This is a genomic window from Paenibacillus sp. P46E, from assembly GCF_001909095.1.
GTDB lineage: Bacteria > Bacillota > Bacilli > Paenibacillales > Paenibacillaceae > Paenibacillus_AQ > Paenibacillus_AQ helianthi.
On record NZ_LVYZ01000047.1, the window covers coordinates 1 to 57671 of the forward strand.

Sequence of the window (57671 nt, forward strand, 5' to 3'; positions counted from 1 at the left end):
GAATATATAAATTATATATTTTAAGATACACACAAAGAACGCCCCGGAAGGAGCGTTCTTTGTGTGTTTACTCAATGAATTATTTTTAATCTTACAAGCTTAATGCTTGTTCTTTCTGCACTGCCATTTCACTATCACGGTCACGGGTCATGAAGTAGGTGAAGGTGCAAGCCAGGAATACTACTCCATAAATAGCCAGCATTCCGGCATCGCTCCACATGGTATCGAAGTTACCGGTTGAGATTACTGCCTTGAAGCCTCTTACGCTATAAGTCATAGGCAGCAGCGGGTTGAAGAACTTCATCCAATCCGGAATCAGCTCCAGCGGGAAGGTTCCAGCACTAGTTGTCAGTTGGAAGATCAAGACAACGATAACTACGAACCGGCCCGGCTGATCCATCCAGGTAACAATGGCTTGAATCATCCACATGAAGGCGATACTTGTAATGAAAGTAAAGGCATAGAACAACGGTACATTCTGCACTTCAAGTCCTAGTCCATAGAGAACAATAAGGATGGCCATCAGGGACTGGAACACGCTCATCATCGAGAAGGTAAGGGTGCGGCTGATGAAACGGTTGAACCGGCTGGCACCAATTACCTCGGAACCACGCATTGGAATAACAATGGTGCAGATGAGCGCGCCTACGAACAAACCAAGTGACAGGAAGTATGGTGCAAACCCTGTGCCATAGTTTTGTACTGTGGTAAACTCTTTCTCTTCAATCTCTACCGGCTGGGCGAACATCGATACAAGCGCATCGGTTTTCTTCACGGTACTGGTCTGTGAAGCGGCATCACCGAGCTTCACTGCCAGCTCACCGGAGCCGGCCTTCAGGTCATCCAGTCCGTCCTTAAGCTGTACGGCTCCATCACTCAGCTTCTTCGAGCCGTCTGCTACTGAGCTGAGGCCGCTGCTAAGCTGACCGGCTCCATTTAGCAGTTTAGCCGTTCCCGCTTCCAGCGCTTTGCCGCCGTCAGCAAGCTTCGCGCCGCCTGCTGCTGCTTCGTCCAGCTTCGCACCGAACTGCTTCATACCTGCGGCAAGCTTGGTGCCGCCAGTTTCAAGCGCTCCGGCTCCGGCCAGGAGCTGCTTCTGTCCGTCCAGCAGCTGCGTGCTGCCGGCATTCAGTTGCTGTGCCCCGTCATGCAGCTGGGTCACTCCGGCATCCAACTGCTGCGAACCGGCATGCAGTTGGTTCGCTCCCTGCACCAGCTGCTCCTGGCCGCTATGCAGCGCAGTTGCGCCATCAAGGAGCTGCTGCTGGCCCTGATCCAGCTGTGCAGTGCCTTGAGCAACTGCGGTGCTGGCTGCAAGCAGCTTCTGTACATCCGGGCTTGCCGCCAGCTGCGGATTGGATTTGGCCAGCTGTGACAGGCCATCTGCAACCGCTTTGGCTCCCGCGCTTACCTTCGCGCTGCCGTCCTTCGAAGCTTTAAGTCCTTCTTCCAGCTTCGCGCTGCCGTCTACGGAAGAAGTCAATCCCGCTTCCAGCTTCGCGCTTCCATCCACAACAGACTTTGTACCAGCTTGCAGCTTAGTGGTTCCGTCTACAGCCGATTTTGTACCAGCTTGCAATGCAGCTGCTCCGGCAGAGGTTTTTTGCAATCCGGCATTGAGCTGCTTGCTGCCGTCTGCTGTCTGTGCTACACCATCCTGGAGCTGTTTATGGGCTGCAGACAACTGCTGAAGTCCGCCTGCAAGCGTACTGCTACCGGTCTGCAGTGCAGCAGCTCCGGTATTCAGATCCGCCACACCCTTTGTAAGAGGCGCTGCCCCATCCAAGAGCTTACCGGTACCTTCGGTCAGCACCAGCAGGTTATCCTTCAGCTTGAGCGCACCATCGTCCAGCTTGGTTGCACCGTCGGCAATCTTGGTGGCGCCATCACCAGCTTCGCCAAGGCCGCTGGCGATATCTGTGATTTTATCAAAAACAGAGGTCGTATAAGCTTCCGTAATTTTAGCAGATACTTTAGTCTTGATATCTTTCACGGCTGTGCCGCCGATTTGACCTGCCAAGAAATTATAGCCTTCGTTGGGCTCGTAGATAATTTTGGCCTGCTTCGGACTATCATCCAGCAATGTAGTCGCATTCGCGGAGAAATCTTCCGGAACGACGATAGTCATATAGTAGGATTCATCTTTCATGCCGGCGTCCGCCTGCGCCCGGGTGACAAAGTTCCATTTGAACCCGTCCGTTTTCTTGAGCTCCTCTACCAGGTCATTCCCGGCAGTAAGCTTGGTTCCCTCATAGTCGGCACCTTTATCTTCATTGACAACAGCGACGGGCAGCTCATTCATTTTGCCGTAAGGGTCCCAGAATGCCTTCAGGAACAATCCGCTGTAAAGCACCGGAATGAACAGGACGACAAACATTGGGATCAGCACCTTGGGATTCTTGAGTACTGCGCCCAGGTCCTTGGCAAATACGGATAAAGATTTCATTCTGGTTCTCTCCTTCTGATCATATGCTCTCTTTAAAATGCTACTACTATCTAAAAAGGGTGAATCTCTTGAAAACTTGCAGTAACACCGGATGACTATTTTCCTCATTCGGTCAATCATGGACAAATAAAAACTCCTACCGGAGTGGTCTGAGACTATCCATTCTCATGTTACGAGGCTACTCTGCCAACCCTTCTGCCAAAAAGAGATGAAAATAGCTTTTGATCTGCTCCTTGGTTAAGGGTACATGCACCCTGTTCAGTTCGGCCGTAAGCACAATATACAGTCTGAACATTACCAGCGATACAATCTTGGGGTCACAGGGCTTCACTTCCCCTTGATCCATTGCATACTCTACTTCCCGCTGCAAATATTCGAGAACAACATTTTCAAGCTTGTCGAGACCTTCGTTGGCCTGGGGGGTGCCGAAATCACGGCTTTCCTGGGACAACTTGATAAACAGCTCATGTTCACTGCGAAATTCGAGCAGAGCATCGAGAACACGGTGCAGATTCTCAAAAAATGACCGTTCCCGTCTGATCTCCCTCTCGGCGATGACCTTCATATCCATCATCACTTCACGCAGTATCTCATCAAATAACTGTTCCTTGTTCGTAAAAAAGGTGTAGATGGTTCCTTTGCCGACATTTGCGATCTTCGCGACTTGATCCATTGTGGTCGCCTTGTAGCCGAATAATGAAAAAGACTTGGTTGCGGCCTGGAGCACCTGTTGCCTTCGATCTACCACAGCCACCTGCGCGCACTTCCTTTCTTCATGAAATAGGCCTGCCATACGATATGACTGTTTTACTATTTCGGTCAATCGGTCAATACCCACTTTATCACGTTGCTTCTTCGTTTGCAATACTTGGGTGTAATCTTTATTTTTTAATTTTTGCAGGGTTTTAACTTTCTATTTACGTCTTATTTGTATAATGTGAGAAAAGAAGTAATATCCCTAGTATAATAGAAGAGAATATTAATCCTACCTATGAAGGAAAGTAGCAGGTGAACTTATGCGAAAGAAAAGAGTACTGCTGTTTTCGGAAGGCTTCGGTACGGGCCATACAGGGGCAGCCTATGCTCTGGCCGAAGGAATAAAGCGTCTTAGCCCGGATGTACAGTGCCGGGTCATTGAGCTTGGTAAATTCCTCAACCCAACGGTCGCTCCCTGGATTCTTTCAGCTTACCGCAAAACAGTCAGCAGCCAGCCGAAGCTGGTCGGCATGATGTACAAAACCCAATATCATAAATCCCTGAACCGGTTGACCAAGCTGGCGCTCCACCGGATTTTTTATACACATGCCTCACAGGTCATTGAGCAGCTTAAGCCTGATCTGATTATTTGTACGCACCCCATTCCGGCTGCTGTGATTTCCCGCTTGAAACGGCAGGGACTGGATGTGCCGATGTATACACTGATTACGGATTATGATGCACATGGAAGCTGGGTTAATGAAGAAGCGAACCGGTACCTAGTGTCAACTTCACGGGTCAAGTCGATACTTACCGGCCGGGGGGTCTCCCCGGACAAGGTTACCGTCACAGGCATGCCTTTACACCCTAAATTCTGGGAGAGATCGAACAAAAAGCTGTTGCGGAAGGAACTGGGACTTGCTGATATCCCTACCGTACTGATTATGGGAGGCGGCTGGGGGCTCATGTTCGGAAAAGAAGTCATGAACTCGCTCACCGCCCGTACGAATGATATCCAACTGGTGTTTTGTATGGGCAGCAACGACAGACTTGTAGCCAAAATGAGAGCCAATCCGCTGCTGAACCATCCCAATGTAAAGATCCTGGGATACAGCAGCGAGATCAATAAGCTGATGGACGCCTCTGATCTGCTGATTACGAAGCCTGGAGGGATGACCTGTACGGAAGGCCAGGCCAAAGGCATTCCGATGCTTTTTTACAGCGCCATTCCCGGCCAGGAAGAAAAGAACTGCCAATACTTCGTGGAATTGGGCCTTGCCGAGGAACTCGATTCGGATGTGGTGGACAAATGGTTCTCACTGCTGTTGCGTGAATACGCCGGCCTGGAAGAGTTACGCAGACGGCGGCTCGCCCCGGATCGCCAGCAGCCGAGCCACTGCGCTGCCGCCGTGCTGAAGATGCTGGGCAAACCTGCAGCCGGAACATCTGCGGAGCTCCGGGGGGCACGGGTTGCTGCTCCTGCACGAAATGAAGAAGCTGTGTACGTCACGCCTTAAGCAAGAGGGCGCCGAATGGAAGAGGATAGGACTCAAGCAGAAACGGTACCGGCCATAGGCCCGGTACCGTTTCTGCTTGTAATGAAGCAAAGATGTCCCAATACCATTTTCAGGACTTCGGGACACCTGCTCTATCATTTATTTATAAAAAGTATGATTGCCGATTGTTTTGGCGTACTGCCTGGAATGATGCACCGTCAGATCCTGGGCAAGCTTAAGAGACAGGAAGAAATACGTATCGTCAGTCACTGCCTTGGTTCCGGAGAGTGCGGCGGTAACAGCCTTAATACTGTCCCCGTTGGGCTTCACGCGCTTAAGACGCCCGTTGGCCACAGGACTGAACTGGCTTTTCTGATAGATTACATCATGAATGGTGTCGGGAAAATTGGCTGACCGCAGCCTGTTCAGAACAACGTTGGCGACTGCCACTTTGCCCTGGTACGGTTCGCCTTCTGCTTCTGCCATGACGATCTTTTGCAGCAGTAGCAGGTCTTCTTCGGATACCGCGTAGCTCCAGGCCGCTTGACCTCGCTGCTCCTGGCTTAATAGCTTTGTCCGAGAGAAGAACAATTGAGTGGGGGGATGTTGCTGAATTGCCGTCTTTTGGGTAATTACGGTCTGGCTCCCCTTAGCCGCCGCCGTCTTGGCCACTTGCTGCACCACGGGCGGAGTTGACTTCACCACAGCTGCCTTTTGCCGGAGAATCCCAGTCCTTACTGCTGTACCTTTCGGCTTCAGTATATCCGGACTGATCCATTCCACGGTCTGCCTGATCCTCTGGGTATGGAACAGATTGGCGGCTGTGGTGTAGAGCATGGGTTTCGGGGTATTCCTTGTCCTCAGCAAGCTAGTTGAGGCTCCACTAGACAGGGTCAACGCCGAAGCTTGAACATTCGAGTTCAAATGATTCATTTGTACTGTATTTTTGCCCTTAGCGGCTCCTTCAGAACCAAGCAGGCTTATCGCAGAGAAACACACCAGAATAACGCCAACAAGCAGCGCAATACAGCGGTTTTGTTTAAAGATTACCATTTTTTACCTCCTAAATTTACGGCACATTCCTATTGTATGTAACCGAAAATGGAAGCTTTGAAAACTTTCTTATCGATTTTATATCAGAAAAACGGTAATTTTTCGATCATTTCATACATAGGAATGGCATGCATCCTGGTAGCATACACCAAAAAACCATCCACCGTCCAGTCCGCAATTCCTTTATTTTCCTCATTATTAGGCAGTTGGGCACGTAAATCAGAAAGCCTCTCGAGGCTGAACGGGAGGGTATCGCGGTATTTGCGGGCTAATGTAAGATGAGGTTTAAATCCCCTTGCTTCGGGTATGAAACCAAGAGGACGGGTAGCAGAAATCACATGTTTTTGGAGATCTGCCAGTTTCTCCAACTCTCCGGAAACGCCCGCCCAGAGCACTTTTGGCGCTTCCGGGCGCCCAAAAGCCCCCCATTCTGTGAGATGCAGTTGAAATGGCTTACAAGTGGAAGATACCTCCTTTAAGGCTTCAAGCAGATCAGGAATCGACGGTTTGGGTGTATCCCCGAGAAATTGCAGGGTAATGTGATAATCCTCAGAATGTGTCCATTTGGCAAAATTCAGCGTAGCAGACAAGGCGCTGCACTCTTTTGCCAAGCTTTTGCATAGTAGGGAGGGAAGATTTACCGCGATGAACAAGCGTTCCATTTCAGAGCCGGACAGCTTACGTTCCATTTCAATTTCACCTTTCAGGGTAGATTTGTTATCCTTATTCTATACAGAATCAGACAGCCCTATTATATAGTATAACTGGAGGGAACCATCTTGACGAAAACCATTGTTTGTTTGCACACTCTTTCACCACGGCAGCAAGAGTTAATCCGCGAAGCCGCTCCAGGTTATTCCCTTATGCTTGGAAACGGCAAAGATCCCGATCTTGCCATGCTTGCCGAAGCAGAAATTGTTATCGGCTGGGGGAAGGGAATTAGCGGCACGCTGCTGAAGCCCGAGTCTCCGCTGCGCTGGGTGCAGACTTGGTCGGCAGGGGTCGAGAAGCTTCCTCTTGAGGCTATGGAAGACAAAGGCATTTTCTTGACCAATGCCAGCGGTGTGCACGCGGAGCCGATTGCAGCGGTCATTTTCGGCTTCATGCTCCTCTTTACCCGGAACCTGCATACAGCGGTTCGCAATCAATTGAACCGCCGCTGGCATTCGGAAGGCAATGAGAGCGAACTAACCGGTAAAACGGCTGTTATCGCCGGAACCGGTGCTATCGGAAGTGAGACGGCAAGAATCGCAAAGGCCTTCCGGATGAAAACCGTGGGAGTAAGCCGCTCCGGCAAGCAGGTTGACAGCTTCGATGAAGTTTACACGACTAGTCAACTTCAAGATGCAGTAGGCCAAGGCGACTTCATAATCAACACACTTCCGCTTACCGAAGAGACGCAGCAACTATTCGATGCGGAGATCTTCTCAGCCTGCAAAGAAGGCTCTTATTACATCAATATTGGCCGGGGAGCCACAACCCATACAGAGGCGCTGATGGAGGCGCTGAACAGCGGACATTTGGCCGGTGCCGGCCTGGATGTTTTTGAGACAGAACCGCTTCCCCAGGAGCACCCGCTATGGGGGATGGAACAAGTCGTCATTACCCCGCATTGTGCCGGGGCCACAGACCGCTATGCGGACCGGCTGGTTGATATTTTTATAGAGAACATGAAATCCTATTTGCAATCAGGAACCCCTGCACGCAATCTGGTAGACTACAGCCGCCGGTATTAACGTAGTAAGCAAATAACGGGTGCTGTCCCTCCCAAGGACAACACCCGTTATTCATGTTCACGAGCAGGTTCCGCATCAGCACAACATCCGCTAACGCTCCGCGCTGCTCTGCTATACTTGAAACTGTGTTACTGATTCCTTCAGCTCTCCCAGCAGGGTTCTAAGCTGTTCTATCCCGGTCGCCACCTCATTAGTGGAGCTTACCTGCTCATGAGCTGATGCCGAAGTCTCTTCCACACTGGCCGCCGATTCCTGGGCCAGGGCTGAGATGTGCTGGCTGAATTCATTCATGGTTTCACTTGCCCCGGTCATCTGCTGGAGATCACGGCCCATCTCGTCAATGGTACGGGACATCACGTATACTGACTTGTTAATTTCGGCCAACGCTTCACCTGTTTCCATGATTTTGCGGCTGCCCTCTTCCGTCTTCTCCACACCACTGCGTAATTGCTGAACCATCTCCATGGAATTATGCTGGATGCCTTGCGTGATGCCGGTAATCTCCGAGACCGTCTGCTGCACATCCTCCGACAGCTTGCGCACCTCTTGTGCAACAACAGCGAAGCCTCGTCCGCTATCTCCGGCTCTAGCGGCCTCGATCGCCGCATTAATCGCCAGAAGATGCGTCTGTTCAGAAATACTGCGGATCGACCCCACCAGCCTGAATATGCCTTCGTTCTTGTGATTAAGCTCTTCTACCGCTTCCATGGACCGTGACACCACCTCGGCAATTTGGCCCATTTGTGCTACAGAGCTTTCCATCAATTCCTTACCCTTATCGCCCTTCATCCTAACCTGCTCGGAATGCTCCGACAGTTCTATGCCTTTGCCGGCAAAATTCTCAATCAGCCGGTTCATGTCTTCAACAGCTCTGGATGCATCCACAGCTGCTTCGGCCTGACTTCCAGCGGCCTTGGCCAACTCCTCCATGGTGAGGGCAATCTGGGTGCCCCCTTCCTTGGTTGTAGTTACGTTATTCACCAAGCCTTCACTTTGCTCTGTAATAATCTGCGCAACGCTTCTGATCCGGTTGACGATTTCCAGAAGAGTCCGGTTCGTGTCATTCACCGTTTTCGCCAAGAGGCCGATTTCATCCATATTCCCAATTAGGGTATCCTCCGCAGTCAAATCACCGCCGGATATACGCTGTAGATGGGTGGTCACCTTCTTTACCGGGTGAATCATCAACCGCCGGATGAGCATGTTGATACCCCCGATCACAATCAGTACCATCGCCAGCGTGACAAGACTCAGGGTCCAGGAGGTCTTGTAAATATCACCAGCCTGCTCTCCTTTATCCGCAGCTTCCTTTTGACTGGATTCCACAAGTTTCACGATATCAATCTGCATGGCGTTAAATGCGGCAATCCCTTTTTTCGAGACCTCCAGGGCAAGCTCCTCATCGCCTGAGCCGCTAAGCTTGATTGTCTGGTTGTTGATAGTCATATACTCATCCCACTTGTCCTGGAGGGCATTGAACTGCTGCAATTGACCTTCATTCTTGAGCCCAGCCTTGTAGCTTGTCATGGTTTCGGCCAACTTGCGTATATACGAATCACGTTCCTGTTCAAGCTTCGCCTTCTCTGTACCTCCGGTATCTAAAATATGCTGCATGCTGACAGACATAATATGTTCTGTGTAGTAATTGATATTATGGATCTGATTCAGCGCAGGAATCATCTCGTCGATGATCTGGTCCGTATTCTTCTGCATTCCTTTCATTTGAGACAGGGAGACTCCCCCTAAAACCAGAACCAGAATGGCTAAGACTACATATCCGGAGGCAATCTTAATCGAGATACTGCCTCTGACTTTTGTGACCCCCCGCTTAATGATCCCGCTATTCCACATTCCCGAGATCCCTTTCTTCCCAGGACTTTTCTGCCTAAGCCTCTTAACCATACCAGCGCCCCCTCAACCTTTGTGAAAACATAGCTTTAACTTGCAAATATTACTTTTCATTTTCATGAATAGGCAAAATGATAGACTATAGTCTTTATTTCGGCAGAATGAATTAAGAATTTTATACTATGTAAGGTTCGTGAATAGGGAATTAGACATGTCTGCGGGTAAACGGGGATCTGCTATGATCTCCTCTCAATTTAATGTGAATCGCCCCCGTGCGGCTGCACGAGGGCGATGTGCTGTTATGAAGTTTTTTTGCTACTCAAGAATCACTTCATTGACGTAGACACTAGCTGTACTGTCCGTAGAGAATATCTCCAAGCCCAGCGCGCGAACCATTGTCTTATCAATCTTGACTTCTCCGGTCCAGTCATATCCGTTCAGATCCAACGTAATCCATTGGTATTGATCCGTTAAGGTCACTTCATCCGTATTGGCCCATTCCCAGTTCGCCCCACTTTTCAGGAACATCTTGCCCTTGGCCGTTCCGGATGAAACCCGCACGTGAAGCTTCAAGGTGCTGCCGTTGCTCAGGTCCTTATCACCCACAAAGTTCAGATCAAAGACCTTCGAGGCCTCCGCCTCAAGCGGATAGTCAGCGCTCAGCACCCCTTTGCCTCCGTCAGTACCCGATATCAATTGGCTTGCTCCGATAGTGTTAGCACCAAATGCCCATCCTTGCACAGAGCCTTCGAAGTCAAACAGGGTTCCCAGAGGCAGACCGCCTCCGGCACTTCCGCCCGGCACATTTCCGGCATTCGGATCATTAACCGCCTTGATGTCGTCAAAGTACATCGAAGATGTCAGCTGTGTACCATCCGGTCTGGCATTAGTGTAGATGGAGAACTTTTGAACATCCTTCAGGTTGGTCTTGGTCAGCGTTCCTGTAGCGCCATTGGCCGGAACGAACTCACTAAACTTAGCAGTTACAAGTGCAGCCCCGTCAGTGGCCGTGTCCGGGTAGTACTCGTAAGTGCTGCCACCGGCATTGATCTGTATTACCAGTTTCTGCCCCTTGGCATCCGGCTTATACCAGAATTGAAGTGCATTGTAAGCGGACCAATCCACATTAAGCGCCTTGGTCACACCCGAATATCCGCTTGCGCCCAAGGTATAGGTATACTTCATGCCGTAACTGCCGCTATGCTTGTTCGCATCCAGCACCGTATCGGTCGTATCTCCACCCGCGTGCACAAATTTCGTATTCAGCGCTTCGTTACTGCCCAGATAGCCCTCGAAATCGTCAACCATTGCCGGATCAGCTCCGGTCTCCACATAGGTGTTGTACAATCCGATATTGTCGATATACAGCGGAATACTCCCGCTTGCCAGTCCACTGCCCACAATGGATACCGCAATATCATCGGCTGCCAGGAGCGCCGCCGCGTCAGTCAAATCAATAGTCGGTGTGAAATGCACATATTCCACGCCATCGATGGTTACCTTGGGCAGATCCGCAAAAGTGATCTGTGTCGTTCCGATCCCATATTTGCCATTCCAATCCGGAGGCAATTGCACGACCGCCTGCAGACTTGCATTCCCATTCACAGGTTGTGCGGACAATGGAACCCATGCATCCAGCTTGACGCGGGTCACATCCGATAGATACACACTGTCTATAACCGTTTTTGCAGTTTTAAGCTCCAGCTTCAGCTCCTGCCAAGTATCTGCAGGGTTCATCCCGCTTGCATTCACCTTCAGCACACCGCTGCCGTTGAACGAACCCGGCTGGGTGGAGTCTATTACCGCCTGATAACCGCCGTTGCTCTGAACACCGTCAATACCGTTGTCGAAGGTATAGACTCCAAGCAGAACTTCACTGATTTTGACATAAACCGTATTCGTCTGTTCCAATAATACAGTCCCGCCTTCACCGTATACCCTCACCGTGACCGTCGCCATCCTACCATTCAGCTTCGCGTCCGGGGACCAGTCTGCCACATAAAAACCTGTTACCGGGTCCAGTATGAGCGGCATCTCCGCAGCAGATTCACCAACGGAATATACTACTTTTGCCGGCGCCTCATTCAGTACGCGTACACGGATCCGGGTAGTCCCCTCTGTCACTGTCGCCTGATTTGCCGGAGAGGCAATGTGCATGAATGGCTGCTCCTTCGCAGCGGTAACTGCCTTCATATAAGCATCCTTAATCTCGCCGTTGAATAAGGTGTACGCATCGTTATAGAAGGCTCTAAAATCAGCCATCATCTGATGCTCTTCTCCGGAAGCGAGCGGATAAGGAACATAAGAGTTCTCGCTTGGGGTGAAATCAGCCCAGGTCAGCATATAGGCCATTCTCTTGGCATCCGGACTGGATTTCAACGCCGTACTGAGACGGGTATAGAAATCCGGAGTGGAGTTGCCTGCCACCTTCATGTTCTGATAGCCAAATTCAGTCAGCGCGGCAACCTTGTGCTTCTTATCGGCAATCTTCGAGAGCGTTGCGGCCTCTGTCGCCACACCGTCGAACCAGCTTTGCCCTTCCCCGTTGTAGTAGCTGTCGAAGCCCAGAATATCTACATAATCGTCACCAGGATAGGTTTCGAGATACTGCTCTTCATCCGTCCCAAAACCACCGCCCGGAGAGTATGCATACAAGAAGTTGTGCACATCCTTAATGTCCCGCAGGTATTCCACTGTGTACCGGTACAACTCTTTATATTGGTCCTCTGTTGTAAAAGCGCGTCCCCACCAGAACCAGCTGCCGCTCTGTTCATGGAACGGGCGGAAAATAACCGGAATGGGTTGGCCGTTGTCGTCCTTCAGACTGTTCGCAAAGGCCGCGATATGATCCAGAAAGGTGTTGAACTCGGCATGCTTGTCTCCGCCGGGCAGGATATGTGAAACGACCGAGCCCTTAAGGTCATAGAAATCGCCTCCGGTCACAAAGTTAGGCATATGTGAGCTGAGGGTAAGTACACCTCCCGATTCATAGGCCTTCTTCATTCTGGCAGCGAGGTTGCCGATACTGGCATACACATCCCCTGATACTCCCGGCTTCTCTTTGCCCTCCAGGCTGAGTGTATCCCAGCCGAACAGGGCCGGATGAACACCAACGGCATTTTTCACATCGGATTCCGTTCCGTCAACCTTCTTGATGGATTGGCCTTCATCGGTTACGTGCTGCTGCCCGAAAAGCGTACCTGTGCCTCTGATATCTTCCAGATACGCAAACAGTGACCGGGTAGCAGACGATGCATCTGCGTCCGCCAAATCCACGATACGCGGGGACGGTTCCGTTCCCCCGTTACCGCTGCTTGGTGCCGGTGTAACCACCGGGCTGCTTGGTACCGGTGTCACAGATGGATTGCCGGGCGAAGCTGTGGCAACCGACTGGCTTGGAGCCGGAGTACTGCCCGCCGCGGTCCAAGCCGTAGCCACTCCGCCCTTAACACTATAGATTCCGGCCGCCAGAGGCTGGCCGTTCAGGACAACAGATACTGCGCGGACGTCAAGCTTACTGACAGTCCCCTTGCCTGCGAGAGAAGTGCCTGCAGCACCGCTGCCGATTACAAGCTCGGAAATTACCGCATTCTCGGCCACCTCAATAATAGAAGCGCTTTCAATTCCCATCCGGCTTACAGTTGTAGCGTCTTCGTCTGCGATACGCACTTTACCTTCCGGCCGGTTGACATTCACTGCAGCCAGCTTGGAATGATTGAAATGAATAGAGTTCTCTCCGCCTCCGGCAGTGTACACGGTACCTGACACGGTTACATTCTCCAAGGCGGCTTCACCGCTGCCGATGCCGGGCGCCAGATATAAATTGCCCGAAATCACACTGTCTTTGAGCACAGCACCTGTGTGGTTAATCAGGACATTACCCTGGATAGCACCGCCGGTAACCGTTCCAGCCGTGTTAATGTAACGGCTGACCAGTCTGTCAACGATACTCACCAGCTCAGCCCGGGTAATGGGAATGTCCGGACGGAAGCTGCCGTCAGGATATCCGCTAAGCGTTCCGTTCAGCGCCTGAACGGCTTCCCTGGCATAGCCGCTGATAGTGCTACTGTCCGTGAAAGCGGCAGATGCCGCGCCAACGTTTGGCTTTAACGAGAACACTGCTGCAAAAAGAGCGGCGGCATCCTGGCGGGTGACTTTTGTATCCGCTTTCGCTTTGTTGTCCGGGAAACCTTTATAATAACCGGCCTGTCTGGCGATAGACAGATCCTTGGCATACCAGGCTCCTGCCGGCACATCTGCAAAGGCGTTCTCCGCCGCAGCGCTGAATCCGAAGAGCTTGTTCACCATGCTGGCCAGCTCAGCCCGGGTCACCTGGTTATCCGGCCGGAATGATCCGTCAGGGTAACCCTGAACCACACCGTTTCCCTGCCACTTTGCAATACTGTCCTTGGCCCAGTGCGTCCCCGTATTCTCATCCGCCTTGCCGCTTGCAAGCGCAGGAGCCGCCATCGAAATCAGCATGATGGAGGTGAGGAGCAGTGTGAACCCTTTTTTGAATCTCTTCATCCATTTGTCCTCCTTTTGTGTAAGGGTTTTCATTTTACAAAAAAACATAATAACTACATTGGCAATATTAGCACTATAACCATAAATAAACAATAACAAAAATATATTATTCTCTAAAATTTCCACCATCAATCCAGGTCAATGAACCTAAGTTCCGGATGGAATTCAGGAAAAAACCCATGTATAACAAGGATATATTAGTAATCCCCCTCTTTCAAATCAGAGGTGCCCAACTGAACAACTCCTGCCTGAGATAATAACAAAATTATAACAAAATAGAGCAAGGCAACACCAGAATTCAAAAACAAAGACCAGAAAAGAAAATAAAAGACCAGAAAAAAGCCGCCCCCTTACAGGAACGGCTTACATTTTATTTAGGAAGGTTCACCCTCCAGATCAGCAGCTTCTGTTGATTAGCTTCCTCCTAGTCCAGATCATAAATCGATCCGACCTTTAATCCATACAGTTCATTGTATATTTTCTCGGCAAAAGCATCCGTCATTCCGGCGATATAATCGATCACCATATGCTCCCAGGTCCAGATGGGTTTAGCCTGACGCTGATCCTTCTCAAAACGCTGCAGCCAATCGCTGGGAATAATCGCCCGTGAGGCTTCCGGGTCCAGAAATGCCTCCCATAAGCGCCGCAGGATCCACTCGCTGCGTTTTTGCAGCCGCTGCACACGCAGATCACGAATCATCGTGACCCAGGCGAAGCTTTTCAGTACACTGACGGTCCGCAGCATGTCCTCATCCTCTTGGCCATCTTTAATGAAGGTAACCTTCTTCCAGTCCCCGTCCTCAATGACACCAAGGCTGGCTACAAAGGTGCTGACCCAATAAGCCTTGACCTCACGCCGGGTGCGGGAATAATCATTCTCACAGGTAGGCATCTTCTCCATCCATACCCGCAGGAACGAGCTCAGTACCTCTTCAACCTTGATGTGTATGTCGGCATCCTTCCACCCCGTCCAGAAGGCATCCTCCAAAGTGGTGATTTTCTCTACGATCAGCTTCTGGATATACGAATCATGCATGAAGTGCTCATGCACCTCGATTTTACCGGCTTTAATGCCATCCTCCAGATCATGCGCAGAGTACGCGATGTCATCACAAAGGTCCATCAGCTGGGCTTCGAGTGTCTTCTTTCCTTCCGGGATTCCCCATTGGCTGCGGATGTCCGAGATATAATTCCATTCGTGCAGATACATGCCCTTCTTCAAGACTGTACCGGGAAAAGGGTATTTATTGATCCCCAGCAGCACCGCATCCGAGAGATTCAGCCCGTCGATATTTTCGCGTTTCTCCAGGAACATAATCAGCCGGAAATTATGGGCATTGCCTTCAAAATGCTCATATTGCCGTCTCATGTTCTCACGGATCGTCTGCTGCTGCACCGGACCTGCGCCGGATTTGCGAACCGCCTCCGCTGTCTTCTTTGCCACAAGCTGCTCCAGTATGCTGTCGAGGACCTCTTCTCCCTTGTGGCCGAACGGCGGGTGACCGAAGTCATGGGCGATCGCTGCACATTCCACCACTTCCGGATCGATGACCAGCCCGGGATTCTCTGCTTGTCCGGTCTCCACCTCCGGGTAGGAGCGCAGCAGGCTTTTGGCCGCCTCACGGGCAATCTGCGCCACCTCCAGCGAATGCGTCAAACGCGTCCGGTAATAGTCTCCTGTGCCGGCACCGAATACCTGTGACTTGCCTTGCAGCCGGCGGAAGGTCGGCGAATGGATCAGACGTGAATAATCACGTTCATATGCGGCTCTCGAGGTTTCCAGGCGGGTAATCTCCGGATATTGCCGGTGCTCTCTTTTTTCAATTAGTGTCATATCCGCTGCCCCCATCCATGATCTGTATTTAGTATTTCATTATAGTCATTTTACCCGGAACTTTCACTCCTAAATAGAAATAAGCGGGCACTCGGGCAGGAATGAATATTTCATATCCGTCCATGAGCATCCTAGAGCAGAGCGATGCAAATAATCTGTACCGGGTACAGAGTGGAATGGACCTGAAGCCAATGAAATCCATCTGGAGAACCACTGCCGCTGCCCTTGCAGCAGTAACACTAGTCTTTGGCATGACCAACCCTGCACAAGGCAAGCCCCTTGTCAAAAACCGTGACTATTACGAGCAGAGAGGCGACATGATCTGGGAAGTGCATACCAGCCAAAAAGTAATCGCCCTCACCTTCGACGATGGTCCCGATCCCTCCGAGACGGATCTGATTCTGGAAGTACTTCGTCAGTACAACGCCAAATGCACCTTCTTCGCTATCGGTAAACGAATCGCAGCCTACCCCGATGTCGCCCGAAGGGTGATCACAGACGGACATGAATTGGCCAACCACACCTATAACCATATCTATTTCAAAAAGCCGGTCTCCGGGCAACAGATTCAAGAGGAGCTTGCGCTGACCGAGAAGGAGATTGTGAAGGTATCCGGCAGGCACAGCAGCCTGTTCAGGCCGCCGGGCGGCATGTACGACGAGACTCTGGTCGACATCTCTAACAGCATGGGCCTTACGCCGGTGCTCTGGTCTTGGCATCAGGATACACGTGACTGGAACCGCCCGGGTGTGTACAGCATCGCCAGCCGCGTGATCCGCAATGCGCACAGCGGCGACATCGTGCTGCTGCATGACCATGTTCATGGACAATCGCAAACCCTGGAGGCACTGAAAATTATTCTGCCCGAGCTGCAGAAGCAAGGCTTCCGCTTTGTCACCGTTTCCGAAATGATTGGACTGTCCGATTTCCAGCAGGTCAAGCAACGCAGACAACTGGCATTTTAGCCTCCTCTAAGTCTCCAGCCTCCCAGGTGAATGAATTGCGCAGGAACTTAAAATAAGGTAGTCTTGAGCTAATATAGCTGTATTCAGAGAACTGCCGCAGTTCATCCTTAGGAGGCTTTATCCATGTCCGAAAATACTTCCTACACAACCGAGGAGATCGCCCGGTTGTTGAAGATATCCAAACTCAAGGTCTATGATCTGATCAAAAAAGGTGAACTGCCCTCCTACCGGGTCGGCAAGCAGATGCGCGTGGATCTTTCCGATCTGGAGGCATACAAACAGAACTCGCGCAGCGGTGCTTCCGGAAGCCTGACGCCAGCCACAGGGCTGGCCGAAGCCCCGGCATCCATGCCTAAGACCGCCCTGCCGCTGCAGTTTAACCAGACGCAGGGACACTCCGGCAAAGCCGCCGGCGTGAATGTGGTGATTACCGGGCAGGATATGTCACTGGACATCTTGGCTACTCATCTGGAGCGCAGCGAGTCTTCCGCCCGTCCTCTGCGGTCGTATGCCGGGAGTCTGGACAGCCTGATTGCGATGTATCATGGGGAATCCGACATTGTCAGCACCCATCTGCTGGACGGAGATACAGGGGAGTACAATCTGCCTTATATCCGCAGACTGCTGGTCGGCTTTTCTTATATTGTCGTACATATGCTAACCCGGAGTGCAGGCTTCTATGTGCAAAAGGGCAATCCGAAAGGCATCCGTACCTGGTCCGATCTGCAGCAGGGCGGAATTAAGCTGATCAACCGGGAACGCGGTGCAGGAGCACGGGTTCTGCTGGACGAGCAGCTCCGCCTCCACGGCATCTCTTCCTCCGGCATCAGCGGGTATGGCAACGAGGAGAACAGCCATTTTGCCATTGCCGGCAGAGTCGCCAGGGGAGAAGCCGATGTGGGCATCGGCACAGAAAAAGCCGCCAAGATTATTGACGGCATTGATTTCATCCCGCTCATCCAGGAGCGGTACGATCTGGTGATGCTCAAGACACCGGAGCACGAGGCACTGATCGGAACTGTTATTGATATTTTACGTTCAACCGCCTTTAAGAACGAGCTCAGCTCCATTCATGGCTATGACCTTAGCGAGACCGGCAATGTTATTTACGAAACTTGATACGCTTCTATCGCCGCCAGCTTACTTGGAATCCTTCTTTTCCTTTTTGTAGCTGAACTTATAGCTCCCTTTCGTTCCGGTTCCTACGATCTCCAGCTTGTAGGTGCCGGTTTGTTGTATCTGCAGCTCTTCCTCCCCCTCTTTATTCGCCTCCAGTTCTTTGAACAATTTATGGTCAGGATCATACAGCTTCATGGTCAGTTCACCTTTTTCCACCTTGGACACATAGTTTATACGAATCGTATCCCCTTCCTTAAGCTTCAGATTATGCTTATCAGTACCGGACAGCAGCCGGTAAGAAGCTTTGATTTGATGAGGCGTACTGGAACCTGCATACATCAGCCTTTTCTCGCATCCCGTAACCATAAACAAAGAAACCACCAGAACCAGCAAAAGCAGTCCCTGCCATCGTTTGTTCATTTGAATTCACTCCCCCTTATGTATAATATGTCCGCAGTGCGGGCAGTATTGCGCGGGCAGATCGCCTGCACTCTGCACCTTCTGCCGCTTCCGGGCAAAAAAATACAACACAACCCCCATGAAATTAGGAATATAAAAAACAGCAGTCATCCACAACCACGTGTTCATTTTTTTGCGCGATGAATCCTTGTATATGAACACACCCAGAGCCACGTATAAACCCATAAACAGCAGAATGGCCAGTGCGGTTATCGTCACCCAGACCGGGTCCTCATTCCACATTTCGGACATATAGGGAAGTATCCAGTACCCGGAATAGCCCAACATAATAACTATAATAGTGGTGATGCTCCAGAATAGCAGCATTCCCATATAGTTGCGTTTTTTCATTTTCTCTTCCTCCTTTCACCTGATCCGCAAAAATCAGGTTTGTGCAATTCCCGCATCTCTGCCGGACAGATACAGCAGCAGAACCACTGAGGCAACTGCCGGCACTGCACCAAAGGAGAGCAAGAGCGTCAGCTTCCAGAGCAGCGGAATGGGACCGCTCAGCAGACACCCCCACAACAGGAGCAGAGACAGCACAAACAGCACCACCAGAACAACAACCCCCTTGCCCTTCCCTTCTTCCCTGTAGATGCGCTGCAAGGCCGCCGTCTTCAGGCCCGCTGGTGCTGGAATCTGAGCGCTATAATAGCCGCGAAGCAGTTCTTCTTGCTTAGCTTCCTGTTCTGTTTCTTTCATCAATACTCCCCCCTCCACGGCTCTACAGCCTTCTGCAACAGCTTCTTGCTCTGATTCAATCTGGACTTTACAGTCCCTGTGGGAATGCCCAGCATTTCACCGATCTCCTCGTAGCTGAATTCCTCATAATAGAAAAGAATCAAAGGACCCAGATACCGTTTTGGCAGCTTGCGGAGCCCCTTCTCCAAATAGGCATTCCGTTCTTTCCGCAGCAGCTGCTCCTCTGTCAGCGGTGCCCCGTCCCGAAGTTCAACCCATGGAACACGACAGGAATCCTCACCGGTAAGCCGCCCATAGATTTTTTTCCATTTCCGGTAGCTATCCCGGTGCAAATTCAAGGTCACCTGGAACAGCCACGCTTTAAACGACCGCTCCAGATCGTAACGGTCCAGCTTGCGGATAACCCGCACCCAGACCTCCTGAAACAAATCCTCCGCATCCAGAGCATTCAGGGTAAGGTGGCGGCAGAACCGGTACAAGTCATCCTGGTATCTTTCCACTAAAGATTCGAGCATTTCCCGCCTGCCCGTCCGGTATCCTTCGATGAGCTGCTTATCAGTGATCATGTTCCTCTGCCCGCCCTTTCATACCCTATTACGAAGGTACCATGATCTTTGTTCGAAATTTCACAAAATCCGTCAGCTGAACCCCTTTTATATAAGTTGAACTTTAGATTTTTATATTAAGGTCTGGTCGTAACTGCAGGGAATGTTTGGACTTCCGGCCGCCGCCCATCTGCAGATTTCTTGATTCATACCGCTGCTTGCGGTGGAAATCCGCTGACTGATTATGCTTCCGATGCGAGCTATCCTACGGAAAGCTTTCAGGCGATCGCTATCGCTCCTACAGTTCCAGACTTCCCCTCCGCACTCCTACCTTTTTATGTTTTTTTAAGTTCAACATATATAGCCCGCTGCACACAAGGCCTCATTCCTAAAATAATACAGCAAAAAGCAGGTCTGTAGGCACTGCTCTGCCCAAAGACCTGCTCACTATGCTGAATCAAAGAATCCATATTGCCTCATTCTATCCGGAACGGCGGTTGACGAACATCAGCATGAGCGCGGAAATGACAATAATCGAACATACCCACATCCAGGCCAGCGTCATATTGCCGCCATCGACAGCCACGTAAATGGCAGTAGGCACAGTCTGCGTCCGGCCGGGAATATTGCCAGCCACCATAATGGTCGCTCCGAATTCACCTAGCCCGCGGGCGAACCCAAGCACATATCCGGCTGCCAGCGAGCGGCCGGCGAGCGGAAGCGTCACATATGTAAGCACCTGAAGCTCACTGGCTCCCTGCGCACGTGCAGCGTCCTCCAGATCCTTTTCCACACCCTCAAAGCCCGCCTTCACTGTACGGTATACGAGGGGAAAAGCAACGACAACCGCAGCAATGACCGCCGCGCCCCAAGTGAATAGAATGGTGTGCTCCGTAAACTGCTCGTATAGCTTCCCGATCCAGCTCCTCCGGCCCAAAATCACCAGCAATACAAATCCGACCACGGTTGGCGGCAGCACCAGCGGAAGCAGCAGCACCGTTTCAAGCAGACTGTAGCCAGGAAATCTCCGTCCCGCCATCCCCTTGGCAGCCAGTGTCGCCAGCAGGAACACAATGATACTGGTTATGATTGAGATCTTAATCGAAAGCCAGACCGGGGCGAAAAAATCAGTCCAATTGATCTCCATCGCTCTTCACCCCGTGTATATGTTAAATAAGTTGAAATTTTAGATTTCCATAGGTTAATCAGCAAGCTTAAAGCCGTAGCTGGTGAAGACATCGCTTGCCGCCTTGGTCTGAACGTAGCTGTAAAAGGCTTTGGCCTCCGCCTGATGCTTCGATTCCTTCACAAGGCCTACCGGATAATTAATCGGCTTGTGCACATGGGCGCCTACAGTAAGAGCAATCTTCACTTTGTTCGAAGTAAGTGCATCCGTCTTGTAGACGAATCCGGCATCAGCGTTTCCCGTTTCCACATAAGAGAGCACCTGGCGCACGTCCTTGGCAAATACCAGCTTGCTTTGCAGCGTATCCCATACGTTCTTGGCTGTCAATGACTGCTGTGCATATTGTCCCGCCGGAACCGATTCGGGTTGTCCTACAGCCACTTTTTTGAAGCTTTTATCCGTAAGTTGAGTAATCGTTGTAATGGAAGTCCTGGAATCAGAAGGAACAACCAGCACCAGCTGATTCTTCAAAAGCTCCGTATTGTCAGAAACAAGTCCGCCATCGACGAGAGCTTTCATCTGCTTATCCCCTGCTGAGAAGAACAGATCGGCTGGAGCGCCTTGCTCTATCTGTTTCTGCAGTGTACCGGAAGCACCGTAGTTGAAGACCAGATCAATATCAGGATGCTGTTTCTCATAGAGTACAGCGATCTTGTCGAGACTGTCCTGCAGGCTCGCTGCGGCAGAGATAATAATTTCAGTTTTTTTCGCCGCTTCAACCTGCTTCTCAGGTACCGCCGACAAAGCCACTGCCAGCAGCACAGCCATTACAACCACTCCAAGTTTCTTGAACATTTCCATTCCTCCCATGTATGTATCTTGTATATTTAGATGCTATTTTAGCATATCCTTTTTGCTTTATCTATACGTTTGATTATGTTTGTATATATTTAGATATGTATAGTTTACGAGTAATTAGTGCTTCTTAACCAACACAAAAAAAGACCTATAGGCGTAACGAACGCCTAAAGGACTTCATGGAAGGGCACTAATTCACGGATAGTTCCTGCCAGATCACCCGATATTGAACAAAGGTCAAATGAGAGGAAAATGAATCAACACTTTACTCACTATAGAATTCTACTGTAGACCAGAGAAATTTATGCATATAACTAAGTTAATTAATTCCTATTAAAATATATATTACTATTTATATAGTGATAGCCATTTTTCCAATTGATTTCTCAGCAATTCCCGATAATAGAGAGGCTCTACGATCTCCGCCTCTTCTTCAAATTTTAAGATCCAGCGGACAAAACCAATGTCCTGTTCCACCGCCACTTTAAAATGCACACACCTGCTCTGACGGTCAACCTTGCTTGGCCTCACGAACATATCCTCATTTTTGATCCGGTCCATCATCCGTTCCGAAAACCTGATCTTGAACTCTACCTGCAGACTGTCCTGGTCCAGAGACCATTTCTCCTCCATAAAAGCCTGCAGATCAAATTGCTCTTTGGAAAACCAATGATTCGTTGGCTTTACAGTAGAGAACCCACCCAGATGAAACGTCCGGATTATCCCGAATCGATGACAAAAACCGATTAAATGATAACGATTCTCCAAGGGAACAAGGCAGTACGGGTCAATTCGGATGCCTCTTTCTTCATAGGAATTGTAACTATAGTCGGCTAGAATACTGCTTTGCTTCATAATGGCGGCCAATATTTCAGTCAAAAAGGGGGGCTGCTCATCCTGGTACCCGCCTCTTTCCATCCAGAGCCGTCCTGCTTCTTTCTTGGCAGTTTCCATGGTTTCTTCCCTTTCCGCCTTCTGCTTATAGGCTGCGGCCATTACTTTCTCGTAGGCGCTCTCAAAGCTGGGAGGCAGCATAGGTTTGATATCATCCAAAATGCCTCGCAGTTGTGAAAATGCGGCCGATTCTTCTTCCGACCAATCCAGAGGATATAAAGCAAAATTACCTATAAAAGCATATCCTTTCCCATGTCCCAAATGGGTTATAGGGATGTGCATAGCACTCAGCGCATCCATATCCCTGTATATCGTTCTCTCGCTGTTACCGCAGCGTTCCGCTAGTTCACGGGCCAAAATTCCAGGTTTGGCTTGTACTAGCGTAATGATGCGCATTAGCCGGATCAATCGGTCTGTCATTTTCAGTTCCCCTTGAGTTCATGGTAAAATAGACCCATTATTTTAAGTAAATTAGTTATATGTATCTATAACCAGTGATCTTATAACCGAAATTAATAAATATAATAGAACTATTTTACTATATTACCACATATAAAAATCATATTAGCTGTCAACAAATCCAAGCAAACTTCTATGATGGATGGATCTTATGTATGTATTGGCAGGATTGCTCATATACCGTAGAACTCTCTATCTTGTTGCGGTCTTCCCCCATACATTAACCTCAGCGTCAAGCTGTTTATACACGGTTTCCGCTTCCTTTACAAGTTGCATATCTCCTGATCTGGCCGCCAGGAGCAACAGGTCATCCGCTTGCCTCCGTAGATGCTCGAAATCCTTCTGTACAGAGCCTTTTGTCCGATGCACCACTGCTTCTTCCAGAAGTTTTTCTGTCTTCAGCAGTTCCAAATGCTTCTCTACATGGAAGCAGCATTTTTCAGACAATACATCCGTATGATGCGAATACTCCAAGCTGAGTTTTTTCAAAGGCAGCTCACGGATCCGCTCTACCGGAGGCTGCTTGTATTGCCACTGCAGCCAGAGAGCTTCATGTATTCCCGCCGGTTTAGCGCCCATTGAAAACTCTAATGCAATAAATTTACGTGCCTTGGATTGTATTTTCCCAAGCCTTAGCAGGATGGAACGTCCTTCTCCGGCTTCTGCGGTGCAGCCATGACATGTAGTGAAGGTCACATGCGCCTCCAGCCAGATCCTGAGTTCAATCTCACGGGCTACCACCTTCCGGCTTTGCCTACGGGATTCTTCCTTCCCTGAAATCCCCTTCCACTCTATGAGCAGAATGACATTTTGGGTTCCGCCGGCAAAAATCCGTTCCTGGCTCCACGTAAATATGGGCTGAATACTTGCTTGCATATTTCCACCTCTTTCTTTTTTTGGGTCTTCTATTAATGTACCAATATTGGCGGACAACTCCTTGTCATGGAATATATGTTCGGTCCTATAATATCGACAAAAAAAGAGCCACTCTGCCTGTAAAGTAGAGTGCCTCTTTGCGAAAGCTCATTCATTTGTCTAAAGATGGCGGAAGATTGCCATTATTTTAGTAGTTTGTTCGAATTGCGTCTGTCCCGTTCCCCCTCGAAAAAGAACCCCAGTGCCCATTTCGCGCACAGCAGTGAGAATACAAAGAACAGGAGCGCCCAGACAACGGCAGGCAGAGGTGTAAGTCTTGCCAGATTGGTCGCATCCCCTGCTCGGCCTGGTGTAATTGCCGCAGTCGTGACCAGAAACAGTGTACCCGTGACGGATTCCTCCAGGGTTAGAAAAGCCAGAAATAAATAATAATATTTGCCGGCCTTTGGCCAGACCAACAGCATCATGAGATTTAACACGATGAATCCGCTTAGCCACAGCATTCCAAAGCCGCCCCGTACATACAGGACAAGCATGATCAGGGCCACGCCGGACGCTATGATCAGCCCCCATGGATAGCGCCCCCTAGTATATAAATAGAATAGCAGGAGTGAGAATACCGACGCCAGCAGGTAACCCGCAAGTGATACCAGAATCGCTCTACCACCCGCTTCTATTGCCGAATAGGTTACTCCGCTGTGATCCGCGTACAGTTCAATCCGCAGCACACTGCCCGAGAGCATCAGCGTCACCAGCGCATGGCCAAATTCATGGAACATGGTATCCAGATTACGAAACAGCGAGGAGAACGGTATCCACCGGGTTAGTAGTGCAGAACCTGCAAGAAACAGCAGGGTTTTGAGCCATTTGTTCATAGCATTCAGCCCCTTTCCGTTCACAGTATACGTTAATTTATACGGAAGCGGTAGACTGCGGATACACCTTTGCCCCCTATATGCAGGAATGTACCTTTTCAGCATGAAACAGAAACCATCAGGAGGCTTATGCGGTATTACTGATAGGTGGTTATCATTCAGGTGAAATAATCCCCTAAACCGCCAAATCCAGCCCATCTTCGGCACCCTATACCGCGCGAATGTTGTCCTGCTATGCTAAAATAAAGAAGAAAGACTAGCCTAATACAGGTGGTGAATTATAATGAAGCAAAAGGTAAAACGTACTTATGCCAAATTGTTGTCTTCAGCACTGCTGCTCCTGGGACTGTCAGTCATCTTTCCCGCTCCTGCGGCAAAAGCTAATTATATCAATGATATATATAATGGATTGCAGAGTTTCTCGGAGCTTCCCGGTGAGGTTAACAAGCTGCAGGAGAGTTATCAGCAAACGGCTGAGGAGCTTCAGCAGACGAAGGACGAGCTTGGGCAGACTAAAGACCAATTGGGCCAGACCCTGCAGCAGATGGCAGACTACCAAACCCAGAACGCCGCTCTGCAGGAACAGAACCGTAAGCTTAGCGAAGTGGTCAATGAACTGAAAGATGATCGTACGGCCAGGGAAAAATACTACAACCGGATCAAAAATACCATTTTCACCGGAATTGCACTTGTACTCGGTTACTTCCTGATGATCCGGCTGCTGCGGCTGGGTATGCGACACCGGTCCAGGAAAAGTGACCGCCTGGGTTAAAGAGTACATGAGGGAGTGTAACGTATGAACATCGATATCCAAGATGAAGGTGATAGCGGCAGCGGACAAGCCGTGGCCTTCACTGTTGAAGAGAACGAGGAGATTCATGTGCTGCATCCGCAGCAGATTATCGCATATCAAGGCCCTTCTTCAGGCCGTGCGGACCGGCTGATGGATGTCAAGGGAATGTACCGCAAACGCAAACTGATCCGCTCGGATATGACCGGCCCCTGCCGCTTTGTCGCCGCTTTACCTCCAGGCTACCGCGTCAAGACCTTCCAGCTGGACGGAAAAAGCGATTTGCTCTATGATTTCAGGCATTTGTTCTTCTACAGCAAAGGAATCACCATGCAGACAAGGGTGCTAAGCATGAAGAACATGTTGGTGACACGCGACATTATCAAGGTCAAGTTCTCCGGACCGGGGAGCATCGGGATTCTGACCGAGGGAACGGTATGTGAAGCCGAGCTGCATCCCTTTGATCCTATATATGTGGACGCCGGCAGTATCATCGCTTATCCCGAGAATGCCAAGCTTGAACTGACAGTCTACGGCAATCACTTAGCCAGCCAGCATATGAGCTATCACTGGAAAATGACCGGCCACGGGCCGGTCATGTTTCAGGCTGGACGCCAGAGCCGCCGCTTCGAGCGTGACCATAATGAAGACGGCATTATCAAGCGGTTTCTGCGTGAAGCCATCCCTTTCGGCGGAGTCTTCATTAAGTAGCTCAGATGGGATTACCCGTACACCTGCAAAAGAGCGCCTGCGAATTATATCGCGAGGCGCTCTTTGTACATACGGCTATTATGCTCAAGCGAAAAATAGAAGCTTACTTCTCTTCAACCTTCTGTATTAGCCCAGAAAAGCGTTCAGCATCCACGCAGATTTCTCTACACTGCTTCTGATTCCAGTCAGCAGGTCTGCAGTAGGCTGATCGCTCAGTTCTTCTGCAGCTGAAATCGTGCTCTTCAGCTCTTCGGCTACAACAGCAAAGTCCTTAATCAGCTGAGCAACCATTTCCTTAGCCGTTTCGCCGCCAACGGCTTCCTTAAGCTCAGACAGGGCTAAATATTGTGCCATGGTTGAGGCCGGTTGTCCACCAATAGCAAGCAGGCGTTCTGCCAGATCGTCCACATATGTAGCCGCTTCGGTATACAGCTCTTCAAATTTGGCATGCAGCGTGAAGAATTGCGTTCCGCTCACATACCAGTGATAGTGATGCAGCTTGACTCCAAGCAGTGTCCAATTTGCGGTCTGGCGGTTCAAGGCAGCATGCAGCTCAGTCTGGCTTTTAATTTGTGTACTCATTTCATTATCCTCCTGTGACCTGTATATTTAGTGTTTTGTATTTAGACTCATTCTAAATCTATATATAATTTAACATATTCCATAAGGTTTTGCAATCTGTTTTTATACTATAGGAATATTGGATTCCGCTGCCTTCCCTTTGCCGCTGCGGAAGATAGATCTCATCTCTTCACGCTTGGATTTGGGGCTAAGCACATAGACTGTATCTCCAGGCTCGATAACGGTGCTCCCGTGCGGAGTCACGATACTTTTATTACGGATGATGGCAGTAAAGAGAATATCATCAGGCAGCCCCATCTGTGCGATCTGCATACCGGCTATGGGCATGTGCTTGTCGATGGCAATATGATTGAATTCGGAATCCGTCTTGCCGAGTGCCACCAGCTCCATTAGCGAAGGCTGGGCATCGTCTTTGCCAACCAGCTTCAGTCTGGAGGCCAACGGGGAAATGGTCGTTCCTTGAATGACTGCCGAGGTCAGTACCACAAAGAATACCACATTGAAAAATAATTGCCCCTGAGGAAGTCCCGCCAGCAGGGGATAGGTCGCCAGTACAATCGGCACCGCCCCGCGAAGGCCAGCCCAGGAGATCAGCGTTTTCTCACGGAGCGAGAACCTGGAGAACAGCAGGCTCAGGAATACCCCCACCGGTCTTGCGACGAGCATGAGAATGACCGACAACAACAGGCCCTGCAAGGCAATCTCCGCCAGCTCATCGGGAAACACAAGCAGTCCCAGCAGTGTGAACATCGCGATTTGCATCATCCATGCAAAGCCGTGATTAAAATTCATAATGGTACGGTGATACATCAGCTCGGAGTTACCCAGAGTCAGACCCATGACATATACCGCCAGAAGGCCGCTGCTGTGCACCGTCACCGCGAGCCCATAGGTCAATACAGCGAATCCTATTGCCATCACAGGATACAGCCCGGTGGAATCCAGATTAATCCGGTTTATCAAATAGACGGCAAGCTTCCCGACAGCAATCCCCATGAACAGGCCTATCCCCATTTCCCAGATAAACGACAGTACGAGGCTCCAAACAGCTGTATTGGGATGCTGAATCCATTCAATTAAGGATACCGTCAAAAAGACAGCCATCGGATCGTTACTTCCTGATTCTGCCTCCAGTGTAGAAGTCAGGCGCTTATCAATATTTTTGCCGCCCAGTACGGAGAACACGGCTGCCGCATCGGTGGAGCCCACGATCGCCCCGAACAGCAGGCTTTCAGCCCATGGCACATCCAGTACAAGCCTTGCGAATATTCCCACAATCGCTGTCGTCAGGAGTACTCCTACTGTAGCCAATGATAGAGCCGGTGCAATGATAGGCCGGATGTCCTTCATGCTGGTCTGCATTCCGCCCTCAAACAATATAACAATCAATGCAAAAATACCTGCTATTTGCATCAGTGAGGCGTTGTTGAAAAAAACAAAGCGGCTGAGCACCATTCCCGCTGCGATGAACAGTACAAGCGCCGGCATGCCAAAGCGTGTAGAAAATTTGGTGGAGAGCACACCCACCAGCATCAGCGCAGCCAGCAATAAAATAATATTGTCCGCAAGGTGAGTCATGTCTACGGTACCGCCTTTCTGGTAAGCAGTGGGCTCCCTAAGCAACCAATGCCTTTATTCAGCTTTCCCAATTCTCAGTAAAAAACCCCAGTGGTCATGTGAATCCACGGAGGTTATTCGGATGCTATTCTCTTGAGTATACCTGCATTTCTTGAATCGACCAGTAATTCCCGCCGGATCCGGTCTGCAAAATCCGGATATATCTGGTTTTGACCGGAGCAAACACAATTTTGGTATTCTCCAGTTTTCCTTTACCCGAAACGATCTTATTCCAATTCATGGCATCATCCGAAATATAAAGCTCATATCCCCGGGGATAGTCATAAGAAGATAAGGTATAGTCCAAATCAACAGCTTCTACTGAATGCACTTGTCCCAGATCAATCTGAAAATATTCTCCTGATGCCTGGTGTTTGCCGGTATCCCAGCGGGTCCGCCTGTCTCCGTCAATGGCATTCGCCGGATTAGAGGCTTCCGTATTCACATTGGACGATACCTTCCAATCCGAACGGTCCAATGGAACCAATCCAGTCGCTGTGATCTGAGTTTTTTCCGACATTACTCCTGAGCCCGCCACTCTTACTGCGTAAGTATACAGCGTGCCTTCATTCAGCTTGCTATCTGTATACCCGGTACCGGCTATACCACTTGCAACCACTTTCAAATCACTTCCTGAGCCGTCGGCCCGGAGCACTTCATAGCTTGCTCCAGGGGCCTCCAGCCAGTTCAGCTTAACGGACAGCCCTTTGACGGCTGCCGCTTGTAAGCCTTGAGGCGCAACGTCTGCTACCTCGGAAGAAGGTTCCAGTATATACTGAACTGCTTCTCCCGGTGCGAGTGTTTCCGTGAATTCTAGAACAGGGGTAGCCTTTCTTTCCGTAACGTAGCTTCGGGCTTCTTCATACGTATCCCCATTACCAAAGCGCTCACCCTCATACACCGTTTTCTTAGGCATCGTCACCTTCACTGTAACGGTTTGCGGAGTTTCTTCGAAGTTCACAAAGTTCACCAGCACCTTGTTTGAGGTGGCCTCGCTACCCGCTAAAGGCTTAAGTGTAGAGGTATCTACCGCACGGACATAGACCAGTTTGTCAGCTAACGCATTCTTATTGGTGATGTCATAGCTGAGCGGTGCACCGTGTGTTGCATAGGCCAGATCCAGCCGTCTCATGATGCTGACCCGGGAATCCTCACCCTTCTTGGTATAATAGATCTCCGTTTTTGCCGGATCATGTTCTTCCAGATTAAAGCCGTATTTGAACAAACTAAAATTCTTGAAAAAAGCGGCATGCTGTATAAACATATCCGCATAACCGATATGGGCGCGCATGATCCGGTCGAACACCGCCGCCGTACGCTCAGAAGCTCCGTATTGGTAAGCATCCACATGAGAGTCAGAGGTTCCGAACTCCGTCGTCAGCATTTTTTTACCAAGTCCATCCGCAGCTCCGCCAAAGGTTTTGAGATTCTCGGTAAAACTGCCTCCGTTGCTGAAAATATAGGACTCCCCGTAGGAATGCCCGTTCGTCAGATCGGTGACTTTCTCCAGCTCCTCCCGCTGCTCCGGATCACGTTCCCAGCCGTCCGGATCGCCGCACTGGCGTGCCGTGCCCTTCTGATTGCCGCAGGAATCCTTACTGTAATCCGGCCAATAGGCCCAGCCTGGAGCTACGGTCTGCAGATGGGGGGCGATAGTCTTGCCTTTTTTGTTCAGCCATTCGGCAATAGCCAGGTTCACCGCCTTGGAACGGTTGAACAGCCCCGGCTCATTATCCACCTCATAATACTGGAAGTACGGGCTGTACTGTTCGAAATAATCGGTTAGCTTCTTCTCCGCGTCATCCGGCAGCGAGCCATCTTCCTTAAGCTTGATATCTCCGGTATACAGGTACAAAGCTACAGCCTGCATATTGTAATCTTTGAGGACCTTGTAATAATCCCCCATATTGGAACAGGAACGCCCGACATCGCTGGCACAGCTAGTGCGCATAATATTCCCGCTGTAAGCTACCCCAAGCCACTTCATGATATAAGGCAGATGCGTAACCGCACCCTCGTCAAAATAAAACTGCTTATTGTTGACCATAGTGCCGGTCAGGGTGTAGCTGCCATGAATCGGCTCCTTGATCGGAGACTTCAGGGACTCCAGGCTGAGGTTGTCCCAGGTCCACCAGTTGTATTTATCCTCCATGTCAGAGGAATAAATTCCGCGTGTGACCTGCAGCTTCAGCTCATTGGTACCGGTAACCAGCTGCTCCTTCGGAATATACAGCTCATATGTTTTTCGGAAGGTATATTTGCTGTCCGTTCCGGAAACACCGGCGATCTGAATGATTCCCGATAGCTGGCGGTTGGAGAATACACTCATCTGCGGTACGGATTTGTAAGCATCCAGGATGCTTACGCGAAATAAGACCCCGTTCACCGGGATCTTATCCAGCTTGTACGAAATCCGCAGTTCGGGATTAGTATCCCCTCTGAGCCCAGAAGGGATCTTCTGAAGCACAGAGGCTTTTAGAGTAGAAGAAGCGGTATTAACCACTCCCTCCACATTCGAGGTGCCAGTCTCCGCAAATTCTCTTGCCGATCCATCATGCTGCCCCAGCTCCCAGAGCACTGTGCCCTCCGGCAGATCCGGTCCAACATCACTAGCTGAAGACAGCTTGGTCATGTCTACTTCCACCTTGCCCCTATTCGTTCCGTCATCTCCGAAGACAGAGACGGACAACAGAAACAAGACGGTCAGTGCTACGAATTTTAGTAGAATATGAAGGGGTTTGTATGATTTTTTCTTAGTCCTAGTTCTCATTCCCTTGTCCTCGCTTTCTTCCGGGGTGCGTGTTCAACTCTGTAAAGGCTGTTCTGCTTCGTTCATCAAGGAAAGGAAAGGGCACTTGGGGAAATGACCGCACTCTTCTGGCTCGGACTTTTCCACATCAAACGGATGCTTGCATCTCCGCGGTTCTCGTAATACTCGACCTTAATGTCATAAGAGACTCCTGCACTTAGCTGCATGCTTCCTTCGCGGCTGACACCACTTTGCTTCTTCCAGCTGTCGATGATTAGCTGGCCGCCGATCCATACGCGTATGCCATCATCCGAGGAAGCAGTGAAGGTATACTTCTCATTGTAGCCTGCCTTGATTTTACCCGTCCAGCGAACGGAGAATGTATCCTTATTAAGGCCCGCAGCCGGACCGTTTCCATGCCAGTTAAAATCAATCTTCTTGTCATTACGGATCAGTGCAGGAGTCCCTGAGAGTTCGGCATTGTTGAAATATTCTCCTGTTAAGCCTTTTTTGGCAATAACGGGCACCGGAGTGTTCGGTTTGGCGCTTAGGGATTCAATGTATTCCTTTCTCGAAACCGTGTACTTATCCGTCATAAAGCTTCGGATTTTCTGGAGGTCATTTTTTTCAGTCAGCATTTTCCCCCATGTCATCGTATATACCCATTTACGCTGGGTTTGAGACAATGTGACAGGGTCTGGAAGCTCTCCACTCTCTCCTATGCCAATAGGCTTGCCATCAGCCAGATTGAGAAGATCTGAATAGTAGGACTGCTTGTAATCATTATTGTAGATATCTGCTGCCAATATATCCACCTTATCCGCCCCCGGGTAGTAGGCACTATAAGGATCTGCCCACTCATTCGGTGCATTCGGATTCCACACCCACAATAAATTATTTAGTTTATGCTTGTTGACCATACGGTCGTAAGTGATGTCCCAGAGCTTGGAAAAGTTATCTTTCTGGCCCCACCAAAACCAGTTCCCGTTCATCTCGTGATATGGACGCCACAGGACAGGAACCCCTGCATCCCGCAATTCCCCCAGATAGACGGCAACCTCATCAAGGGAAGCAAGGAGACTTTTGTATTGCGGGGTGCCCGGAGTTACGTAGGCATCGAACTTCTCCTGGCTAAGGCTCATGTGGACGTTCGCCCATTCAGGTGTTGTGCCGGGGAGATTCTGATGGAACGTCATTGCCACAATACCGCCGTCTTCATGCCATTCGATAGCACTATCCACAACACCCTGCCGCTGACGGGCAATAGTCCTCTCGGACTGGTTGTTGATCGCTCCAAGCTCGTAACCATGCAAGACGGCATAATCTCCCGCTGCATTCTTCAGTTTGTTATTGTATTCATCCGGGCTCTCCAGATAATCATGCTGCCCGGAAATCACGCCTTTTCCTCCCAGGTCAACCAGATAATCGAGCAGGCTGGCCGCTTGCTTCGAAGCCGCAGGATTCACTGGTGTGACTGCCTTTGCCTTCGCCTCTGACTCCGCAGGAATGTCTATACTTCGTTCGACGGCAAGACTGCGCACCTCACTCCATGGCAGCAGGGAAAGGATGAAAATAATAGGTATAATCGTAGTAAAAAGCCGGTACTTACGGTAAGTGTTCAATGTAATCTCCTCTCTCCAGCCTCAAGTGCTGTCATTGACGCCTATGGATGATCTTCCCTTCAAGGGTTACATCATCCTGCGGCAATGCAGACAAATAGCTTAGTAGCCCTGCTGTATAGCAGGGCCATCGGACTTTTAGGATTTTAGAATTGTAACGTCTTAACCAGTATCGGCGTTCGGTGATGAATTCAGCAGTACTTTAGGAAGCGGAAGGAAGGAACAGTGCGCTGGCAGGGACCGTCCCCTTGACTTGACTTGGACTCTCCCACATCAGCCGCGCTCTTGCATCCCCTTGGTTCTCGTAATACTCCACTTTGATATCATATAGTTGCCCGGCTTGCAGGCTTATGCTTCCTGTGCGTTCGGTCCCGCTCTGCTTCATCCAGCTGTCAATGACAAGAGTGTTATTGACCCAAACGCGGACACCATCATCTGATGTTGTATAAATCTGATAGGTTTCGCTATACAGCGGTTTGATCTTGCCACTCCATCTTACGGAAAAGAAATCAATGCCAATCGCAGCATCCGGTGTTCCCAGCCGCCAGTTGAAATCCAGCAAGGCATCGGTGCGCACAACTGCCGGAGCACCAGTTAACTGCATATTATTAAAATATTCCGCCTGCAGCCCGTTTGCAGCAGGAGCCGCTGTAAGAGCTGGTGTTGATGTTGGGACCAGTGTTGGTGCTGGTGTCGGCACCGGTGTTGGTGCTGGTGTCGGCACCAGTGTTGGTGCTGGTGTCGGCACCGGTGTTGGTGCCGGTGTTGGCACCGGTGTTGGCACCGGTGTTGGTGCCGGTGTCGGCACTGGTGTTGGTGCCGGTGTTGATGCGGCTACAACTGCAAGTGATGTTTTGCTTATGCTGGCTGCTGACGTATTAACAAATAATGCGCTTGTTGGAACGGTTGCTTTGACCTGGCTTGCGCTTTGCCACATCAGACGAATGTTGGCATCGCCTGCATTCTCATAATACTCCACTCTGATATCATAGAGCTGCCCAGCCGTCATAGGGATACTTCCGATACGTTCAGTTCCGCTCTGCTTGGTCCAGCTGTCGATTACGGCTGTGCCGTTAACCCAGACACGGATACCATCGTCAGAAGTAGTGATAATCTGGTAGGTCTCGCTGTATAAAGGCTTGATCTGCCCGGTCCAGCGGGCCGAGACCCCATCCACCTTAAGGGAGGTGTCCGGTGAGCCTTGACGCCAGTTGAAATTAAGCAGAGCGTCGTCACGGACCAATGCAGGTGTGCCCGAAAGCGTCATGTTGTTGAAATACTCTCCGTGAAGGCCATTCACAACAGGCGTTTGTACAGTATCACCGGACGCTGGGGTAGTTATTGGCTTTACCGTTGCTGTGGGTAAAGGTACCGGCGTAGCAGTTGGCGTTGGTGTGGCAGCTGGCGTTGCTGTCGGTGTAGCCGTTGGCGTCGCCGTCGGTATTGCTGTGGGTGTAGCCGTTGGAGCAGGTGTCTGCACTACCCCCGCTTTATATTCATTAAGCGATACTGTGTAGCTGTCACTCATGAAATTTTTGATGGTATCTGTACTGTTATTCTCATAGAGCATTTTTCCCCAGTTCATCATGTATACCCAATTTCTCTGGGAAAGCTGGAGCTTGGTTGTACTTGGCATTTCACCATTTTCGCCAATGGCAATGGGTTTGCCGTTCGCGAGGCTTAACAGGTTGTCATAATACTTGTTCATATAGTCATTGTTATATATATCTGCTGCAAGGACATCTACCTTACCCGCCCCCGGATAGGTCAGTTCATAGGGATCAGACCAGGCATTGGGAGCATTCGGGTTCCATACCCACAGCAGGTTGTTTAATTTATGAACGCCTACAAAGCGATCATACATAATATTCCAAAGTTCTGCAAAATTGTTCTTCTTCCCCCACCAGAACCAGTTGCCGTTCATTTCGTGGTAAGGTCTCCAAAGTACAGGAACGCCCGCATCCCGCAAGCTTTTAAGCGAAACCGCCACCTTGTCCAGATCGGCGATGAGGCTGTTGTATTGGGTTGTTCCAGGTGTTACATACTTATTGAAGTCCTCTTGGCTGAGCGTCTTCTGCACATTGGACCACAGATAGGAGGTCCCGGGCAGCTGCTCATGGAAGGTCATAGCGACAATGCCGCCATTCTTATACCAGTTGATCGCACTGTTCACTACATTTTGGCGCTGAGTTGCTGCAGTACTTTCCGACTGGCCGCTGATCACGCCAAGCTCGAAGCCATGGAGGGCAGCGAATTGTCCGCTGGTTCCCTTCAGTTTGTTGCTGAACTCATCCGGGCTCTCCAGGTAGTCATGCTGGCCTGTGATAATGCCTTTTCCGGAAATGGCGTACAGATTGTCAAGCAGCTTGACAGCTTCAGCTGAAGCATCCGGATTCACCGGTGCTGAAGAACTCGAAGCAGCTGCGGTCGAAGGCGCAGCCCCCAAACTCAGTGGCACAACAGTCAATAACAGGGCAATAGTTAACATGGTACACAGCAGACGCGACTTACGGTAAGTTGTCAAAATTCATCTTCCTTTCGGTAGCCAGGCTGCCACTCTTTCGAAGGCCCTATAGCTTTGCGTCCCTATCTTTCGATTAGGTTTGCCTTTTTCGTTTTGGAAGGAATTATCCCTCTTACCGTAAGTATCGTCTCTATTAAATTTTTAGTTTAGAGCATTAATGAATTTTTCTTAATAAATGGTTCTTAATACCTGTTTTGGATTTGACACAATTGGGTAAATAGATAATTTAGCCCTAGGTTTAGGCCTATCCTATCTATGAACCGGGATGGTTCAGTCGAATTTTACAGCGTAATTATTGTAGCTACATTAAGAAATGAATTGATGAAGAGCAATATCTTTCCAGTCCAGTGTGATGCGGATATTATCCTCTTCCACCAGCTCTGAACCCGTCTGCACCTCAATGAACTCTACATCGGTTAGCGCCAGGATAGCATGTTTCGTGCCTTCCGGTATGCGCACTACATCTCCCGCTTTCACATTATGCATCTTCTCATTCAGCACAATGCTGGCTTCTCCGCTGACAATCGTCCAGATTTCACTGCGTTTGTGATGCAGCTGATAGCTGATGTTCTTACCTTCGGCTATGAAAATCCGCTTGGTCAGCACCTCGTTGCCCTCATCATATTTCACATAATCAATAACCTTATAGTGGCCCCAGCGGCGTTCCTCGTACATCGGTCTTTGTTCAAAAGACTTCAGCACTTCCTTAATCCGCGGGCTTTCCGCTTTGTGAGTGACCAGAATGCCATCCGGACTGGCTGCGATGATTAAATCTTTCGCACCGATGACTGTAATCGGAATATCCAGTTCATTGATCAGGCAGGTTCCTTCAGAATCGGCAGTCACGAACCCTTTACCCACGTGGTTGCTGCTCATTTCTTCTGTGAGGGTATTCCAGGTGCCAAGATCCTTCCAGAAACCGGCGTAAGGCTGAACGACGATGTTCTCCTCTTTTTCTACCACTTCGTAGTCAAAACTGATGGAAGCCAGCAATTTATATTGCTTCTGCAGCTCCTCATAGTTCAACGGCAGACCTTTACGCTGCAAAATATCCAGCAAATATCCCAGACGGAAAGCGAATACTCCGCAGTTCCACAGAGCACCCTTACTGATCAGCTCCTCGGCCTGTACACGGTCCGGCTTTTCCTGGAAGTGACTCACTTGCAGATAGCCGCTTGCCGCTGCCTCATCGCTGGTAGGAATAATATAGCCGTATTTCTCGGAAGCCAGTTCCGGAACAACGCCCATCAGCGCCAGGTTTGCGCCGCTTTGTTCCATCGTTGCTTCAAGCTGGACAACGGTGTCAAAAAATGATGCCTCAACATAAGGATCGACCGGCAAAATGGCCACGGTCTCGCTGGGAGACACGCCTGCCACCGAATACAGATAAGCTGCAGTCAATGCGATGGCAGGGAAGGTATCACGGCGTTCCGGTTCCACAATGATAGGCACTTCTGTGCCGAGCTGGCTCTGTATCATCTCCACTTGGCTGCGGCCGGTCGCAAGGTAAGAGGATTCCGCCATACCTGTCTCCTGCAGCTGTCTCCATACACGCTGTACCATAGATTCCGGCTCACCTGCCGGACTTTGCAGTACCTTCAGAAATTGCTTGGAACGTGAATCATTGGATAAAGGCCAGAGACGTTTACCAGAACCGCCAGATAGAAGTACCAGTTTCATAAGTGAACCCTCCTATTTATGTGTTGTCGCGATAATATCGGATTGTTATTGTGCGCTTCTGCCGGGTGGCTGACGCATGAAGGATAGGAATGCCACTCTCGCTTTATGCTGCGTGACAATGCTTAAGGTCAACTGTTGCGGAAGTCTCTGCGAGGAATGTTTGGACTTTCGGCCGCTGTTGTCTGCAGATTTCTTGATTTAAACCGCTATTGGCGGTGGAAATCCGCAGACAAAGGCGGACGCTACGCTCCTGCAGTTCCAAAATTCCTCTCCGTTCCATTCCTAGACAGCTTCCCAGGCAGCATTTTCACCGTAGCATGGCTACAGTGAATTCCTTTGACATTCAGCTGGCTTCACCCGCAGGCGAAGCTCCCTGCTAAAGATCCGAGCATTGCCGCTTGTTGGCGGCAGTTAAGGGCAAGAGCGATTAGACTGCACCGGCTACGCTGGGGGAGTAGCCGCTCAGGCCCCCCATTTGCGGGCGGCCGACCGAATGGTATTCGAGGCCAGTTCCCTCGATCTGCTCCTTGGAGTACACATTACGGCCATCGATCAGCACCTGGCGGCGCATGCTCTCCGCAAGCTTATGCAGATCAATATCCTTGAACATGCTCCAGTCGGTCAGCAGGCATACTGCATCACTGCCTTCTGCCGCTTCTTCCGGCAGGCCGCACCAGCGGAGCTGCGGATGATCATATTGCTGTCTGAAGTTATCTGCAGCAATCGGATCATAGAGCTTCACTGTAGCGCCCTCGGCCACCAGCGCCTCAACAATTTCAAGGGCGGGTGCTTCGCGTACATCATCGGTATTCGGTTTGAAGGCCAGGCCCCATACACCGATCACTGCGCCGCGCAGGTTGCCAAGGGATTCATGCAGCTTAGAGATAATCATGAACCGCTGCCCCTTGTTCACCTCGACTACGGATTTCAGCAGCTTGAACTCGTAATCCACGTTGCCTGCAATCTGGATCAGGGCATTGGTATCTTTCGGGAAACAGGAGCCTCCATAACCGATGCCGGCCTGCAGGAACGAGGAGCCGATTCTACGGTCCATCCCCATGCCTTCTGCCACCAGGGTTACATCAGCTCCCACTTTTTCGCAAATGTTGGCTATCTCGTTAATAAAGGAGATCTTGGTTGCCAGAAAAGCATTGGATGCATATTTGATCATTTCCGCACTGCGGATATCCGTTACGAACACATTTTCCGTGAAGCCCTGGTGAAGCTGGCGCATCGTAGGCTCAAGCTCCGGGTTATCAAGTCCGATGACAATCCGGTCGGGATGGAGCGTATCGCGGATGGCTGAGCCTTCACGCAGGAATTCCGGAGCGGAGACGATATCGAAGGGATGATTCGTGTGGGAAGCGATGATACCGCGGATTTTCTCGTTCGTGCCAACAGGAACAGTTGACTTGGTCATGATGATTTTGTAGCCTTCCATCGCTTGGGCGACTTCTATGGCTGCACCTTCGATATATCTCAGATCTGCTTCGCCGCCCGGCAGTGAAGGTGTCCCTACAGCCAGAATGACGATATCGGAGCGTCTTACCGATTCCTGAAGATCGGAGGAGAAAGAAAGCCTGCCTTCACGCAAATTCATTTCGATCAGCGCTTCGATACCCGGCTCGTAGATGGGGGATTCCATCCGGCCCAGCTTTTCAATCTTCTCCTCATCCTTATCCACGCAAATCACATGGTTCCCATTCAGTGTAAAACATACGCCAGATACAAGACCGACATAGCCGGTACCGATTACTGTCAGCTTCATACAATCATCCTCCTTTTAGAAAATTGACGTAGGCCTGTTCCACATACTGCTTGAACTGAACCATAAACGCCTGTTCATCGAATTTACGCGCATGACCCATAATCTGCCCAATGTCCCACGCGTAGGACTCCACTTCGTAAATGGCTTTAAGTAAATCATCAACTTCCTGATGCTGGAAGAATACGCCGTTGACATAGGGGACGATGGTATCCAGTGCCCCTCCGGCCTGATAGGCAATCACCGGTCTTCCTGCGGCATTCGCCTCAAGCGGCGTGATGCCAAAATCCTCTTCTCCGGGAAAAATGAATGCCCGGCACTTCGACATCAGGCCCGTAACCTCCGCATCCTCAAGCCGGCCCAGAAACGATACATTGTCTTTGGCCATGCCCTCCAGGCGCTTGCGGTCCGGCCCGTCACCGACGATATACAGCTTCAGACCGTTGCGGTTGAAAGCTTCTACCGCCAGATCAATCCGCTTGTAGGATACAAGCCGGGATACGATCAGGTAGTAATCGCCTATAGAGGACGAACTGCTGAAGCGTGCGGTGTTGATCGGTGGAAAGATCACATCCGCATCCCGGTGGTAATAATTCTGAATCCGCGTTTTTACCACGGATGAATTGGCAACAAACTGGTTTACATTTTTGGAAGTCCGCTGGTCCCAGTTCTTGAGGCGCTGCATGTAGACCTTGAGCAGTCTTTTGAACAATCCGGAATTCGATTGCCGCTCCATGTAGGTGTCATAGTCCCAGGCGAACCGCATCGGAGTATGACAGTAGCATAGATGAAACGTAGACTCGGGCACCTGTATGCTTTTCATGAAAGCACTGCTGGAACTCAGGACGATATCATACCCGCGAAAGTCCAAATCACGGATGGCCATGGGATAAAGCGGCAGCACCCCTTTAAAGTTGGTCTTCACTCCCGGAATTTTTTGCAGCCAGGAGGCCCGGATATCCGCGTCTTTGAGGTTGTCGGTCAGCCGGCTTCCGTTAAAAACCGTCGTGAAGATCGGAGCATCCGGATACATGTGGTGGAATACCTCCACTACTCTTTCCGCCCCGCCCATTTGGATTAAGTAATCGTGCGCTATCGCAATTTTCATGTGAATCATCCTCAAAGTTTTATGGAGCAGCATCATCAAGTAGTGAACGCATGGATGTATTAGTTCCTGATCGAGCTACAAGCTCTTGTCTTACATAAGGTCAGGTCGCTGCCAGCAAGCCTTTGTAGTAATCGACGATATCCTTGACCGTATTTTCGATGACAAAATGCTCTTTCACCCGTTTCATTCCACTATCCGCCATCCGTCTTCGCTCTTCGGGATGGTTCAGCATCCAGGTGATGGAGTCTGCAAGTACGACTGGGTCTCCAGGCTGGATCAGCATTCCCGTGACACCGGGAACCACAATCTCTACCGGCCCGCCTTCATTGGAGGCAATGACCGGAAGTCCAGCCGCCATACCTTCGACGATCACCTGGCCAAACGGTTCAGGTGTAATCGAGGTGTGGATCAGCAAATCGGCTTTGTTCATTAGGCCTTGTATATCTTCCACATGACCCAGCAGGCTGACATTGGTCAGTTGATCCTGCTGCATCTTCTGAATTAACTCATTTTTGTATTCTTCTTCACCGAACAGGGCATCTCCGGCCAGCCAGAATTTCACCCGGCTATCGTTCTTAAAAGCCTTAGCTGCTTCCAGGACGATATGCTGGCCTTTCCAGTGAGCGAGCCGGCCTACCAGCAGAACGTTGAAGTCCTTCTGGTCCCTTTTGCCGATGCCTTCGCCAATTGCTTTGGCAAACGCGGAATAGACAACCAGTGTCTTCTTCGTACGGGGCAGCTCCAGCGCATTCAACGTGGAATGTGAATTCGCAATGACACCGTTCGGCAGCAGGCGTGACATCAGCCGGATCGCCTTGGCGACAACCGGCTTGAGATAAGGGGCTCCGATGTGATCCCGGATATGCCAGATCAGCGGCACGCCGGCTTTTTTGGCGGCAACGGCTCCGTAGAATGCCGACTTCAGGGAATTGGTATGCACACAATCCACTTTCTCCTGCTTGAGGATGGGAGCCAGCTTGCGTCCATAGGACAGTAGTCCAAGCGCGGCAGCAGGCGCACCGAGATTGACGGCATTCCGTCCGCGGTTGCGGATGCTTTCATCCATCGGGATGACGCGTACATCAATGCCTTTTTCCCGGAGACGTTCGGCAAGTGTGCCTTCTTCAGCGAGGATCACGAGCGGTTCAATCTCTTCACCGATATTGGTGAGAATGTTGAACAGGGCCACCTCTCCGCCGCTCCATTTGGCGGTATGATCGATATAAGCGACTTTTAGCATCCTGCAGCCACACCCTTTCCTAACGTTTCAAGGAATACGGATTCTACTTGGTCGCCTACATGCTGCCAGGTATACTTTTCGAGCACATGGTTTCTGCATTCATCACGGCCCGGCAGCAGCTTACGGTTACTCAGCATGTGAATCATGCCTTCCGCCATATCATCGCTGGATGAACCCTTGAACAGCAGCTCCGGCCGGAAGCCCTGCAGAATTTCTTTATTGCCGCCTACCGGAGTCGCCATTACGGGAAGTCCGGAGGATAATGCCTCGACGGTGATGAGTCCGAATCCTTCCAGTGCCTGAGACGGAACCACGAACATGTCCGCTGCCTGATAATAAGAGGCCAGCTCATGATCGGGGATATATCCCAACAGCCTTACTTTGTTGCCGAGTCCGTAGTCTGCAATTTTCTCTTCCAGCTCTCCGCGCAGCGGGCCTTTGCCGCCAATCAGCAGAATCGCATTCGGGAAACGCTCGGCGACCTGCTTCCAGGCCTCCAGCAGCTGCAAAAGCCCCATCCGGTTCATCAGGCGTCTCACCGTCAGTACAGTGGTTGCCCCCTCTGGAAGATTCAGTGTCCGCCGGATCGCCAGCCGGTTGGTGGCGGGGATGAAGCGGTCCACATTAGCAGCACCAGGGATCACTGTGATCTTATGCAGCGGCACCCCGTGCAGGCTGTGCAGCATGTCGCGGAAGTATTCGCTGAGTACGATGAATCTGTCCGCAAGCTTATAGGCTTTATGTTCAATCGATTTGGCAATGGTTGTTTTGACCCGGTGTTTGATTCCTTGACCTTCGATCTTCATCTCTTCATTCCATGGACCATGGAAGGTCATCACCACAGGGATGCCGCGTTTCTTGGCTTCGAGCGCCGGGCCGATTCCGTAAGGTGCAAAGTGGGAATAGAGAATATCTATCCGTCCGCTTCCATTCCCCATCAGATCCGCTGCCTTGCGCTGGAACGCATCCTTACGCTTCCAAATGGTTTGTTTGGGATCGCCGGCGTTGTGGATTATCAGCTCTTTGGCGGTGGCAGGCGTCTCTTGACTGCAGATCAGCGCGTGCACCTTGTTGCGTGAAGAGAGCTGCTCACAGACGGATTTGAAATACGTGTTAAGTCCGCCTGGCTGTAAAGAGGGCCAGCTAAGGCCGGTAGTCATAATGTTCAGTCCGTCACTGTACGGCATAGCTTCTCTCCCCTTTTTTCTCTTTTTCCGCCTGACCCAGTGCATTATGCCGGGCCAGCTTGCCGGAGCTGTTCAGTTCGTAATGCTTGAAGCCGACCATGAATTCATACATCACCCAGAATATGGATACTGCAAACCCTGAAATCCCTTTTTTGTACAGACCATGCAGGAAATATTTCTGTAAAAAACGAGCCGGCGGGCGAATCAGCAAGCGGCTGATCTTAAAGGGCTTGCCGCTGGCATAAGCCGTCTGTGCTTCCAGATCGGTATATTTGTTAAAGCGGGCGACATGGTCATTGATGCTGCGGAAGCCCTGATGCCAGAGTATTCCGTTCAGCTTGACTGTCTTATCCTCTGGTACCTCAGGTATTTCATGTACCAGACTGTTGCGGATGGCATATGCCTTGCGGTTATAGAGACGCACCAGGTATTCACCCTTATCCAGCCACTTGCCCAGAAAATCTCCGATCCGGTACAGCGAGAAGGCTATTTCCCTGTCTGTAAGTCCCGGCTTGCGGTCCAGAATGTCCTGCGCCAGCTCATCGCTGACCACTTCGTCGGTATCAATCAGGAAGACCCAATCATGGACGGCGCGTTCCACTCCGAATTCCCTTTGTTTCGCGTATCCGGGCCATGGGTTAACGAACACACGGCAGTCCAAGCTTTCGGCGAGTTGCACCGTCCCGTCTTTGCTCCCTCCGTCGATTACAACCACCTCATCGGCGAATAGTCGGCAGGACTGAATTGCTTTGGATATTCGAACTTCGTCATCCTGAGCAATGATGACAGCCGATATCGGGTAACTGCCCGGGCCGCCAAGCACGCTTTTCACTGAATCCATGAAGGTATCCTCCTTTTTCAGTCCAGTGTTTGTCGTCAATTCGAGAAATGTTTGGGCTTTCGACCGCTGTTGTTCTCTGATTTCTTTGATTGAACCGCTGGTTGCGGTTGAAATCAGAGAACAAAGGCGGACACTTCGTTTCTACAGCTCCAAACTTTCTCTACTTTCCTCTCACACTGTCCTTTTTTCTTTTAAGCAAAAACACCTCTCGCATCGTGCCTCTGCTCACTCAACTACTTTAATTACTTTAATTGCTTAGGTATCCATAGGTTTTTTACGAATATAGGAATTCATCGTCGTCTTCATCCACTGAATGTCATCCCCGTTAATGATAAGGCGGGGCAGCTTGACCTTCAGGTTGTATCTGATATTCAGGATAATGAACAAGAACCGCAGCACCGCCGATGACAGCATCGCTACCCCTGCCCCGAACAATCCGAATTTTGGTACCAGCAGGAACAGCAGCGGAATGACCAGCATCAGTCCGACCCCTTGCAGGATGGATACGAATTTTGGCTTGCCGAGTGCCATGAACACCTGGGCCAGTATCAATGTGCCTCCGCTGATCGTAACTTCCAGCAGCAGCAGGCGGAACACCGTCAGAGCAGTGTTGAAATCTTTGCCGTACAGCAGCGGAATCACGAATGGTGCAACCAGCATCAGGAACAGGGAGCCCAGCAGTGTGAACGTTGTACTGATCCGAAAGGCTTTGAAGGTAAGGGAAATGGCCTCATCCTTGGACAGTTCAGAAGCTTTTGGAAAAAGCACCACAGTGATCGAATTCGAGAAAAAGTTGACCATCCGCGAGAGGCTTACTGCTACCGCGTATAATCCCAGATCGGCTGGCCGCAACAGGCCGGCGATAATGATCTGATCGATATAGAAGGAGAACTGTCCGAGCAAATCATTTCCGTAGGAACCCAGTCCGTAGGTGAACAGTCTTTTGAAATTCTTGTAAGCATCCTTCATCTTCACTCTGTAGGTACGAAGCAGGGTAACCGTCATCCAGATGAAGACCGGCACTGAAGGTACCAGATAAGCAAGTGCAGTTGTAAAAGGATTCATCGAACGGGTGAGGATTAGAATTCCGATGGCTACCAGCGTCATCAGCGGGAGCAGGTACCGCAGCCAGTTGAAGGTCTTGTAATCGCCTCTGAACTGAAAAGCTGCATTGTTGATCTGTGAGACCACGATCAGCGGGCACAGGATCATTGACCATTGCGCAAACAGTACGACATTCGGGCTGAAGGATTTCAGCCAGTATGGAAGGATCACAATCCCGACAATCATGGCTGCGGTCCCGAATGCCAGTGCGATTAGCAAGGCCACCCGATAGAGTACGCCAGCTTCATCCGGATTCTTTTTGGCGTTGTAGATCAGCGCCGAAGGAATCCCAAAGCTCATGCTGAATGCCAGAAACTGTGACCAGTTCACCATAGCTGTCTGTTCTCCGCGTCCTGTAGGACCCAGGTAGCGGGCGGTCAGCACACCGGTCAGCATATTCACCAGCAGGATCAGCACGCTGACGAACATGGTCTTCACAGCTGCGGAGCTGTTGTCCTTGCTCTTGGTAAAACGCCGAAGCGAGGACCAGACCGTGCTATTGGGAAGTGATTTCGCGTTCAATGGCTGCATGTGGTGTTCCCTTCTTTCTGCTATCAATAATCTCTTTGGCCCCAAGCCCTAATCCAATCAGCATCCAGATCAGGTAACCCTTGAGTCCGGGAAAACCGTTGTCCGATACCAGACTGACCACCGCTCCCATCCATGCTGCCAGTGATAAACGGGCATATGGCTGAAGACTGTCTCTGCTGGTCACTCTGACTATAATTTGTTTAATGACTGCGCCCAGGGCACCAAAGAAGAACAATGCGCCCAGGACCCCGAAGGTAAGCAGTAAGGCGATTACACCGTTGTCCATATTTCCGTATTCGCCCAGTTCTCCACCATTGCCGATCTTGGTGCCCTGGCCTACACTGCCTATGCCTTGACCGACCGGATTGGCCGCAACCATCGGAAGCATGTTCTGCCATAGGCTCAGGCGTTCATTATAGGAGTGGTCTTCCTGCACAGAGGTCAGTGTCTCCATACGGGCAACCAGTCCTTCCGCGCCCGGAAGCTTAGGGACAATCCAGAACAGTGCGGCAGCGACGAAGACCAGCTGGAGCAGCGCCTTCCATTTGCCCTTTGACGGGGAGGAAGCGATGTATACCAGCAGCATGACCAGCATGACCAGCCAGGCTGAACGCACCAGCGTGGTCAGGAGGCAGACGACAACGAGCATAACGCCGATCCAGCGCAGGGTACCCTGCCATCTTTTCTCCAGAATCATCGGTACCAGGGCAAAGACCAGGAAGGTCGCTGCAGGTCCGGGTGAATTCAGCGTGGAGAAAACCCGGATTTCCAAAGGATACGGTGTGCCAATGGACATCATATCGGCATTCTTCATCCAGAAGGCATCCCAAGGTGGGACGGTCAAATACTGGACGATTCCGTAAATAGCTACGAGAACGGCGATGTTGGCAAAAGCATTAAGCAACCGGTCAATATCCTTCGGTCTAAAGCGGGTTACCGCGAAGAACGGAATCAGCAGCAAGGGTACGATATAATTGGCCAGATCGTACACGGAGCCTATGCCGTTCTTCGCCAGGCCAATCAGCGCTCCATAAGCGAGTGCCACCGAGAACAACAGGATAATCCGGGTGGAAGATTTACGGATGCGGTGAATCTCCCCCAGCACCGGAATTGCCAGGGTAGCACCCGTGAGCAGCGGTGCCAGACTGAGCAGTGATACAGAATGATAGACTCCTTCCGACCAATCAGCGATCCGCCGCAGCTCTGGAGCAACCGCCCAGACCAGCAAGGTATAGGCGATTAGCGCCTTCGGCTTCAGCAATGCCAGCAGGAAGGCCGGAAACAGGATTCCCGCCAGGATAATCCCCTGAAGACTATTGGAGGAGCTGAGCTTCGCACTGGCAAACCCGATCATCAGCGGAAGCCCAAGACATATACCGCAGATCAGCAGCAGCGTTCCTGCTGACTTCATGGACGGAAGACTTACATTCATTCCAGCCTGCCTCCCTTTGCTTTATCCCGTTTGCGCAGCTCTTTGAGCAGCAGAACCAGGAATTGAGCGTCATCGACAAGATATCTTTTCCAGAGCCTGCCCGGTTCCTGGCTGAGCCTCCAGAACCATTCGAGCCCTGTTCTCTGCATGAAATCCGGCGCCCGCTTCACCGATCCTGACAAAAAGTCAAAGGTGGCTCCCACGCCAATGGAGATCGGCGCCCCGTAAGAGTTGTAGTGCCGGTAAATCCACTTCTCCTGCTTCGGCGCTCCCACGCCTACGAACACAATATCCGGCTGACTTTCCGTCAGCATTTCGATAATACGCTGGTTCTCTTCATCGTTGTGCTCAAAGCCGTAGGAAGGAGAATAGCAGCCGACAATATTCATGCCGGGATAGGCCGCTTTAAGATTCTTGGTTGCCTGCTCCGGCACACCTTGTGCAGAGCCTAGGAAGAACAGCCGGTACTTCCTTTGCTCAAAGGCATTGCCTAGGCGGCTGAATAGGTCTGCTCCCGATACCTTTTGCTTCAGCGGCTTACCAAGCATTTTTGAGGCCCAGATGAGCGGCATTCCGTCTGCCACTACAGCACCTGCTTCGGAATAGACGGTCTGGAACTCTTTGTCCTTGCGAAGCTTGATCACATGATCGACGTTGCAGGTCAGGATGTACGATTGTGACCGCTCCTGAATAGTCTTATCAATGTAATCAAGCAGGTCCATGAAATCATAGTTATCGAAATTGACATCGAACATGTTCACTTGGTTCATCGTATCACTTCTTTTTGTGGGGAATCGGTTGGCTGTGAAGATCGATACAAGCAGTTCAGGTACCAACAGAAAGGAATAATCGATTGGACCGTCGACAGCGTGTTGTCGGAAAACGAATAAATCATAAACCCTGCTAGGAAGAACAGATAATATGGTTTGACTGGCTTTGCCAACGCTCTGTATACCAGAGTAAACACAGCCAATAATGAAATGAGAAGCAGTATAGCTCCGATATACCCTCCATCAAAGTAAAAGCGGATATACTCGTTGTGGGGAACCACGAATCCTTTATACAGTGTTCCGTCATTCGCCACTGTAACGGCTCCAAGTCCTCTGCCCGACCACGGAGAATCTGCCGCCTTGTTCAGGAAGTATTCCCAGGCTTCTGCACGCCCCGATAAGTCAACCGTCGTCTCCGTCGTGCGTTCGAATGAACGCTTCTTGATGTTGTCGAGTTGCAGATATACCGCCGAGAAGATCAGAATAACCGAGCACAGGAGCGGAATCAGAAATTGTGTTCTGCCCTTCAAGTACTGCTTAGAAATATCGTAGAAATAGTACAGAGCCATTAACACCAGTGCCAATATCGGTCCGCGTGTCCCTGTTCCAATGAGTATCAGGAAGTTCAATGCCAGCATGATGTAGAAATACCGTGCATGCTGCGGACTGCGCTTAATCTCAATGAAGGCAATTCCCACTCCCATGAAGGCCAGCATCGCCAAATGCGCCGGAATGTTCGCTCCCTGAATCCGTACAGCGCCGGTGAACTCCACATCAAGCAAAGGGTGAAGGTGTGCGACTTGCAGCATGATTCCGGCCAGTACACTCATTAGTGGAAGCGAAGCGAGAATACGGATTTGCCGTTCGGCAACTTCCTTCTTCCAGTTAATCAAGAGGAAGACAAAAGGAAGAGATAACCCGATAAAGGCCTTAATTGCAATGGACCCGCTCATCTCCGGCAACCATATGGAGGTGCCAAAGGTGATGAAGAGCAGCCCCACCATTGCCCAAAGGGGCGGGCTCAGACGGAATTTCAATCCATTCACCAGAATGCAGGGTACCAGCAGCACCAGGATCACCAGCTTGTAAAGCGAGAGAATCTCAATGCCGAACATGCTTCCCGGATACAGAAAGTTGATGGAGACTGCTGTCGTGAGCAGGACGAAATAGCTGATGAGTTCAGGACGAGAGATCGAGACAACCAGCAATATAATCAGGAGTACGGCTGCTATCGCTATTACCGGCTGATAGATGACCGCAGTTCCTAGGAACAGTGCGGACATGAGATAGAGCATTCCGTATGGTATAGCATTTATTTTGGAGCCCCACTCAAAATTCGTCATTGTCTCCCTCACCCCGCTGCAGATTCCCTCTTCCGATTCCAGATCATATGAAGAGTTCCGCGAATACTCTCCAGCCGGCATTTGTTCAGAAGTTTTCTTCCCTGGCTTCTGGAGAGGATCGAATCAGCCATCACATAGATGACTTTGGCGGCCGTCTTACCCAGCAGGAGCAGATTATCCTTCACACCAGCGCTTTTCATCGCGTTGGATATGCCTTGACTGTAATATCTTTTCATTATCCAATCCTCCGTCAAACGGTTGGCCGGTACGAAATGATCGACAGCCATCTGCGGATGATAAAGAATTGAATGTCCCTGACTTTCAATCTGATTGAACAGCCAGGTCTCTTCACCGGAGAGAAGTGAATCTCCTTTTCTTCCGAGCTCCAGTGGAAACAGGCTGATATCAAAGGCCACCTTGCGCATCGCCATATTCGCGCCGCAGGGATGAAGCCGTTTCGGATATTCCTTAATACGGTTGCCCAAATCAACGATGGTGTAAGGCAGCTCGAACGGCTTGATCAGCCAATCCGGGCGCTTGCTTTCGAAGATCGGAGCAATCTTGCCGCCCATGGCCATGACCTCGGGCTTTTGATCAAACGTGTCTACAATTGTCGTTATCCAATTCCGGCAAGGAATCGCATCATCATCCAGAAAAGCGATGAGCGGCGATTTGGAAGCCAGAATTCCTGTATTCCGGGCCGCCGATAACCCTTGTACCGGCTCCAGAATGTAACGGATATCCATATCTGTACCTTCTGTATCCATAAACCGCTTGACCACTACTGCCGTATCATCCTTGGAGCTGTTATCCACCAGAATGACTTCGGCCTGATCGAGATTCTCCAGCGGCAACAGCGACTGAAGCGTCTTAAGCAGCAAAGCTGCCCGGTTGTAGGTACAGATGATTATGGAAATCTTAGGAACGTCTCCGTATACAAGCATCGGCATTCACCCAATTTCCATTTTATTAATACGCATCTTTAGAGCCGAGCAGCATCAGGCCTGTCTTGAAGATGATTTTGAGATCCAGCATCGTGCTGCGGATATGAATGTAGGTCAGATCCAGCTGAACCATTTCATCAAATCCGACACTGTTTCTCGCATTTACCTGCCAATAGCCCGTGCAGCCTGGTGTAACCATTAACCGCTGCTTGTCATACTCTGTGTACTGGGCAACTTCCTCCAATAGCGGAGGACGGGGACCCACCAGACTCATATGACCCATCAGCACATTCCAGAGCTGAGGCAATTCATCAATGCTGGTCTTGCGCAGGAATCTTCCTGTACGGGTAATGCGGGGATCATTTTTGATCTTGAACATCGCGCCGCTGACCTCGTTGTAGGCCAGAAGATTCGCTTTCAGCTCCTCGGCATTGGAGACCATGGATCTGAACTTATACATTGGAAACAGCTTCTCGTCCTTGCCAACCCGGTTCTGACGGAAGAACACCTTTCCTTTCGGATCTTCCAGCTTAATCAGGATTGCCACCACGATGAACAGCGGCAGCAGCACGAGAAGGCCAAGAGCGGAGAAAAAAATGTCGATAATCCGCTTCATCACCAGATAGGAATCCATTTCTTTACTTCCTTCTTTGGCATGTAGCATGTAAAGTTTCGGCAGGACGGCCTCATAGTCTTCCGGCAGTTTTTGCATGCTCATTTCTCCTCATTCCTCCTAAAAGTTTGCTCTTTTCGAAAGTATAAACTTGGTTTTCAGCTATTCAGAGTTAATCCCTCTTTGCTGAGCCATTCTGCCATTGCATCCATCACCGGATACCGCAGATCCTCACTTTGCAGTGCAAATTCGAGTGTAGTCAAAATATATCCCAGCCGTTCACCGACATCGTATCTCGTACCATCAAAGTTATATGCATATACCCGCTCGCTCTGATTCAGCTTCTGAATAGCATCCGTCAGCTGAATTTCACCGCCTGCGCCTTTTTCTTGAAGATCCAGGTATTTGAAAATCTTTGGAGTGAACACGTAACGTCCCATGATCGCCAGGTTGGATGGCGCGGTGCCAATCGCCGGTTTTTCGACAAAATTATTAACCCGGTACAATCGTCCATCCTGCAAATCCGGTTCAATGATGCCGTAACGGTTGGTGAATTCATCAGGAATTTCCTGAACCCCGATGACTGAATTCTGCGTTTCCTCGTATTGGTCGATCAGCTGCTTCAGGCAGGGAACTTTGCCGGTTACGATGTCATCACCGAGCATTACACCAAAGGGCTCGTCTCCGATAAAACGTCTGGCGCACCATACTGCATGACCCAGACCTTTAGGTTCTTTTTGACGAATATAGTGAATTTCAACTTTCGATGAACGCTGAACCTCTTTCAGCAGCTCCAGCTTGCCGTCTTCCAGCAGTCTGGACTCCAGTTCAAAAGCATTGTCGAAGTGATCCTCAATTGCGCGTTTCCCTTTACCTGTAACGATGATGATGTCTTCGATGCCGGAAGCGATCGCTTCTTCCACAATGTACTGAATAGTGGGCTTATTAATGATCGGCAGCATTTCCTTAGGCATTGCTTTCGTCGCAGGAAGGAAGCGCGTTCCTAGTCCTGCTGCAGGGATAATCACCTTTTTTACCTTCTTCATCGCACTTACCTCCTAAGAGTTTTGTAAGCATATGCCTCATCCGAATATTCTCGTACAAAACTTGCTCCGGAAGCATACACCATGGTTTTGTAAGTATTGGCTCCACTCGTATTCTCTTTAGAACAAAACCCGCTTGGAAGTACTACCTGGTCTGATTCATAGCAATTCCGAGAATTTTCACGCCTGTCTGCTCCATCAGGCCTTTCAGCTTTTTGAGCGACTCCCGTTTGGTCTTGCCGTGTCTGGCGACGATAATCAGTCCATCAGACAGGGGAGCCAGGATGCGTGCATCACTGTATTCAACCGCCTGTGGCGAATCAAGCAGTACCAGATCAAAGTTCGCCTTCAGCTCCTCCAGCAAGCCTGCCATTCTCACACTGCCCAGCAGGTCCGGAGGACTTACGCTGGTAATTCCAGCCGGGATTACCGCCAGATTGGCCAGATTGCCGTAAACGGCAATGTCCTTTGCTTCTTCCAAGCCTCCGAGATATGCGGCAAGTCCTTGACTGCCTTCTACCTCAAACACATTGTGCAGTCCCGGATGTCTCAGGTTGCAGTCTACAACCGCCACCTTTTTACCATCCTGTACAAAGGAAACTGCAAGATTCGACAATATGGTCGTCTTGCCTTCCCCGCCCTCAGCAGAAGTGAAGAGGAGCACTTGCCCTCCACTGCCCTTCAGCAGCCCAAGCTGCCTGATGTAGGTGCGCAGCGAGCGGAAGGATTCGGAGATATGCGAGGATGGATTAATGTCCGCGATCAGACTTTTATTCAGCCGTAACATAAGCACCCTCCCCTACTCTTGCTTTAGCGTTTGCCGACTTTCCTAAATCCCGTTTGCGGATCGCAGGAATGCTGGCGATCACCGGAAGTCCAAGATCGAACTCTGCTTCCTTCTCTGTCCGGAGTGTACCGTTGAGAGTCTCCAACAGCAGAATAATTCCGATCGCTGCCATCAGCGAGACTACAAAACTGATGATAATGTTCATTGTTGATCCGCCGTTAACGGGTCCAGGAACATCAGTAGGATCAGCCGGTGTCAGGAATGCCACATTGTCCAGATTCATCAGCGCCGGCAAACTGCGGATGAATGTCTGCGAAACCGCGTTTACTATCGTAGCCGCTTTGGTGTAGCTCTCATCCTGTACGCTCAGGTTGATTACCTGGCTCTTTTCCGAAGACTTAATCTGCAGCTTGCCAGCCAATTGCTGTTCTGTCAGATTGAACTCCGGATGTTCTGCTACTACGCTCTTCATAATCGTTGGCGACTTCATAATTTCCTTATAGCTCTCGATGAGGTTGAGACTGAAGTTCAGATTATTAAGATTGTTGCTCTCGGGGACATTCGCGGCGTTGTTGACGAGCAGTTGTCCGGAGGCTGAGTAGACAGGCACGACGAAGTTCTTGCTGACATAGAAGGTGGTGGCGCAGGAGATTAATACAAACAGTGTGATTAACCATAACCTCTTCTTAATCAGGTTAATGTAATCCAAAATCGTCTTTTCCACAGTAACCCTCCTTCCGCATTCGTTACATTCTGAAAGCATTCATGAAAGTTTCAGATATCTTGCTTTTATTTTATCAATCCCTGGGAATCCCCACATGGGTCATACCATCACTTTAATCTTCACTTTCGTGTGAGAGGGTTTACTACAAAAGAGGGGCTGGATGGTATACTTTAGTACCATATGACTGGAAAAGCCTAACAAGTCGTGGCATTAATAGCTACGTCCGTAGGCATATGGGCATGTAATATCCTGTTCAGATTCTGTTCAGATGGCTTTTCTAACATCAAAGGCAATACAATATTCGTGTGAAAACCCTCCTGAAGGCAAAAAAAAACACAGACTATGATGTCCGTGTTCTTACATACTTTAAATTAAATGGAAGTTAATCGTATGACATCTCATACTTGGTGAGCCCCACCGCGTTCGCGTATAGTGCAGCCTGTGTCCGGTCAGCTACTTGAAGCTTCGCCAGAATCTGGCTAACATGCTTTTTCACCGTGAACTCACTGATGAACAGCCTGGCGGCAATTTCCCGGTTGCTTGCCCCCTGTCCAAGCTCAATGAGCACCTCTTTTTCTTTCGGAGTCAATTCATCTGTTGGACTGTTGCCATTCATCCGCATCTTATCTTCCATCAGTCCGGGATCATAATACTTCCGGCCTTTGTGAACCAGCTGAATGGCAAACAGCAGTTCCTCAGGCAACGCTTCTTTGAGCACATACCCATCAACCAGTACTTCTTCCGCCTTCAGGAAATCCTCCCGGCTCGCCGATGAGGTCAACAGGATGAACTTGCTGATCAGCCCACGTGAACGCGCTGCTTTGATGACATCCAGACCTGATTCATCGGCCAGCTTGAGATCAATAAGCACAAGATCAGGCTGCGTCTCTTCTATGATCAGAAGAGCTTCTTGGCCATTCGTTGCTTCGCCGGCGAAATGCAGATTCGACTGCATGGAAATGACCGCCGCGAGTCCTCTTCTAACCAATGGGTGATCATCAACAATGACGATTTTCACTAGAACGACCTCCTGCCTAAAGTTTATGCATTTTTTAGTTCAGCCACGCCGACAGGTATCGAAATTAAAATTCTGGTGCCTGCATTCTCACTGCTGGACAACTGGAAGTCACCGCCTAGGGATTGTGCCAGATACTGCATATTCTTCATGCCTAATCCGCCGGTATTATCCTCGGATTCGGTCCAGAGCAGATCAGTATCGAAACCAACGCCATCGTCGCTTATCGAAAGTCTGATCCATTTCGGCTTAAGTGACAGTTCGACATCCACCCGGCTGGCAGCACCATGACGTATGGCATTGCCTGTCGCTTCGGATATAATCCGGAAGAGCGCCTTGTGGTAAGGATAAGGAAGACTGAAATCATCCCCCGTTATTTTTAACTCAATTTCCACATCATTCAGCCTGGACAAGCTTTTTAAATGTGATCTAACCATGCCCAGCCATGTAGGACCGCCACTCTTTTTGGAGCTGAGGCTGTAAATGGTAATGCGTAGCTCCTTGGCAACCTTGGTAGCTGAATCATGGATCAGCTCAATTTGCTCCTCCAGCTCGGATTCGGACATCTTCCGCCACGTCTGCTTCAGAGAATGAGTTGCATAGACAATGCCGAAAAGGCTCTGCGACACGCTATCATGCATTTCATCGGCAATCCGGTTCTGTTCATTGGTGATGATCAGCCGGTTCTCAATAACGCCAAGCTCATGGCGCTCCAGAATAATAGCGCTCAGCTCCGAAAGAAACATTAGCTGCTGGATGTACCATCTGCGGCCCTCCAGCCCCTCTGATGCTTCCAGCTTGACGCCAATCATGCCTACAAAACGTGTACTCATTCTCACAGGCATGAGCAGAAAGTCTCCGAGTCCGGGTAGGCTTTTAAATACAGGTTCGCGCTGCAATCTCCATTCATGCTCGTGCTTCTCCAGCTCTGCAAACAGGAACCATTCCTCCTCCTGCTGCCAGCCGGTCTGACGGCTCTCAGGGGCAGGCTCCCCACTCTTCTTTGCAAACCAGAACAATGCTTTGTCCAGCTTAGTAAGCTTCACCACATAATCCGTAATGACTTGCCCGATGTTCATAAAATCATGCTGACTTGAAGTCTCTACAATGTGATAGAGCGATTTAATATGCTCCATGGTTTCGTTCGTCCGTGCGTTTGCCGCTTCCCGCTGCCGCTTGATCCGATTGACCATTTGCATAATTATAACCGTAAGTACCAGGACTAGAAACAGGTTACCGTTATCAAGCACTGCTTCTGCAAAACTTTTACCGGATGAGTTCATAAAAAAGTAACAAAATACAGCGAATATACCAAAATATCCAAACAGCAGGCTCCAGCTGAAGTAAAAGGACAGGGAACCTGCCGCGATGAGTACTGGATTAAGCACATATAGTTTAAACGGACTATCATATCCGCCAGTACACAACGTCAGTACAATGATTCCAGCGATCTCAATGCTCACTGTAAGCATAAGAACACGCGGCCATTTACGCAGCCTCCGGTAATAAACAGTGAATCCTTGGGCAAATAAAAATAACAGCATGATTAATAGGGATTTATAAAAGACGGAAGGCCCCGTATGATCCAGGAGGTACATCAATGATGTGAGGGACAAAGAAACGTTTCTGTAAAGTGTAATCATTCTGTCTTCCGCGGTTGCTTTAATTTTCATCCCACCACCCTATTCTCCAGTTTTTGGAAAATGCGAGCTTTTTCTAAGCTTTGTTTAAAAGCATCATACATGAGAAAAATCACAATAACAAGTTCCCGTTTTCAGTGATAACGTTTACATTTAATGATTTTTGCATAAAATAGGGCTTTTTTTTTCAAAGGATCACCAAATCCAATCCATCTTTTCTAATGATAGCGAATTCACTGATAAGTAATATATTCCAGCATGTATGCAGCTGAACTCAAAACAGCCTGCCCCTAAAAAAGGGACAGGCTGTTTCGTCAGCTAAAATCTATGGTTGTGGTAATCTTTCCAGTCTTTCGAAGTCTACTCGGCCACCGCTGGCACAGCTTTGGGTAACTTGGATGAATTACAAATGCAAATCTGATAGCGTTGTTCGCCAACGATATGATAACCAGTGGATAATATACGTACGGTGTGGTTTCGTATATCCACCTTGTGGAGACTGCGGCAACTGATGCAGTAAAATTCCCTCATGGCTTCATCTCCGGCATAGTCTATAAGAACTATCGTGATTCTGCAAATATTTCCTAAATAATAACATTTTATTTTTGCCGATGTCAATGAAAAAACCGCAAATTCCGACATATTTAAGTCACATGAAGTAGAAATTTGTCAGTTATTATAAGCTTTTGCGACAGTTGAGCGGAGACATGCCCATATATTTCTTGAATACCCTTGAAAAATAAAAACAATCACCGTAATGCAGCATCCCGGCTATCGCTTTAACCTGAAGGGAGGTGTTAAGCAGCAGATGCTTCGCTTCAGCCATTTTGAGCCGGTGAATATACTCATGCAAAGGGTATCCGCTGCTGTGACGCACAAGACGGCGTAGGGTTGACATGGAAATATGATGTCTGGCGGCAAGGTCCGGAAGATCCGGCTTTTCGTAGATGCAGGCGCTCAACGCTTCGCGGATTTGCGGCATAATGTCAGCCTCCCGTGTCCAGGAAAAGCCTTGAGTGATTAACGAGCACTCCAGCAATATCCCCTCCAGCATAGCTGCCGCCCTGTCAGCATCTGCAGGTACACCGCCTTCCATCAGTCCGAGCATCTGCTCGAATAAGGAAGTGAGCCCCTGAAACGCAGCAGCCTCGAATACCGTCCCCCCCTCAATAAGTCCTGCTTCCAGCCATTCGGTCACGCGGGTACCCGTGAAATTAACATAGTATTCATCCCAGCTTCCTCCCTGCGGAGGTCCGAAGCTGTAATTGCAGCCCGGACGGAAAAAAAACAGGCTGCCGGCACGCACCTGCTGTATCTTGCCGCCGTTCTCCCTATAGGTACCGTTCCCGGATAAAATATATACAAGTGCCCAATGTTCGAATACAACGTTTGTACGAAACAATATTCTTCCCGGGAGATGACCCGCTTGGCCTATCTGTATCGCCTTCAGCCTGAGCCTGGAAGACTCTACTTTGGGATCAATAATCCTTATGGGGTATAGACTGATCATATAATCCATGACCTCGGACATCATGTGCATTCCTCCCTCTATCCAGGAGTGATATGGTTAATCTGAAGATGATCATATTCTACATGAACAAGAGGTGTCCACGCTATGTCTGATAATCATCCATTGCAGCTGTTTCCGAAGCCACAGGTGCTGGTCAGGTCCGAAGGCCTGTTCCAGCATCCCTCTGCAGGAAGTATAGTTCTCGCAGGAGAAGCAGAGGGTTCCGTTCTTCCTGCCGCGCACAGGCTCCAAACCATCCTGTCGCAGGTCCTGCACCTCCGCCTTTCCTTGTCTGTAGGCACACGTTCAGTCACACATTCCGTCTATCACTTTAGTTATAGTCCCCTGCTGCCCGCACAGGGCTATGAAATCCGCATCGATTCGAGCGGAATTGCCGTCATTTACGGTTCTCCTGAAGGAGCCTATTATGCTACAGCCACGCTAAAACAAATTTTGCAGCAATTCGGCAGGAGCATCCCGTATCTGCAGATTATTGACCAGCCCGACTTTGCCGCCAGAGGATTGATGATCGATATCAGCCGAAACAAAATCCCGCGGCTCGAAACCCTTTACCACATTATTGATTTCATGGCGGATCTGAAGCTGAACCAGTTACAGTTATATATAGAAGGTTCTCCATTCGCCTACGAGTCTTTTCCACAGGTCTGGGAGCTCGAAACCCCCATCACCGGGGAGGAAATTCTGCTGTTGGATGCTTATTGCAAGGAACGTTATATCGAACTGGTTCCGAATCAAAACAGCTTCGGGCACATGGAAGGCTGGCTGACCCGTCCGGAGTTCAATTCCTTGGCCGAAATTCCGCAAGGCTTCATGCTCCCGGAGAATATGTACGACAGCGAAATGTACCCTGAGGGACTGTTCATGCACCCGGGTACCTTCCATACCGAAGATCCTGAAGTCCTCGAACTGTTAGGAACCATGTACGACGACCTCCTTCCCTACTTTACATCGAAGCAGTTCAATGTAGGCTGTGATGAGACGTATGAGCTGGGTCTTGGCAAAAGCAAAGCGTCGGCCGGGGCCGCAGGCAAAGGTCAGCTGTATTTGTCTTTCCTGCAGAAGATTCATCAGCTTGTGCTGGAGCGCGGCAAAACCATGCAGTTCTGGGGAGATATTATCATCCAGCACCCCGAGCTTATCCCCCAGCTGCCCAAAGATATCATTGCCATGGAATGGGGTTACAGTGCGGCCCATCCGTTTGAGGCAGATACACTGAAATTCCGGGAAGCGGGGATTCCATTCTACGTATGCCCCGGAACCAGCT

At 50.1% G+C, this 57671-nt stretch carries 46 protein-coding genes and 1 riboswitch (1 of these 47 running past the window's edge); of the genes, 7 read left to right on the forward strand and 39 right to left on the reverse strand.

Features of this window, described 5'->3' with window-relative positions:
• Window positions 1–91: 91 nt before the first annotated feature.
• Both A3849_RS17725 and A3849_RS17730 read right to left on the reverse strand, forming a co-directional pair.
• Complete coding sequence (locus tag A3849_RS17725; protein ID WP_074112616.1) at window positions 92–2446, reverse strand: YhgE/Pip family protein; 2355 nt, start codon at window positions 2444–2446, stop codon at window positions 92–94.
• Window positions 2447–2624: 178 nt separating this feature from the next.
• Complete coding sequence (locus tag A3849_RS17730) at window positions 2625–3200, reverse strand: TetR/AcrR family transcriptional regulator (RefSeq protein WP_143191850.1); 576 nt, start codon at window positions 3198–3200, stop codon at window positions 2625–2627.
• 262 nt (window positions 3201–3462) lie between these two features.
• Here A3849_RS17730 and A3849_RS17735 point away from each other — a divergent pair, with 262 nt between their 5' ends.
• Entirely contained in the window at window positions 3463–4659 is a 1197-nt protein-coding gene (locus A3849_RS17735) for an MGDG synthase family glycosyltransferase (protein WP_074112618.1), read from the forward strand.
• Window positions 4660–4797: 138 nt separating this feature from the next.
• On the opposite strand, the gene A3849_RS17740 is transcribed toward A3849_RS17735, so the two are convergent.
• Together A3849_RS17740 and thpR are read right to left on the reverse strand one after the other, a co-directional pair.
• The gene (locus tag A3849_RS17740) at window positions 4798–5691 is read right to left on the reverse strand and encodes a cell wall hydrolase (protein ID WP_074112619.1); all 894 of its coding nucleotides are present in this window, start codon (window positions 5689–5691) and stop codon (window positions 4798–4800) included.
• Between the two features lie 83 nt (window positions 5692–5774).
• Complete coding sequence (gene thpR / locus A3849_RS17745) at window positions 5775–6380, reverse strand: RNA 2',3'-cyclic phosphodiesterase (RefSeq protein WP_074112620.1); 606 nt, start codon at window positions 6378–6380, stop codon at window positions 5775–5777.
• Window positions 6381–6470: 90 nt separating this feature from the next.
• On the opposite strand from thpR, the gene A3849_RS17750 reads away from it, so the two are divergent.
• Window positions 6471–7427 carry a D-2-hydroxyacid dehydrogenase gene (locus A3849_RS17750; RefSeq protein WP_074112621.1) on the forward strand — a complete coding sequence of 319 codons (957 nt, stop codon included), beginning with the start codon at window positions 6471–6473 and terminating at the stop codon, window positions 7425–7427.
• Window positions 7428–7538: 111 nt separating this feature from the next.
• Here A3849_RS17750 and A3849_RS17755 read toward each other — a convergent pair whose 3' ends face one another.
• From A3849_RS17755 to A3849_RS17765, 3 genes are all read right to left on the reverse strand, one after another.
• Window positions 7539–9329 carry a methyl-accepting chemotaxis protein gene (locus tag A3849_RS17755; protein WP_074112622.1) on the reverse strand — a complete coding sequence of 597 codons (1791 nt, stop codon included), beginning with the start codon at window positions 9327–9329 and terminating at the stop codon, window positions 7539–7541.
• 261 nt (window positions 9330–9590) lie between these two features.
• Entirely contained in the window at window positions 9591–13802 is a 4212-nt protein-coding gene (locus A3849_RS17760) for a glycosyl hydrolase (protein WP_074112623.1), read from the reverse strand.
• A 424-nt stretch (window positions 13803–14226) separates the two neighbouring features.
• Entirely contained in the window at window positions 14227–15636 is a 1410-nt protein-coding gene (locus A3849_RS17765; protein ID WP_074112624.1) for a deoxyguanosinetriphosphate triphosphohydrolase family protein, read from the reverse strand.
• A gap of 101 nt (window positions 15637–15737) precedes the next feature.
• Here A3849_RS17765 and A3849_RS17770 point away from each other — a divergent pair, with 101 nt between their 5' ends.
• Together A3849_RS17770 and A3849_RS17775 are read left to right on the forward strand one after the other, a co-directional pair.
• Window positions 15738–16601, forward strand: a complete 864-nt coding sequence (locus tag A3849_RS17770; RefSeq protein WP_256700813.1) for a polysaccharide deacetylase family protein — start codon at window positions 15738–15740, stop codon at window positions 16599–16601.
• A 123-nt stretch (window positions 16602–16724) separates the two neighbouring features.
• Window positions 16725–17720 carry a helix-turn-helix transcriptional regulator gene (locus A3849_RS17775; RefSeq protein ID WP_074112625.1) on the forward strand — a complete coding sequence of 332 codons (996 nt, stop codon included), beginning with the start codon at window positions 16725–16727 and terminating at the stop codon, window positions 17718–17720.
• Window positions 17721–17741: 21 nt separating this feature from the next.
• On the opposite strand, the gene A3849_RS17780 is transcribed toward A3849_RS17775, so the two are convergent.
• From A3849_RS17780 to A3849_RS17820, 9 genes are all read right to left on the reverse strand, one after another.
• Window positions 17742–18140: a hypothetical protein gene (locus A3849_RS17780; RefSeq protein WP_074112626.1), complete on the reverse strand. Its 399-nt coding sequence runs from the start codon at window positions 18138–18140 to the stop codon at window positions 17742–17744.
• Between the two features lie 6 nt (window positions 18141–18146).
• Window positions 18147–18530 (reverse strand): PLDc N-terminal domain-containing protein, encoded by a 384-nt coding sequence (locus A3849_RS17785; protein WP_074112627.1) that lies wholly within the window; start codon window positions 18528–18530, stop codon window positions 18147–18149.
• A gap of 33 nt (window positions 18531–18563) precedes the next feature.
• Complete coding sequence (locus A3849_RS17790; RefSeq protein ID WP_074112628.1) at window positions 18564–18884, reverse strand: hypothetical protein; 321 nt, start codon at window positions 18882–18884, stop codon at window positions 18564–18566.
• Window positions 18884–19450 (reverse strand): RNA polymerase sigma factor, encoded by a 567-nt coding sequence (locus tag A3849_RS17795; RefSeq protein ID WP_074112629.1) that lies wholly within the window; start codon window positions 19448–19450, stop codon window positions 18884–18886. The genes A3849_RS17790 and A3849_RS17795 overlap by 1 nt, the downstream gene beginning before the upstream one ends.
• Window positions 19451–19910: 460 nt before the next feature.
• Window positions 19911–20576, reverse strand: a complete 666-nt coding sequence (modB, locus tag A3849_RS17800; RefSeq protein ID WP_074112630.1) for a molybdate ABC transporter permease subunit — start codon at window positions 20574–20576, stop codon at window positions 19911–19913.
• Between the two features lie 54 nt (window positions 20577–20630).
• Complete coding sequence (gene modA, locus A3849_RS17805; RefSeq protein WP_083613566.1) at window positions 20631–21410, reverse strand: molybdate ABC transporter substrate-binding protein; 780 nt, start codon at window positions 21408–21410, stop codon at window positions 20631–20633.
• 351 nt (window positions 21411–21761) lie between these two features.
• Window positions 21762–22727, reverse strand: coding sequence for a helix-turn-helix transcriptional regulator (locus A3849_RS17810; protein ID WP_074112632.1), 966 nt, complete (start codon window positions 22725–22727; stop codon window positions 21762–21764).
• Window positions 22728–22958: 231 nt separating this feature from the next.
• Complete coding sequence (locus A3849_RS17815) at window positions 22959–23642, reverse strand: hypothetical protein (protein WP_074112633.1); 684 nt, start codon at window positions 23640–23642, stop codon at window positions 22959–22961.
• 182 nt (window positions 23643–23824) lie between these two features.
• The gene (locus tag A3849_RS17820) at window positions 23825–24517 is read right to left on the reverse strand and encodes a M50 family metallopeptidase (protein ID WP_074112634.1); all 693 of its coding nucleotides are present in this window, start codon (window positions 24515–24517) and stop codon (window positions 23825–23827) included.
• A gap of 283 nt (window positions 24518–24800) precedes the next feature.
• Here A3849_RS17820 and A3849_RS17825 point away from each other — a divergent pair, with 283 nt between their 5' ends.
• The gene (locus A3849_RS17825) at window positions 24801–25289 is read left to right on the forward strand and encodes a hypothetical protein (RefSeq protein ID WP_074112635.1); all 489 of its coding nucleotides are present in this window, start codon (window positions 24801–24803) and stop codon (window positions 25287–25289) included.
• Between the two features lie 24 nt (window positions 25290–25313).
• Window positions 25314–26018 (forward strand): AIM24 family protein, encoded by a 705-nt coding sequence (locus A3849_RS17830; protein WP_074112636.1) that lies wholly within the window; start codon window positions 25314–25316, stop codon window positions 26016–26018.
• A 126-nt stretch (window positions 26019–26144) separates the two neighbouring features.
• On the opposite strand, the gene A3849_RS17835 is transcribed toward A3849_RS17830, so the two are convergent.
• From A3849_RS17835 to A3849_RS17960, 23 genes are all read right to left on the reverse strand, one after another.
• Window positions 26145–26600 carry a Dps family protein gene (locus tag A3849_RS17835; RefSeq protein ID WP_074112637.1) on the reverse strand — a complete coding sequence of 152 codons (456 nt, stop codon included), beginning with the start codon at window positions 26598–26600 and terminating at the stop codon, window positions 26145–26147.
• 102 nt (window positions 26601–26702) lie between these two features.
• Window positions 26703–28178: a potassium/proton antiporter gene (locus A3849_RS17840; RefSeq protein WP_074112638.1), complete on the reverse strand. Its 1476-nt coding sequence runs from the start codon at window positions 28176–28178 to the stop codon at window positions 26703–26705.
• Between the two features lie 124 nt (window positions 28179–28302).
• A complete protein-coding gene (locus A3849_RS17845; RefSeq protein ID WP_074112639.1) occupies window positions 28303–30849 on the reverse strand; it encodes a discoidin domain-containing protein in 2547 nt (848 codons plus the stop codon).
• A 203-nt stretch (window positions 30850–31052) separates the two neighbouring features.
• A complete protein-coding gene (locus A3849_RS17850) occupies window positions 31053–32588 on the reverse strand; it encodes a glycosyl hydrolase (RefSeq protein WP_074112640.1) in 1536 nt (511 codons plus the stop codon).
• A gap of 199 nt (window positions 32589–32787) precedes the next feature.
• Window positions 32788–35109: a PA14 domain-containing protein gene (locus A3849_RS32145; protein WP_372237780.1), complete on the reverse strand. Its 2322-nt coding sequence runs from the start codon at window positions 35107–35109 to the stop codon at window positions 32788–32790.
• 13 nt (window positions 35110–35122) lie between these two features.
• A riboswitch (cyclic di-GMP riboswitch) is annotated at window positions 35123–35203 on the reverse strand.
• Window positions 35204–35415: 212 nt separating this feature from the next.
• The gene (locus A3849_RS17875; protein WP_074112641.1) at window positions 35416–36789 is read right to left on the reverse strand and encodes a sugar phosphate nucleotidyltransferase; all 1374 of its coding nucleotides are present in this window, start codon (window positions 36787–36789) and stop codon (window positions 35416–35418) included.
• Window positions 36790–37216: 427 nt separating this feature from the next.
• On the reverse strand, window positions 37217–38557 hold the full coding sequence (locus A3849_RS17880) for a UDP-glucose dehydrogenase family protein (protein ID WP_074112642.1): 1341 nt from the start codon (window positions 38555–38557) through the stop codon (window positions 37217–37219).
• Window positions 38558–38561: 4 nt separating this feature from the next.
• On the reverse strand, window positions 38562–39662 hold the full coding sequence (locus A3849_RS17885; protein ID WP_074112643.1) for a glycosyltransferase: 1101 nt from the start codon (window positions 39660–39662) through the stop codon (window positions 38562–38564).
• Window positions 39663–39762: 100 nt separating this feature from the next.
• Complete coding sequence (locus A3849_RS17890) at window positions 39763–40902, reverse strand: glycosyltransferase family 4 protein (protein WP_074112644.1); 1140 nt, start codon at window positions 40900–40902, stop codon at window positions 39763–39765.
• Window positions 40896–42089, reverse strand: coding sequence for a glycosyltransferase family 4 protein (locus A3849_RS17895; RefSeq protein ID WP_074112645.1), 1194 nt, complete (start codon window positions 42087–42089; stop codon window positions 40896–40898). Before A3849_RS17895 ends, A3849_RS17890 begins: the two co-directional genes overlap by 7 nt.
• Entirely contained in the window at window positions 42076–42930 is an 855-nt protein-coding gene (locus tag A3849_RS17900; RefSeq protein ID WP_074112646.1) for a glycosyltransferase family 2 protein, read from the reverse strand. The genes A3849_RS17895 and A3849_RS17900 overlap by 14 nt, the downstream gene beginning before the upstream one ends.
• Before the next feature lie 255 nt (window positions 42931–43185).
• Window positions 43186–44565: an oligosaccharide flippase family protein gene (locus A3849_RS17905; RefSeq protein WP_074112647.1), complete on the reverse strand. Its 1380-nt coding sequence runs from the start codon at window positions 44563–44565 to the stop codon at window positions 43186–43188.
• On the reverse strand, window positions 44531–45976 hold the full coding sequence (locus tag A3849_RS17910) for an O-antigen ligase family protein (RefSeq protein ID WP_372237782.1): 1446 nt from the start codon (window positions 45974–45976) through the stop codon (window positions 44531–44533). The genes A3849_RS17905 and A3849_RS17910 overlap by 35 nt, the downstream gene beginning before the upstream one ends.
• Before the next feature lie 17 nt (window positions 45977–45993).
• A complete protein-coding gene (locus A3849_RS17915) occupies window positions 45994–46767 on the reverse strand; it encodes a WecB/TagA/CpsF family glycosyltransferase (protein ID WP_074112649.1) in 774 nt (257 codons plus the stop codon).
• Entirely contained in the window at window positions 46764–48110 is a 1347-nt protein-coding gene (locus tag A3849_RS17920) for an O-antigen ligase family protein (protein ID WP_074112650.1), read from the reverse strand. Before A3849_RS17920 ends, A3849_RS17915 begins: the two co-directional genes overlap by 4 nt.
• An 8-nt stretch (window positions 48111–48118) precedes the next feature.
• Window positions 48119–49060: a glycosyltransferase gene (locus A3849_RS17925; protein ID WP_256700814.1), complete on the reverse strand. Its 942-nt coding sequence runs from the start codon at window positions 49058–49060 to the stop codon at window positions 48119–48121.
• Between the two features lie 19 nt (window positions 49061–49079).
• Entirely contained in the window at window positions 49080–49772 is a 693-nt protein-coding gene (locus A3849_RS17930) for a sugar transferase (RefSeq protein ID WP_074112651.1), read from the reverse strand.
• Between the two features lie 53 nt (window positions 49773–49825).
• Complete coding sequence (galU, locus tag A3849_RS17935) at window positions 49826–50713, reverse strand: UTP--glucose-1-phosphate uridylyltransferase GalU (RefSeq protein ID WP_074083042.1); 888 nt, start codon at window positions 50711–50713, stop codon at window positions 49826–49828.
• Window positions 50714–50855: 142 nt separating this feature from the next.
• A complete protein-coding gene (locus A3849_RS17940; protein ID WP_074112652.1) occupies window positions 50856–51497 on the reverse strand; it encodes a CpsD/CapB family tyrosine-protein kinase in 642 nt (213 codons plus the stop codon).
• A complete protein-coding gene (locus A3849_RS17945; RefSeq protein WP_083613568.1) occupies window positions 51481–52221 on the reverse strand; it encodes a YveK family protein in 741 nt (246 codons plus the stop codon). Before A3849_RS17945 ends, A3849_RS17940 begins: the two co-directional genes overlap by 17 nt.
• Window positions 52222–52603: 382 nt before the next feature.
• On the reverse strand, window positions 52604–53239 hold the full coding sequence (locus tag A3849_RS17950; protein WP_074112654.1) for a response regulator: 636 nt from the start codon (window positions 53237–53239) through the stop codon (window positions 52604–52606).
• Window positions 53240–53262: 23 nt separating this feature from the next.
• Window positions 53263–54909 carry a sensor histidine kinase gene (locus tag A3849_RS17955; protein ID WP_074112655.1) on the reverse strand — a complete coding sequence of 549 codons (1647 nt, stop codon included), beginning with the start codon at window positions 54907–54909 and terminating at the stop codon, window positions 53263–53265.
• A 643-nt stretch (window positions 54910–55552) separates the two neighbouring features.
• A complete protein-coding gene (locus A3849_RS17960) occupies window positions 55553–56410 on the reverse strand; it encodes a helix-turn-helix domain-containing protein (RefSeq protein ID WP_218619249.1) in 858 nt (285 codons plus the stop codon).
• 81 nt (window positions 56411–56491) lie between these two features.
• Here A3849_RS17960 and A3849_RS17965 point away from each other — a divergent pair, with 81 nt between their 5' ends.
• A protein-coding gene (locus A3849_RS17965) for a beta-N-acetylhexosaminidase (protein ID WP_074112656.1) crosses the window boundary here: on the forward strand, window positions 56492–57671 show its 5' portion. Its footprint extends 752 nt past the window's final position; only the first 1180 of its 1932 coding nucleotides appear in the window; it begins with the start codon at window positions 56492–56494; its stop codon lies off the right edge, out of view.

Bases quoted from the DNA above. Each gene is read 5' to 3' on its own strand.
- A3849_RS17725 (WP_074112616.1), bottom strand. From the start codon at position 2,446: ATGAAATCTTTATCCGTATTTGCCAAGGACCTGGGCGCAGTACTCAAG.
- A3849_RS17735 (WP_074112618.1), top strand. From the start codon at position 3,463: ATGCGAAAGAAAAGAGTACTGCTGTTTTCGGAAGGCTTCGGTACGGGC.
- A3849_RS17740 (WP_074112619.1), bottom strand. From the start codon at position 5,691: ATGGTAATCTTTAAACAAAACCGCTGTATTGCGCTGCTTGTTGGCGTT.
- thpR (WP_074112620.1), bottom strand. From the start codon at position 6,380: ATGGAACGTAAGCTGTCCGGCTCTGAAATGGAACGCTTGTTCATCGCG.
- A3849_RS17755 (WP_074112622.1), bottom strand. From the start codon at position 9,329: ATGGTTAAGAGGCTTAGGCAGAAAAGTCCTGGGAAGAAAGGGATCTCG.
- A3849_RS17760 (WP_074112623.1), bottom strand. From the start codon at position 13,802: ATGAAGAGATTCAAAAAAGGGTTCACACTGCTCCTCACCTCCATCATG.
- A3849_RS17765 (WP_074112624.1), bottom strand. From the start codon at position 15,636: ATGACACTAATTGAAAAAAGAGAGCACCGGCAATATCCGGAGATTACC.
- A3849_RS17770 (WP_256700813.1), top strand. From the start codon at position 15,738: ATGAATATTTCATATCCGTCCATGAGCATCCTAGAGCAGAGCGATGCA.
- A3849_RS17775 (WP_074112625.1), top strand. From the start codon at position 16,725: ATGTCCGAAAATACTTCCTACACAACCGAGGAGATCGCCCGGTTGTTG.
- A3849_RS17780 (WP_074112626.1), bottom strand. From the start codon at position 18,140: ATGAACAAACGATGGCAGGGACTGCTTTTGCTGGTTCTGGTGGTTTCT.
- A3849_RS17785 (WP_074112627.1), bottom strand. From the start codon at position 18,530: ATGAAAAAACGCAACTATATGGGAATGCTGCTATTCTGGAGCATCACC.
- A3849_RS17790 (WP_074112628.1), bottom strand. From the start codon at position 18,884: ATGAAAGAAACAGAACAGGAAGCTAAGCAAGAAGAACTGCTTCGCGGC.
- A3849_RS17795 (WP_074112629.1), bottom strand. From the start codon at position 19,450: ATGATCACTGATAAGCAGCTCATCGAAGGATACCGGACGGGCAGGCGG.
- modB (WP_074112630.1), bottom strand. From the start codon at position 20,576: ATGGAGATCAATTGGACTGATTTTTTCGCCCCGGTCTGGCTTTCGATT.
- modA (WP_083613566.1), bottom strand. From the start codon at position 21,410: ATGTTCAAGAAACTTGGAGTGGTTGTAATGGCTGTGCTGCTGGCAGTG.
- A3849_RS17810 (WP_074112632.1), bottom strand. From the start codon at position 22,727: ATGACAGACCGATTGATCCGGCTAATGCGCATCATTACGCTAGTACAA.
- A3849_RS17815 (WP_074112633.1), bottom strand. From the start codon at position 23,642: ATGCAAGCAAGTATTCAGCCCATATTTACGTGGAGCCAGGAACGGATT.
- A3849_RS17820 (WP_074112634.1), bottom strand. From the start codon at position 24,517: ATGAACAAATGGCTCAAAACCCTGCTGTTTCTTGCAGGTTCTGCACTA.
- A3849_RS17825 (WP_074112635.1), top strand. From the start codon at position 24,801: ATGAAGCAAAAGGTAAAACGTACTTATGCCAAATTGTTGTCTTCAGCA.
- A3849_RS17830 (WP_074112636.1), top strand. From the start codon at position 25,314: ATGAACATCGATATCCAAGATGAAGGTGATAGCGGCAGCGGACAAGCC.
- A3849_RS17835 (WP_074112637.1), bottom strand. From the start codon at position 26,600: ATGAGTACACAAATTAAAAGCCAGACTGAGCTGCATGCTGCCTTGAAC.
- A3849_RS17840 (WP_074112638.1), bottom strand. From the start codon at position 28,178: ATGACTCACCTTGCGGACAATATTATTTTATTGCTGGCTGCGCTGATG.
- A3849_RS17845 (WP_074112639.1), bottom strand. From the start codon at position 30,849: ATGACCAAGCTGTCTTCAGCTAGTGATGTTGGACCGGATCTGCCGGAG.
- A3849_RS17875 (WP_074112641.1), bottom strand. From the start codon at position 36,789: ATGAAACTGGTACTTCTATCTGGCGGTTCTGGTAAACGTCTCTGGCCT.
- A3849_RS17880 (WP_074112642.1), bottom strand. From the start codon at position 38,557: ATGAAGCTGACAGTAATCGGTACCGGCTATGTCGGTCTTGTATCTGGC.
- A3849_RS17885 (WP_074112643.1), bottom strand. From the start codon at position 39,662: ATGAAAATTGCGATAGCGCACGATTACTTAATCCAAATGGGCGGGGCG.
- A3849_RS17890 (WP_074112644.1), bottom strand. From the start codon at position 40,902: ATGCTAAAAGTCGCTTATATCGATCATACCGCCAAATGGAGCGGCGGA.
- A3849_RS17895 (WP_074112645.1), bottom strand. From the start codon at position 42,089: ATGCCGTACAGTGACGGACTGAACATTATGACTACCGGCCTTAGCTGG.
- A3849_RS17900 (WP_074112646.1), bottom strand. From the start codon at position 42,930: ATGGATTCAGTGAAAAGCGTGCTTGGCGGCCCGGGCAGTTACCCGATA.
- A3849_RS17905 (WP_074112647.1), bottom strand. From the start codon at position 44,565: ATGCAGCCATTGAACGCGAAATCACTTCCCAATAGCACGGTCTGGTCC.
- A3849_RS17910 (WP_372237782.1), bottom strand. From the start codon at position 45,976: ATGAAGTCAGCAGGAACGCTGCTGCTGATCTGCGGTATATGTCTTGGG.
- A3849_RS17915 (WP_074112649.1), bottom strand. From the start codon at position 46,767: ATGAACCAAGTGAACATGTTCGATGTCAATTTCGATAACTATGATTTC.
- A3849_RS17920 (WP_074112650.1), bottom strand. From the start codon at position 48,110: ATGACGAATTTTGAGTGGGGCTCCAAAATAAATGCTATACCATACGGA.
- A3849_RS17925 (WP_256700814.1), bottom strand. From the start codon at position 49,060: ATGCCGATGCTTGTATACGGAGACGTTCCTAAGATTTCCATAATCATC.
- A3849_RS17930 (WP_074112651.1), bottom strand. From the start codon at position 49,772: ATGAGCATGCAAAAACTGCCGGAAGACTATGAGGCCGTCCTGCCGAAA.
- galU (WP_074083042.1), bottom strand. From the start codon at position 50,713: ATGAAGAAGGTAAAAAAGGTGATTATCCCTGCAGCAGGACTAGGAACG.
- A3849_RS17940 (WP_074112652.1), bottom strand. From the start codon at position 51,497: ATGTTACGGCTGAATAAAAGTCTGATCGCGGACATTAATCCATCCTCG.
- A3849_RS17955 (WP_074112655.1), bottom strand. From the start codon at position 54,909: ATGAAAATTAAAGCAACCGCGGAAGACAGAATGATTACACTTTACAGA.
- A3849_RS17960 (WP_218619249.1), bottom strand. From the start codon at position 56,410: ATGATGTCCGAGGTCATGGATTATATGATCAGTCTATACCCCATAAGG.